This is a genomic window from Actinoplanes sp. NPDC049316 (assembly GCF_040677315.1).
Classification (GTDB): Bacteria; Actinomycetota; Actinomycetes; order Mycobacteriales; family Micromonosporaceae; genus Actinoplanes.
This window is the reverse complement of record NZ_JBFAQM010000001.1, coordinates 286,276-341,015: the sequence shown is the minus strand read 5'-3', so window position 1 is coordinate 341,015 and position 54,740 is coordinate 286,276. Positions and strand designations below refer to the sequence as shown.

Here is a 54,740-nt window from a genome sequence, read left to right as displayed (position 1 = left end):
GCGCCGGGCGGCGGCGCTGCTGAGACCGCGCTGATCCCGTTACTTCTTCAGGACGCTTCCCAGGTCGACGACCCGGTCCGGCGCCGGCGCCTCGACGCCGGTCACCGGCTTGCCGAAGTCGCTGAAGACGAGCTCGGACCCGCCCTTTCCGCTGAGCTGCAACGGGTACGGCTCCCCCGCCGTCGCCACGTACAGCGCCGAGTCCGGGTCAGCGGAGTCCTTGAGCGCGATCGCCGCGACGCCGCCGATCTCCTTCTGCTCGCCCTTGCTCAGCGTGCCGGTCGGCTTGAGGAACTGGTCGGCGGACCCGACGGCGAACAGCTCGGCGAACGACGGGTCCCGGTCGGCCCCGGTGACCCACCGGTCACGGAAGCCCCGGGCCAGGACGCGGCCCTGCTTGGCGTCGGTCGACATGATCCAGAACTGCTCGTTGGGCCGCAGGTACTTCTTGCCGCCGACGGCGAGCAGCTCGACCCGGGCCGCGCCGAGGGACAGCGAGCCGGCGAAGTCCGTACCCCGGACCTTCAGGTCGATGTCGATCGCCTGGCCGTCCTGGTCGACCGTGCCCCGCGCCCGGTACGACTTCGCCCCGGCCAGCGCGGCCTGGGCCCGCCGGAGGATCTCGTCGGCACTCGAGGCGGCGATGCCGGCGCCGGCGGCGGCCGAGGACGCGGTGGGACCGGCCGCCGCCGGCGTCTTCTCGTCGCTCTGGCATCCGGTGAGCGTCGTGGCCGCGAGCGCGAGAGCGGTCAGGGCGATCTTGGTGGACGTGCTGCGCAAAGGATTTCCCCGTTTCCCCGTGATGGTCGAGCCGGGACTGTACCGTGGCCCGCCCGCGGGTGTGGTCCCGCGCTGCCGGGGCAGTGCTCAGCGCCACAGCGTGCCGGTGGGAGGCCCAGATGACCGAGGCGGAGAACCGGCTCGACGACGACGAGCGGCGCCGGCTCGACGAGCAGGAGGCCGAGCAGGTCGAGGCCGTCCGCCCGCCCGACGTCAACCGGGCCGCGAACCGCTCCGCCACGCGCCTGGAGCTCTTTTTCGACCTCGCCTTCGTGCTGTTCGTCGCCCGGTGCGCCGACGTGCTGGCCGACGACGAGACCTGGCACGGCGCCGGGGTCTTCGCCGCCGTGCTGGCCGTCGGATGGTGGGCGTGGGCCACCACCACCCTGTACGCCAACCGGTTCGACACCGACGACTCGCTGTTCCGCCTGCTCACGATGACCGCCATGGCCGGCGTCGTGACGATGGCCGCCGCGGTGGACGAGGTCACCGGCTCGGCCGCGCCCTGGTTCGCCCTGGGGTACGTGCTGATCAGGCTGGCCCTGGTGGCGGGCTACCTGCGGGCCTGGCGGCACGTCCCGGACGCGCGGCCCACCGCCCGGCTCTACCTCATCGGGCACTCCGCCGGCGCGGCGATCTGGCTGGTGTCGCTGGCCGTGCCGGCCCCGTGGCGGTACGGGCTGTGGACCGCCGGCGTGCTGGTCGACCTCATCGGGCCGACCGGGGCCGCGCGGCTGCGCGAGGCCGTGCCGCTGCACATCGAGCACCTGCCCGAGCGCTTCGGCCTCTTCGTCATCCTCGTGCTCGGCGAGTCGGTGGCGGCGACCGTGACCGGGTTGCACGACGGTGGCTGGAAGCCGCAGGTGGCCGTCGCCGCGGGCTTCGCGTTCGTGATCGCCGCCGCGCTGTGGTGGGTCCACTTCGATCTGTCCGGCGGCGCGGCGAAACGGCGGCTGGTCGAGGAAGGTGGCGACGACACCCGGCAGGGGGTGCACGACTTCTACGTGTACGAGCACCTGCCACTGGCCGTGTCGCTGGCGGCGGTCGCGGTGGGCCTGGAGCACGCGGTGCTGCACGGCGCCGACGGCCACCTCGCCACCGGCACCCGCTGGGTTCTGGGCATCGGCGCGGCGGGGTATCTGCTCAGCGTCGCGCTGCTGCAGGCCGGGATGAGCCGCCAGGTCCGCGGCGCGCTGGTGTGGCCGGGCGCCGGGGTGCCGCTGGCGCTGCTCATCGTGGCGCTGGACCTGTCGCCCGTGCCGACCCTGGGGCTCCTGGCGGCGCTGACGATCGCCGGCGTGGTGGCCGGCTTCCTGCTGCACCGCGCGGGCGAGGTGCGTACCGCGAAGGTGTGAACGAATCAGCCGCCGGGCGGGGCGCAGACGCCGCGCCGGACCGCCTCGGCGGCGAGCCGGGCCCGGCGGCGGTCGTCGTTGGTGTGCAGGCCGAACTTGTCGTACAGGTTCGTGAGGTGCTTCTTCACCGCGCTGCCGGACAGGCCGAGGGACGACGCGAGCTCCCGGACCGACGGCGGCTCGGGGAAGACGCACCCACCCCGGGCGTACGGGGCGCACAGCTCCCTCAGCACGTCGCGTTCCCGGCGGGTCAGCGGCGGCGGGGGCGCCGGCGGGTCCGTGCTGACCGTCGCCGTGTCCGCGTGCTCGGCGGGCGCCCGGAACAGCAGCCGGGCCGGCCCGATCTCGATGCGGTCGCCGTCGCGCAGGAGGCGGCCCTGCCGCAGCCGGGCGCCGTTGACCGTGGTGCCGTTGGTGCTGCCCAGGTCGCGGATGGACCAGCCCGACGGGAAACACTCGACGACCGCGTGCAGCCGGGACACCTGCTTGTCGCCGATGGTGACGTCGTTGGCGGGCGCGCGGCCGATCGCGGCCGTCGCGGCGGTCAGCGGGACGAGGCGTACCGCGCCGGCGTGATGGACCTCCAGATACGTCATGGGCAGTGCGCGTCGGTGGTCACGACCAGCGGCGCCGTGAGCCCGGTCCCGGTCATCGTGGCGCCGGCCCGGGTGCAGCCGGTCGCCGCGGGCAGCGGGACGGTCCACAGCTCCAGCGGCTGGCCGCCCGCGCGGGCCGGACGGTCGTGCCCGGCGGTGAGCGCGAGGGACCAGGCGCCGTCCGGCCCGGCGTTGTCGCGGTACTGCTTCCAGACCCACGCGTACGCCATCACCGCCCGGCAGCCCGGCGACCAGTACTGCTTGACCGAGATCGCCTTCTGGCCGCCGACGTAGCCGTACGCCGAGTGGCCGACCTGGTAGGCATCGGCGTAGCAGCGCCCGGGCGGCGGGTCGTCCTCCGTCGCGTACGGCAGCAGACCCGTTCCCGACAGCACGACGGTACGCCCGGGCAGTCGCAGGATCCCGCGCCGCGGTCCCGGGGCCGTCGGCGAGAACGCGACGCGCACCTCGCAGCCGGCGTCGGGCACCAGGGCGTGCCCGGCGCAGCCGTCGGCCACGACCCGGAAGTCGGGCCCCTCGGCGTGCACGGGCGGGAGCAGCGCCGGGCGGCTGCCCCGGTTGCGGACGGCGACCGCGCGTTCCTGGGCTTCCACGGCGGTCTCCTGTGTGCCGAAGTCGAGGCCGGCCGGGGCGGCGAGCGCCGGATGCCCTGCGGTCTCGGACCCCGCGGTCACGGCCAGGACGGCCGCGACTGCGAGCGCCGCGCCGGCGGCCCGGCCGATCCGCCGCCGCGGTGGTGGGTCGCTCGCCACGGTCGCCGACAGCTCACCGCCGGGCGGGGACACCGCCTCGGGTACGGGGCTCGGCACGCCGCCGTCCGGGTCGTCGGCATCGGGCCCGGGGTCACCGGCGAGCAGCGGCGTGACGGCGTGCCCGGCCGCCCGCTGCGCCTCCTGCAGCTCCTCCGCGAACGCCGCGACCGACCCGTGCCGCGCCGCCGGGTCCTTGGCCATGGCCCGTTCCAGCGCCCGGCACACGGCCTCGGGGACGCCGCGCGGGCGCAGGTCCGGCACGGGACTCGCGGCGATCCGGGCGAGGAGCGCGCCGGCCGGCTCCCGCGGGCCGGGTGGGAACGCCGGCTCACCGGCCAGCCACCAGAAGACGGTGGAGGCCAGGGCGTACACGTCGGCGCGCACCGTGGCGGGCGACCCGCGCAGCACTTCCGGCGCGGCGTGCAGCAGGCTGGCGGTCACGGTGCCGGGCCGGGGCGCGTCGCGGCGTACGGGCCGGGCCAGGCCGAAGTCGGCGAGCTTCGGACCACCGTACCGGGAGATCAGGATGTTGCCGGGCTTGACGTCGCGGTGCAGGATGCCGGCGCGGTGGGCGCTCTCCAGTGCCCCGGCGACCGCGATGCCACCGGCCACTGCGTCCTGCCAGGAGCTCGCCGGGCCCCGGCCGGCCAGCGATCCACCCTCCTCGTACGCCATGAGGATGTACGGGTTGCCCGCCGTGGTGAAGCCCGCCTCGTGCACGGTGACGATGTGCGGGTGCCCGGAGAGCCGTCCCATGGCCCGGATCTCCCGCTCGAACCGCCCGCGAGCGGCCTCGTCGAGCCGGTCGGCGGCGAGGATCTTGACGGCGACCGTGCGGGAGAAGGCCGGCTGGCGGGCCCGGTAGACGACGCCGAAGCCGCCGCGGCCGATCTCCACCGCGTCGCGGCACCCGGGCACGCCGATGTCCGGCCCCGTGACGGTTGCGGAATCCCGGCCTGGCACAGTCGCTCCCCCGAACGCGGTCCGGCCTCTGCGGACCGTGACGGCGCTCGATGATACCGAGGGCCGCCACAGCACCGCGGGGAGGGAACGGTGGCCGTTCCGACACCTGTCGGCGGCGGCTGCCCGGCTGGTTTCCTGTCCGCGGCCCACCGGACTCGTGGAAGGACATCCCATGTCGACATTGCGCCGTGCACTCGCCGGCACCGCCGCGCTCGCAGCCGCCGGCGTCGCCGCCCTCGTCAACCCGTCACCCGCGCTGGCCAGCACGCCGGCGAGCTGCTCGAGCGTGCGCCAGATCGGGTCGACGCGGGTGCTGACGGTCGGCGGGATGCAGGCGGCCTCGGTCAAGCAGTACTACGGCTGCGGCTACAACTACGCCTACATCTACGTCTGGGAGCAGTACCGCAACACCCACTCCAACTGGGATCTCTACGTGCACGTGATCGACCACAGCGACAGCGGCTCCGACTACGGCGTCGGTGAGCTGAACAACACCACCCGTGCGGAGCTGTGGGGCGCCCCGGCGAACACGGCGGCGCACTGCACGCACGTCACCGGCTACCTGAACTCGACCGGCGGATCGACCAGCAAGGTCTGCTGAGCCACCACCACCAGGGGGACAGGATGAAGATCACCCGCAAGCTGGCCGGGGCGGGCGCCGCGGTCGCGCTGACCGCCGCGACGCTCGGTGTCACCGCGGGCCCGGCGCAGGCTGCCGCCTACAACGGCGCCTGCGGCAGCGGCTACCGAGTCATCGACAAGCTCAAGGTCGGCGGCACCGTGGAGGGCACGGGGACGGCATACCTGACGTACAACAACGGATGGAACTGCGTCGTCACCGTGACGAACACCCCGGGTACGCGCGACTGGATGACGGCGAGCATCAAGCTGTCGTCCAGCAGCCAGTGGAACGACGACGAGGGCTACTACACCCAGTACGCCGGGCCCCGGTACGTGTACGCGCCGGATCAGTGCATCGACTGGGGTGGCTCGGTCGACTACAAGGGGCTGGTCTGGCTCGAGTGGAACGACCACTGCGGCTGACCGGCCGCCGGGAGCACGCGAAGGGCGCACCGCCACGTCCGGCGGTGCGCCCTTTCCGCTGCGCGGGTGACGGCGGAGCCGGTCAGGCGGCGTTGAGCCGGCGGCTAATCGCGGGCGGCCGCCGGAGTGCTGTGCCGGCGCGCCTCGGTGACGTCGGCCATGAGCCGGTCCCACGCCGGGTCCGGGCGGAACGCCGCGAGCGGCAGGCCGCGGCCGACCCGGGCCCAGGTGTACTCCCACCACGCGGCGACCCGGACCGGCCAGAGCCCGACCCGGACCGCGCCGGCCAGGAAGCAGCGGTGCACGAGCAGCGTGGCGGCGAGGATGTCCTCGTCGAGCTCGATGCCCTCCTCGTCGACGACCCGGCCCAGCGCCCGCACGTCGCGGTGCATCTCGGAGTACGCGACCAGCTCCGGCATCGCCGGGACGCGCACGTCGGCCCCGGGCACCAGCATGTCGGCGGCGTACGCGGGCATGAACGCCATGTCGTTCACGGTGACGATCAGCGGCAGCTCCTCGTGACCGCGCCGCACGCCCAGCTCCACGCCGGGGTCGCCGGTCGGGACGATGATCTGCTGGACGCCGACGATGTCGCGCACGGCGAGGCGGGCCGAGTCGCCGATCGCCGGCACGTGCACGGTGACGATGCCGGCGTCGGCCGACACCTCCGTGCCGGGGATCTCGCCGAGCAGGCCCATGAGCGCTTCACTGTGCATGCGCCCGGTTATACCCGACGGCGGCGAGACCCTCGCGGTCAGAAGCGTTCGAACTTCGCCTCGAGGTCCGGGACCGCCATCTCGCCGCGGTGGCCGGTGGCGGGCAGCCTGTTCTCGTTGTAGACCCCGCCGTCGCGGCCGGAGCGCTGGTAGCTGTCGTTGGCCCAGGCCGTACGGGCCGGGGGCTCGACCACGCCGGTCATGACGGGCCGGGCGCCGTGGCCCGTGACGAAGAAGTCCATCAGCTGCTTGAGCTGGGCGGTCTGCGCGGACATCTGCTCGGCCGTGGCGGCGAGCTCCTCGCTCGACGAGGCGGTCTGCTCGGTGACCTTGCCGATCTGGGTCATCGCGACGTTGATCTGCCGTACGCCGGTGGACTGCTCGCCGCTGGCGGCGGCGATCTCCTGCACCAGGTCGGAGGTGCGGATGATGCTCGGGATGATCTCGCCGAGCAGGTCGCCGGCGCGCTCGGCGGTCTGCACGCTGCCCGCGGCGAGCTCGCTGATCTCCTGGGCGGCGATCTGGCTGCGCTCGGCGAGCTTGCCGACCTCGGTGGCCACCACGGCGAAGCCCTTGCCGTGCTCGCCGGCCCGGGCCGCCTCGATGGTGGCGTTGAGCGCCAGCATGTTCGTCTGGAACGCGATGTCGTCGATGATGCCGATCTTGCTGGTGATCTCCTTCATCGCGGCGACGGTGCGCTGGACGGCGTCGCCACCCTCCTGGGCCTCCGCGGCGGCCTTGGCGGCGATGCCCTCGGTGGCGGCCGCGTTCTCGCTGTTCTGCGCGATGCCGGCGGTCATCTCCTGGATGCTCGTGGTGGTCTCCTCGACGCTCGCGGCCTGTTCGGTGGCCGCCTGCGAGAGGCTCTGCGAGGCCCCGCTGATCTGGTTGGAGGCCATGTTGAGCTGGGCGGCGGAGTCGACGACCGTGCCGACGGTCTCGCTGAGCCGCGCCAGCGCGCTGTTGAGGGCGGCACCCATGGCGCCGACCTCGTCGCGGCCGCGCACGGTGAGTCGCTGGTCGAGGCGGCCCTCCGCCAGCCCGGTCAGCACGGTCACCGTCTCCCGCAGCGGGCGCGAGACCGCCGCGGAGATCATCTGAACGACGATGAGGGTCACCACGAGCGCGATGAGGATGAGGACGATCATCAGCGTGCGCGACGTGTCATACGCCGTCGTGGACGCGTCGACGGACTCCTTGGCGGCGGCGTCCTCCGCCTCGACGAGGTTGGTGAGCGCGACGTCGATGGCGTCGGCGATCGGGTCGACCTGGGTGTCGCTGACCCGGTTGAACTCGTCGATCTTGTTGTTCGCCGCGAGCGGCTTGAGCGTGTCCGTCACGAGCTTCCGGTACGAGTCCCAGGACGCCTGGAACGACTTCTGGTCGGCGTTGTCGAGGCTCTGCGGTCCGCCGGTGTATCCGTTCCATGACTGGTCCAGGCGGGCGATGGAGGCGTCCAGCGTCGTGGCGGCCTGCTCGGACTCGGCGCCGACCTTGGCCATCGCCATCTTGCGCAGGTCGAGGCGGACCTGTTTGTAGTTGGTGGCCACGTCGCCGAGCACCCGGACGTCGTGCAGGTTGCTGCCGTAGAGCTGCTGGAGCCGTTGCTGGGAGTTGCCGAGCTGCACGATCCCCAGCACGCCGACGGCCAGCAGCAGCACCCCGGACAACGCCGCCAGCACCCGGAGCTTCCAGGCGATCGGCAGATCCCGGAAGGAGAATCCGCTGCGATGACGGCGCGCGCCGGTATCGGCCATGTCCAGACTCCCTTTGTCCCCCGCGTCGGCCACCGCGCGCCCTCCGGCCGCCGGGGCCCCGACGGCCCCAGCTTATCGGCGCTCGAGCGGCGTGAACGGCGAATCGGAAGCCATCTCGCAATGCCGTCGCGGATATGCGCACGGGGTCCGGAAAAGGACGCCGGGAACAGACGGGTGCAACTGGCTGAGGTCCTGCGGAAAGCGTGAGAGGTCTGCTCGAATGAAAGCGCAGAAGTGGTCGGGCGGGCGTGGAGGAACCGACGGTGACGAACAATTCTCAGACGTCGGGCGCGGGCGCGCGTACCGCCACGGCGGTCACCGAGCCGGCCCGTTATCTGACGTTCACGCTCAACGGTGAGTCGTACGCGCTGGACATCTTCCACGTCAAGGAGATCCTCGAGTACCGCAGCCTCACCGTGGTGCCGATGATGCCCGACTTCATCCGGGGCGTGATCAATCTGCGCGGCCGGGCCGTACCCGTCATCGACCTGGCGATCCGTTTCGGCCGCGGCACCACGACGGTGCGCCGCCGCACGACGATCATCATCGTGCACATCCGGGAGACGGCGATCGCCGGCGAGGAGGCCGATCCCGGCGCGGCCGCCACGGAGCAGGACGGCCAGGACATCGGCGTGCTCGTCGACGCCGTCAACAAGGTCGTGACGCTCGACGACGGCGACATGGAGCCGGCGCCGGCGTTCGGCGCCGGCATCCGCGCCGACTACATCAGCGGCATGGCCAAGCGCGCCGACGACTTCCTGATCGTGCTGGACGTCAGCCGGGTGCTGTCGATCAGCGACATGGTCAGCCTGGGCGACCTCGCCCGGCAGCAGCCGCCCGCCGACGAGGGCAGCGGCGCACCGGAGCCGCGGTGATGCTGCCGTTCGCGGCGACCCGGCAGATGACCGCCGACGAGTACGCCTTCCTCACCGGGCTGCTGCGCGAGCACACCGGCATCAAGCTCGGGCCGGGCAAGGAGGCGCTGGTCGCGGGCCGGCTGGACAAGCGCATCCGCCAGCTCGGGCTCGACGGGTACGCGGAGTACGTCGCGCTGCTGCGCCACCGCGACGAGACCGAGCTGCATCAGATGATCAACCTGCTGACCACCAACGAGACGTTCTTCTTCCGCGAGCCCCGGCACTTCGACTTCCTGCAGCGCTCGATCCTGCCCGCGCGGCAGCCCGGGCGCGTGTTCCGGTTGTGGAGCGCCGCCAGCTCGACCGGCGAGGAGGCGTACACGACGGCGATGGTGCTGGCCGAGTCGCTGCGGCCGGGGCAGTGGGAGATCGTCGGCAGCGACATCTCGACCCGGGTCGTGGAGGTGGCCCGCCGGGCGCTCTACCCCCTGGAGGCGGCCGGCCGGATCCCTCCGGCCCTGCTGCGCCGGTACTGCCTGCGCGGCCGCGAGGAGTTCGAGGGCATGCTGACGATCTGCCGCCCGTTGCGCGAGCGGGTGCAGTTCCACTGCCTCAACCTGATGGAGGATTTCCGCCGGCTCGGCCGCTTCGACGTGATCTTCCTGCGCAACGTCATGATCTACTTCGACCTGCCGACGAAGCGCGACCTGGTGAACCGCATGCAGGACCTGCTCCTGCCGGGCGGCCACCTGATCATCGGCAGCTCCGAGTCGCTCAACGCGATCCCCTGCGACCTGACGATGGTGGAGCCGTCGATCTACCGGCTGCCCGCCGCACGCGGCGCCGGCCCGGGAGCCGCGCGTGACTGAGCCGGCCGACCTGCACCTCAACCCCGGCGACTTCCGCTTCGCCGGCGGTGACGTACGCCTGCACACGCTGCTGGGCTCCTGCGTGGCGATCACCCTCTGGCATCCCGGCCGGCGTATCGGCGGCATGTGCCACTACCTGCTGCCGGGCCGCCATCCCGCGGCCACGGCGCCGCGCCTCGACGGCCGCTACGCCGTCGACGCGGTCGCGATGTTCCGCCAGGAGGTCGACCGGCACGGGACGGCGCCGTGGGAGTACGTCGTCAAGGTCTTCGGCGGCGCCGACCAGTTCCCCGGCATCGGGGGGCCGCTGGCCGGGGTGGCCGGGGACAACGCACGGGCCGGCCTGGACCTGCTGGCCCGGTACGGCTTCACGGTGTCGAGGTGCGAGCTGGGCGGGCGGGGATCCCGGCGGCTCATCTTCGAGCTCGCCACCGGCGACGTCTGGCTGCGTGCGCTCGAGCCGTTCGGCGATCGGGCGGCCTCATGACGCGGGTGCTGATCGTCGACGAGTCCGCCGTGGTGCGGCAGGTGCTGGCCACCCGGCTGCGGTCCTCCCCCGGCCTGGAGGTGCTGGCCGCGGTGCCGGGCCCGGACTTCGCCGCCGAGCACCTGCGGCGGGCCTGGCCGGACGTCATCGTGCTGGGCCTGGCGGCGGACGGGCTCGGTTTCCTGCGCCGGATCATGACCGAACACCCCACGCCGGTGGTGGTCTGCGCGGCGCCCGAGACCGCCGCGGAGGCCCTCGCGGCGGGCGCCGCCGCGGTCATCGCCAAGCCGGCGACCGGCCTGAAGCGGTTCCTGGAGGAGGACGGCGACGGCATCGTCGCCACGATCCGCGCGGCTGCCGGCGTACGGGACCGGGCGCCCGTCCGCGAGCCGGCCCTCACGTACGCGGCCGGCGGCGGCCCGGCGGCGGCCACCGTCCCGACCGTGACGGACCGGGTCGTGGCGGTGGGCACCTCGACCGGCGGTACGCAGGCCCTCGAGGTGCTGCTACCCGCGCTGCCGCCGGCCTGCCCCGGCGTCGTGCTCGTGCAGCACATGCCGGCCAAATTCACCTCCGCGTTCGCCGAGCGCCTGGACGCGCTGTGCCGCGTACGCGTGAAGGAGGCGGCCGACGGCGACCCGGTGCTGCCCGGCCAGGTGCTGGTGGCGCCGGGCGGCCGGCACATGGAGCTGCGCCACGCCGACTCGCGCTACGCCGTACGCGTCTTCGACGGCCCGCCGGTCAACCGGCACTGCCCCTCGGTGGACGTGCTGTTCCGCTCCGTCGCACGGGTCGCCGGCCCGCACGCGATCGGGGTGATCATGACCGGGATGGGCGACGACGGCGCCCGCGGTCTGCTGGAGATGCGCCGGGCCGGCGCCTACACCGTGGCCCAGGACGAGGCGACCTGCGTGGTGCACGGGATGCCGAGGGAGGCCGTGCTGCTCGGCGCGGTCGACCGGGAGAGCCCGCTGGGCTCGATAGCGGAGGTGATCTACCACCATGGCTGAAGCGCTCGGGATCGTCGTCGCGCTGCTGGCCGGCGCGGCGGGCGGCTACGGATTCGCGTGGTGGCGCGCGAGAGGCGCGGCGCCGGGCAGCGGCGGGGAACCGGCGGCCGCAGTGGCGGCGACCGCCGACGTGGCGGGGTTCGCCGGCGCCGTGGCGCCCGTCTGGTCCGCCCAGATCGAGTCCTCTCGCGGGCAGATGGAGACCGCGGTCGGGCAGCTGACGGAGAAGTTCGCGGGCATCGTCGACAACCTCGACGCCGTGCTCGCGTCGTCCTCCGGCACGCTGCACGACGGCCACGCCGGCGCGTTCGACCGCAGCCGGCAGCGCCTCGGCGAGGTGGTCGGCACCCTCAACAGCACGCTGACCGCGCGCCGGGAGTCCCTGGCCGAGCTGCGCACGCTGCTCGACCTCAACGAGGAGCTGCGGCAGATGACCGGCGAGGTCACCCGGATCGCCGCGCAGACGAACCTGCTGGCGCTCAACGCCGCCATCGAGGCGGCCCGGGTGGGCGCGGCGGGCGCGGCGTTCGGCGTCGTGGCCCTGGAGGTACGCGACCTGGCCGAGCGCTCGCACAGCACGAGCGAGCGCATCTCGGCCAAGGTGGCCGGCGTGGCCTCGGCGATCGAGTCGGTGCTGACCTCCGCCCAGGAGAGCGCCGGACGCGAGGACCAGGCGGTCGCCCAGGCCAACACCGAGGTGCAGGCGGTGCTGGACGACCTGCTGACCGTGCTGGCCGGCCTGCAGAACTCCTCGGCCGAGCTGGAACAGGCGGCCGTGGGGATCCGCTCCGACATCGGCGAGTCGCTGGTCAACCTGCAGTTCCAGGATCGGGTCGGGCAGATCCTCGAGCACCTGCGCGACAGCATCGACCATTTCCCCGTGGTCGTCGCCGAGGCCGGCGAGCGGGCCGCCGAGGGCCGGCCGCTGGACCCGCGCGCGGTGCTCGACGAGCTCTCGGCGAAATACACCATGGCCGAGGAGCGCGAGGCCCACACGTCAGGCACGGGCACGGCGGTGTCCGATTCCGAGATCACGTTCTTCTAGGGGTGAACGATGGCGAAGACCATTCTGATCGTCGACGACTCGGCCTCGGTCCGGCAGGTCGTCACGATCGCGCTCAAGGGCGCCGGGTACGACGTGATCGCCGGCGTGGACGGCAAGGACGCCCTGTCGAAGCTGAACGGGCAGCGTATCCACCTGATCATCTCCGACGTGAACATGCCCAACATGGACGGCATCACGTTCGTGTCCGAGGCGCGCAAACTGCCGGCGTACAAGTTCACGCCGATCATCATGCTGACCACCGAGTCGCAGGAGGACAAGAAGCGGCAGGCGCAGGCGGCAGGCGCGAAGGCCTGGGTGACCAAGCCGTTCCAGCCGGACCAGATGCTCAGCGCCGTGGCGAAGCTGATCGCGCCGTGACGCCCCGGGAACCGCGCCGCCTGGCCGTGGACGGCGAGCTGACGATCATCACGGCCGCCGAGCAGAAGGAGCGGCTGCTCGGCGCGCTGCAGACCAGCAGCGGCCTGCGGATCGACCTGGCCGGGGTCGAGGAGATCGACACGGCCGGGCTGCAGATCCTGCTGCTGGCCCGGCGCGAGGCCGACCGGCTGAACGTGCCCCTCGAGCTCGGCCCGGCCCGCGGCGACGTCGCGGCGGTGCTGGCGCTGGCCGGGCTGGCCGCGGAGGAGGAGTGATGTCCGCAGACGACGACATGCGCGAGGCGCTCGACATCTTCGTGACCGAGGCCCGCGACCTGGTGCAACAGCTCGAGGAGGGCTTTCTCGAGCTCGAGGTGCACCCCTCGGCCGCCGAGACGGTCAACACCGTCTTCCGCGCCGCGCACACCCTCAAGGGCTCGGCCGGGCTGTTCGGGCTGCAGCACCTCGTCGGGTTCACGCACGTGCTGGAGACCGTGCTGGGCTCCGTACGCGAAGGGGATCTGGACGTGTCGCCCGGGCTGGTGAGCACGCTGCTGCCGTGCGCCGACCACATCGGGGCGATGATCGAGGGGCTCGCCGCGGGCCGGCTGGAGCCGGACGCCGCGCAGGCCGCCGACGGGGCGCGGCTGCTCGCGGGGCTGGAGCCGTACCTTCCGGACGGCGCCGATGGATCCGCGGCCCGGCGGCCCGACGCGGCCGGGGACGACGCCGAGGCCGAGGAGCGGGCCTGGCTCCTGACCCTGCGGTTCGGTCCCGACAGCCTGCGCAACGGCATGGACCCCCTGTCGTTCCTGCGCTACCTGTCCACGATCGGCACGGTGACCGCGGTGACCGCGCAGGACGACGCGCTGCCGGTCGCCGAGGAGATGGACCCGGAGACGTGTTACCTCGGGTTCGAGGTCGAGCTGAGCACCGGCGCGCCGAAGGAGGAGATCGAGGCCGTCTTCGAGTTCGTCCGCGAGGACAGCGACATCCGGATCGTGCCGGCCGAGCGGCAGTTCGACGCGTACGTGCGCGCGATCCGCGCGATGCCGGAGAGCGAGCGGCTGGGTGACGTGCTCATCGGCAGCGGCGCGGTCACCGAGCTGGAGATGGCGGACGCGCTGCGCATCCAGCAGGAGCAGGCGGTGCGCAGCGGCACCCAGCCGGTGCCGATCGGCGAGATCCTGGTGGAGCACGGCATCGTCCCGCGGCCCATCGTGGACGCCGCCCTGAACCGCCAGCGCAAGACGGCGGAGACCCGGACCCAGGACACCCAGACCATCCGCATCGACGCGGCCCGCCTGGACCGGCTCATCGACCTGGTCGGCGAGCTGGTGATCGCGCAGTCCAGCACCGCGGTACGCGCGGGCGGCGGCGGGGAGGCGCAGAGCGAGGTCATGCGGCTGGTCGACGAGGTACGGCACAGCGCGCTCGCCCTGCGCATGGTGCCCATCGGCACGACCCTGCGCCGCTTCGAGCGCGTGGTCCGCGACGTGTGCCTGGAGCTGGGCAAGGAGGTGTCGCTCGTGATCACCGGCGGCGACGCCGAGATGGACAAGGCCCTCGTCGAGCGGATCAGCGACCCGCTGCTGCACCTGGTGCGCAACTCGCTCGACCACGGCATCGAGGCGCCGGCCGAGCGACAGCGGTACGGCAAGTCCGCCAAGGGCACGCTGCGGCTCAACGCGTACCACGACGCGGGCAGCATCGTGATCGAGGTCGGCGACGACGGCCGCGGGCTCAACCGGGACAAGATCCTGGACAAGGCGGTGGAGCGCGGGGTGGTCGCCGCGGGTACGGCGCTGACCGACGCCGAGGTGTACGACCTCATCTTCGAGCCCGGCTTCTCCACCGCCGAGACGGTGTCCAACCTGTCCGGCCGCGGCGTGGGCATGGATGTCGTGCGCCGCAACGTCACCGCGCTGCGCGGCAGCATCGAGGTGGAGACGGCCCGCGGGGTCGGCACCACGATCCGGATCCGGCTGCCGCTGACCCTGGCCATCATCGACGGGTTCCTGGTCGGGGTGGGCTCGTCGTGGTTCATCGTGCCGCTCGACCGGGTCACCGAGTGCGTGGAGCTGCCGCCCAGCCAGCCCGGGCGCGACTGCATGAACCTGCGCGGCGAGGTGCTGCCGTTCATCCGGCTGCGGGAGCTGTTCGGGATACCGGGCGAGCCGGCGCGGCGGCAGAACGTCGTCATCGTCGAGCAGTCGGGCCAGCGTACGGGCCTGGTGGTGGACACGCTGCTGGGCGAGCTGCAGACGGTGATCAAACCGCTGGGCGTGTTGTTCAGCCGGTTGCGCTGCATCAGCGGCTCGACGATCCTGGGCAGCGGCGAGATAGCGCTGATCCTGGACGTCGGGACGCTGGTGGCGGATCACTCCAGCCGCGAACACCTGCGGCACGCCGTGACCGCCGCCTGACAATTCCTCAGAGTAATTGGAGCGTTACGGAAAGCGATATCTGCGCCGGTCGACAATTGCCGAGGCCTAGACTCCGAGTACTACGCACCCGCGCACTTGTCCCCGCGGCGCGACCGGACAAAGAATCGGTTCATGACGCTCGGCAAGAAGGATCTGCCTTACCCGTATAACCAGGACTTCTCCGGCATCGTCACGCGCGTCAAGGGCGTCCGCGAGGCGACCCGGGCGGCGCTGGTGAACTCGCCGAAGGTCGCGTCGTACCTCAAGGCCGGCGCGAACCTCATCGAGCAGAACCTCGGCGCCTGCGAACGGGCGGCGGAGGCGGACGGACGCAAGCAGTACTGGTCCGGGCTGCGCTTCCTCACCGAGCGGGCGCTGTCGAAGGAGATGGAGAACCTCGAGCCGCCGTTCCTGCGCCAGAAGGGCGACGGACCCTACCGCGCCACCTGGGCCACCCACGACGACTACCTGAACGACCTGCTCACGTTCATGTTCCACGCGATGAGCTACGACCCGCAGTACGACGCGGAGGTCGAGACCCGCGGCTGGCTGGACGACGAGGAGAGCTTCGTCGACGCCATCGACCGCGCGACCTACGCCGAGCTGCAGGCGATCTGCCGGATGCCGCTGTTCCGGCTCCAGCTGATCATGGTGGCCACGGCCGACCGCAACGACGGCATCCACGACGCGATCGCGAACAGCTACGCCGGCGCGCTGGAGCCCTGGAAGAAGATCTACGAGTCCACGTTCGCCTCCCGCGGCTTCCAGCTGCGCCCCGGCGTGACCCTCGACCAGCTGGCGTACATGCTCGCCGCGGTCACCGAGGGCTTCGCCCTGCACCACCTCGGCGACCCCGGCGCCGGGATCATCGGCGAGTCGCCCGACGACAACCTGGTGGGGATGGCCGTGCTCGGCATCCTCAACAGCTACCTCGAGCCCGTGTCTGAACCCAGCGGGCGAGCCCTGCGTGAACACTTCCGAGACGTCTCGAACACAGCGCGGCCGACCGCTCGTACCTTCGACGACAGCGGGGAATGACATGACGAGCACGACGGAGCACCCGGTCCTCCCGGCGTACCAGCAGCCCTCGTGGTGGGAGCGCCAGAGCGATCGGGTCATGCGCCGCCCGTTCAACGAGTTCACCTTCACCCACATGAACTGGCTGATCCCGACCGAGCCGGTCCGGCGCGGCGCCACCGCCCGGCCGCTGCCGGTCGAGCACCTGCCGCTCAACCTCACCTACCGCTTCGACGATCGCGACCACAGCCTCGCCGACCTGCACCGGCGCACGTACACCACGGCGTTCGTGGTGCTGCACCGCGGCGCGATCGTCCACGAGAGCTACCCCGGCGCCTTCGCCGGTCCGCGGGTCCGCATGCAGCTGTTCTCACTGTCCAAGTCGATCACGTCGATCCTGGTGGGCATCGCGCTCGCCGAGGGCGCCATCGGCAGCGTGAAGGACCTGGTCACCGACTACCGGCCGGACTTCCTCGGCACGGCGTACGAGGGCACCACCCTCGCCGACCTGCTCGACATGAGCAGCGGCGTCGGCGACCTCGAGACCTGGGACGGCACCGACAGCTTCATCCGGCGCTTCGAGCGGGCCGTGCTCAGCGGCGGCGACGTGGCCGGGATCATCCGCGCCGCGCCGCGTACGGCCGGCATCGGGGAGCGCTTCAACTACTCCACCTTCGACGCCCAGGTCCTCGGCTGGGTGCTGGAGGCCGCCACCGGGCTGACGCTGGCCGCGTACGCCTCCGACCGGCTCTGGAGCCGCATCGGCGCCGAGCGGGACGCGTACTACGGGCTGAGCCGCTCCGAGCCGCGCACCGCCATCGGCGCCGGCGCGTTCAACGCCACCGCCCGCGACCTGGCCCGCGTCGGGCTCATGATGGCCCGCGGCGGCGTCGCCGGGGACCGCCAGATCGTGCCCGGCGACTGGGTGCGCCGCAGCCGCGGCGCCGACGCCCCGCACCTCGCCGTCGGCGCGCTCGGCCCCAGCGGCTACGACCACTACGGGTACGCCAACCAGTGGTGGACCCTCGGCGAGACCTGCTTCAACGCGTTCACCGGCCTCGGCGTCCACGGCCAGTACCTCTTCGTCGACCCCGCCGCCGACGTGGTCATCGTCAAGTGCAGCGCCTGGCCCACCGAGGACGATCCGGCACGCGACCGCGAGACCATCACCGCGTTGCGCCGCATCGCCGACCACCTCGCCTGAGAAGCTCTTCTTTCCCATCCTATTTCCACGCGGTTCCTCCGCGCCCATTTCCGGAAAGGCAGAAATACATGAGGAATGCTTTCGGGCGGCGACTCGCCGTCAGATGGGCCGCCGCCGTCCAGGTGACGCTCCTCGCCGTTCTCGGCACCGTCGCCGCCTCCGCCGGCACGGCGAACGCGGTCACCGCACCCGGCACCGTTCTGCTTTCCAGCACCGCCTCACTGCCGTCGGAATTGGCGCCGCTGGCCACCGGCAAACGCATCGCATACGTGACCACGAACGTCTCCGGCGCCGCCACCGTGGCGACCGGGCTGATCCTGACCCCGAAGACCGGCAAGACCAACCGGACGGTCGCCTGGGGCCACGGCACCACCGGCCTCGCCGACAAGTGCGCGCCGTCCGCCGCCCAGACGGTCTTCTGGCCGGAGGCGCGGGCCGCCATCGCCGCGCTGCTCCGCAAGGGCTGGACGGTCGCCGCGCCCGACTACCCCGGCCTCGGCACGCCGGAGGCGCACCCGTACCTGGTCGGCGCCAGCGAGGGCCGCTCCATCATCGACAGCGTCAAGGCGGCCCGGAACCTCGACCCGGCGCTGACCACCGACTACGCCGTCGACGGGCACTCACAGGGCGGGCAGGGCGCGCTCTTCGCCGGCCAGCTGGCGCCCTCGTACGACGGCTCGCTCGTGCTCCGCGGCGTGGCCACGATCGCCCCGGCGTCCAACCTCGACCTGATCGCGCCGGACATCCCCGGCACCCCGGGGCAGGGCTACCTCGTCATGGCCCTGTACGGCATCAACGCGGTCGAGCCCACCTTCAAGCCGGACACCTACCTCGCCGCCCCGGCCAAGCAGAAGTCGGGCGTGCTGCAGAGCGGCTGCCTCAACGAGATCCTGGCCGCGTACGCCCCGCTCACCCCGGAGCAGCTCGTGCCGGGCGGCGTCGTCCCGCAGGCCGTGATCACCAAGCTCGCCCAGTACGGCAACCCGGGCGGCACGGCCCCGAGCGCCCCGATCCTCATCGTGCAGGGCACCGCCGACGAGGCGGTCCCGTACGCCATCACGGCCGGCCCGCTGATGGACAGCCTCAGCCGGTACCGCCAGCCGGTCGAGTTCATCACCCTCGACGGCGAGACCCACGACGGCGCGGTCTTCGCCTCCGTGGACACGGTCGCGAACTGGCTCGCCGACCGCTTCTCCTGACCTCGGACGACCCCACGACGTCCCGCGCCCCCCGGGACCGGCGGCACCCCACGCGACCACCCCCGCGTGGGGTGCCGGCGTCTGTGCAGCCGGTCAGGCGGCGAGCCGGCGGGCCTTGACGGTGAGCGCCTCCACCCGGGCGGTGAGCTCGGCGGCCCGGTCCGCGTCGGCGGTCGCGATCTCGCCGAGGATGGCCGTGTAGTCCGAGACCAGCCGCCGATAGCGGCGCCGGTACGCGTCGTTGCCGACCGTGCCGGCCCACTCGTCCAGGTCGATGATCTGCTGGGCGAGGACCGCCGCCGCCGCGCTCAGCGCCGTCCTGGCGTCGCCGGCCTCGGCGAGGCGGTCGCGGCGGTCCACGGCCAGCCGGCCGGCCCGGCGACCGGCCACGAACACGACGGCCGAGCCGACCAGCACCGCCAGGACCGCCGCCGCCGCGACCAGGTAGCGCGGCAGGGACGGGCTGATCGTGCGCGCGCCGTCGGGCACCGTGCCGGAGCGCACGAGCGTGTCGTAGTTGACCACGACGACCTTGAGCGCCTCCAGGGGCCGGTCCGGGAACTGGTCCACGCCCCGGCCGATGGTCGTCTCGGCCACGAACGCGCGCCCGAAGTTCTCGTCGTCCACCCCGGGCAGCAGCGTGCACGCGTACCGCTCGTACTCGTCGCCGTCGCGGGCCAGGACCAGCACGAGCGTGCCGTCCGCGGCGTGCCGGACCCGGTCGCAGCCCGCGCGCAGGTCCGCTCCCGGCTCGAGGAGCAGCACGACGAGGCGCCGGTTGCCGACGACCCGTTCCGCGGCGGCCTCGTCCAGGCCGGTGCCGGGCGCCGCGTACACCGACGAGGTGCGCACGTCGCGGGCGTCCGGCCCGTCCAGGACGCCGCCGGACCACAGCGCCCAGCCGGCCAGCGCGAGGCACGCCAGCACGGCGAGACCGAACGGCGTGGCCAGGAACCTGCGGATCCGGCTCATGCGAGCCGCTCCCGCAGGTAGTCGGCCGGGCGATATCCCGGGTACGGCAGCAGCCGGGCGGCCTGGTCCAGGTCGGCCTCGGCGTCGGTGAGCAGCGAGCGTACGTGGGTCTCGGGCAGGTCGTCGTCGAGCGCGGACCGGGCTGCGGTGAGCGCGGTGATGCCCCGGGTCAGCGCGGACTCGCTGCGGCTGTCGGTGAGCGCGGACATCTCCACGGCCAGCGCGGTCAAGCCGGCGAGGCGGGCGGGTGTGCCGTGCTCCCGCCGCGCGCGCGGCCGGCGCAGCGGGCGCAGCAGGGACCGCATCGACAATGCGAAGAACACGCCCACGCAGGCGACGAAGAGCCACGGCAGCACGGGCAGGGCCACCCGCAGCGGATCGGCCGGGCGGTACGGCAACGGCCGGTCGAACAGCCCCGCGTACCGCACGTCGGTCACCCGCCCGAGGTACGCGCCCAGCACGTTGGCCTGCGGGTACGCGTACCGGCTGAGCCGGTCGCCGAACTGCGCGTAGAACCCGGCGGCCGCCACCTCCGCGAAGTCGCCGGCGTCCGGGCCGTGGTACTCGATCCAGTCGCCGTGCAGCTCGACGATCGGCCGGCCCGGGAACAGCCGGGTGAGCGCGGGCCCGTAGCGCACCAGCGGCGCGTCGGAGGACTGGCGGGGCTGTGCGACGTACAGCGGCTCGCGGCCGGGGAACGCGTTCTGGCCGGGTACCTCCGTCAGCGTGGCTCCCGGGGCGGTGTAGAGCCCGGTACGCCGCAGCTGCGCCGCCACCGCCGCGACCTCGGCCGCGGCCGGCTCGCGCCACCGCACACCGTCGGCGTCGGCCGGCGGCGGTTGCTCCCGCAGACCCGCGATCAGCGTGATGAGCAGGTTCGTGACGTCACCGGCGGCGAACTCGGCGCGCCAGTCGTCGAGGGAGTCCCCCGTCGCCTGGTACGCCCCGCCGGTCACCTCGGTGCCGATCACGCGGATGGTGGCGTCGCGCACGTCGCGTACCCGGTCGCGCTCGGCCTTGTCGAGACCCGGCGGCGCGACCAGGATCCGCATCCGCTCGGCGCCCATCGCGGCGCGTACCCGGTCCTCGTCCCACCGCGCGACCGAACCGGGCAGCCGGACCACGTCGGTCTTGTTGATCATGGCGGTCATCTGCTCGGCCGACGGCACGGTGGCGTCGCTCAGCTCCCCCGCGGCACCCTCGGTGACCCCGGCGGAGGTCGACGGCGATCGGCCGTAGCTCACGTCGGCGCTCTGCCGCTGGGCGACCACGAAGATCACCAGAACGGCGACGGCGGCGGCCAGCGCGACCCACCGCGCCGCCTCGCGCAGGCGGCGGTCAGCCATGCACAGCCGCCCGCCACAGCCGGTCCGCCTGCCGGGCCAGCTCCCCCGCCTGCCGCGCGGCGGCCACGCCACCCCGGCCGGCGGCTATCGTCTCGGCGCGCGTCAGCAGTCCCTCCGCCTCGGCGACGCGGGCCGGGCAGGCGTCCCGGCTCACCGCGGCGGTCGCGATCGCGGCCCGCGCCGACGACCATGCCGTACGCCGATCCAGCGCGGCCGCCCGCAGCCGCGGCGCCGCGGCGACCGCGAACCCGGCCCCGAACAGCACCGCGACGCCCGCCGTCCACCACCACTCCATGATCAGCCATTCTGGCAGGCGGTCGCGCCGGCCGCCGACGTGGCGCACGCGACACCGCCACGGACGGCGGAATCCCCGGGACCGGCCGGCGGTTGGGCGCGGGTATGACGACGATCGGTTTCATCGGCAGCGGGAACATCGGCGGCACCGTGGCACGGCTGGCGGTCGCCGCCGGCCACGACGTGGTGCTCAGCAACTCCCGCGGACCCGAGACCCTCCAGGACCTGGCCGGCGAGCTCGGCCCGCGCGCCCGCGCCGCCCGCCCCGCCGACGCCGCGGCCGCCGGCGACCTCGTGGTGGCGACGGTGCCGTTCAAGGCGTACCCGGACCTGCCCGCCGAGCCGCTGGCCGGCAAGGTGGTCATCGACACCACCAACTACTACCCGCAGCGCGACGGCCAGTTCGCCGAGCTCGACGCGGACACCGTCACCAGCAGCGAGCTCGTGCAGAAGCACCTCGGCGACGCCCGGGTGGTCAAGGTGTTCAACAACATCTTCTTCCGCCACCTCGGCTCCCTCGCCCGCCCCGCCGGCGCGCCGGACCGCTCCGCGCTGACGATCGCCGGCGACGACGCCGACGCCAAGCGCGCCGTGGCGGCCTTCCTCGACTCCCTCGGCTACGACACGGTCGACGCCGGCTCGCTCGCCGACAGCTGGCGGCTCCAGCCGGACACCCCGGCGTACGGCGCCCCGTACGGCTCGTTCGACGACCCGGCCGGCACCCCGGCCGACGCGGACAAGCTCCGCGTGGCCCTCGCCGCCGCGCAGCGCTGATCAACTCGTCGATGGTGGACGGTTCTTGCCGCCGGGCCAGTGACGCCGCGCCTCGCAGACCCTAGGGTTGGCGGGGTGAGCACCGAGCGCCCCGGGATCGACGAGTCCGTGCCGCACTCCGCGCGGGTGTGGAACTACTGGCTCGGCGGCAAGGACAATTTCCGCGCCGACCGGGAGGTCGGTGACGAGTTCAGCCGGTTCTATCCGGACATCGAGGTGGTGGCCCGCAGCTCGCGCGGCTTCCTCACCCGCGCCGTGCGGTTCCTGGTGGGCGAGCGGGGCATCCGCCAGCTGCTCGACATCGGCACCGGGCTGCCCACGGTGGACAACACCCACCAGGTCGCGCAGGCCGTCCTGCCGCAGGCCCGCATCGTGTACGTGGACAACGACCCGATGGTGCTCGCGTACGCCCGCGCCCTGCTGACCGGCACGTCGCAGGGCGCCACTGAGTATCTCGACGCCGACCTGCACGACCCGGAGCGGATCCTCGAGCTGGCCGGGCGCGGCACGCTGGACCTGTCCCAGCCGGTCGGCCTCATCCTCATGAACATCCTCGGCCACGTGCCCGACCTGGGCGAGGCGGCCGGGATCGTCCGGCGGCTCCTGGCCGGCCTGCCGTCGGGCAGCTACCTGGTGACCGCCGACGGCACGAACGTGCTCGACGGGCCGGCGTTCGAGGAGGCGATCGCGGTGTGGAACGCGAACGCCCCGCTGTCGTACCACCTGCGCACGCCCGAGCAGCTGGCCACGTTCCTCGAGGGCCTCGAGGTGGTGGAGCCCGGCCTGGTGCCCTGCTCGCGGTGGCGGCCGGCCCCGGACGCGACGCCGGAGGAGCTGCGCGAGGTCGACGAGTACGGGGCCGTCGCCCGCAAACCCTGAGGCATGATCGGAGGGTGGCCGCACCGCAGCTGCTCTCCGCGTACGCCGGGCACTGGACCGGCGACGGCACCGGCGTGACCGTGATCCTCCCGCCGCCGGGCACCGTCGCGTCCGGCGAGGTCCGCGGGGGCGCGCCGGCGACCCGCGAGTTCGCGCTGCTCGAGCCGACGCGGCTGGTCGACCGGGTGGACGCGGTGGTGCTCTCGGGCGGTTCGGCGTTCGGCCTGGCCGCGGGCGACGGCGTCATGGGTGCGCTGCGCGAGCGCGGCGCGGGCTTCCCCACCCCGGCGGGGCCGGTCCCGATCGTCATCGGCATGTCGATCTTCGACGCCTCGGTCCGCTCCGGCCCGCCGGCCGCGACCGGCGCCCCGCACACCGTTGGCCCGCCACGCACCGCCGGCCCGCCGGATGCGGCCGCTGGACGGGCCGCGGCGCGGGCCGCGTGGGACGGCGAGCCGTTCGGCACGGGCCGGGCCGGCGCCGGCACGGGCGCGTCGACCGGCAAGTGGCGCGACCGGCTCGACCCGGGCGGCGTGGGCTGGGCCGTCCGCGACGCCGGGCCGGCCCGGGTGGCGGCGGTCGTCGTCGTCAACGCCTGGGGCGACGTGCTCGGCCCCGGCGGCGACCCGCTGTTCGCCGCCGACGCGGCGCCCGCGCGGCCCGCTGCCGCGTTCGGTATGCAGAACACCACGATCGGCGTCGTCCTGACGGATGCGGCACTGTCCAAGAACGACTGTTTCCTGCTGGCGCAGAGCGGTCACACCGGCTTCGCGCGGGCCATCCATCCGGCGCACTCGCGCTATGACGGGGACGCGGTGGTCGCGCTCGCCACGGGCGAGGCGGCCGAGGCGGCAGACCTTGATCTGGTACGCGCGATTGCGGTGGACGTGGTCGCCGACGCCATCCGCACGGCGGTGTCGGGGCGGTAGTCAGTCCGGCCGGCGCAGACCCGCCACGAGCAGCCCGACGAGCCGGCGCGGTTCGTACCGGCGGCTGCTCCCGGCGCCCGCGCACAGACTCCCGATCCCCCGCATGAGCTCGTACGCGTCCAGCCCGGAGCGGATCTCCCCCGCCCCGGCCGCGGCATCGAGCAGCCCGGTGCACACCGGCTCCAGTTTGTCGAGGAAGTAGGAGTGCAGCGGGTCGTAACAGGGGTCGTCGGACTGCAGCACGGTGGCGAGCCCCTGCTTGGTGATCACGAAGTCGACGAACAGGTCGAGCCAGCGGCTCAGGGCGGCGTACGGGGCCACGCCGCTCGCCAGCAGCGCCGGCCCCTCCGCGGCGAGCGTCTCCACCTGGTGCCGGTAGACGGCGACGATGAGGTCCGCCCGGGTCGGGAAGTGGCGGTAGATCGTGGCCGTCCCGACGCCGGCGCGGGCCGCGATGTCCCGGATCGGCGCTTCCACGCCCGCCGCGACGAACACCGCGGCCGCGGCGTCGAGCAGCGCCTTCTCGTTGCGCCGCGCGTCCGCCCGCTTGGGACGCGCCGCGTCGCTCACCACACCGCGTCCCTCTCTCCCGCATTGCCAACCGGGACAGTGTCCCATATCTTAAGCGGGACGTTGTCCCACTTAACTGGAGTCCCCATGCCCGTCGTATCGGTGAAGCCGATCGTCCTGACCGCGCCCCACCGGGGCCGGCACCTGCACGTCAAGGTCTCCGCGCCTGCCGACGGCGCCGAGCTGCCGATCATCCTCTTCTCGCACGGGTACGGCTCCTCGCTGGACGGGTACGGGCCCCTGACCGACCACTGGGCGGCGAACGGCTTCGTGGTGATCCAGCCGACCCACCTCGACTCCCGGACGGTGGCGCTCCCGCCGGACGATCCGCGTACCCCGGAGATCTGGCGGCTGCGCGTCGACGACCTGCGCCTCGTCCTCGACCGGCTCGACGAGCTGGAGGCCGCCGTCCCCGGCCTCGCCGGCCGGATCGACCGGCGCCGGATCGCCGCGGCGGGGCACTCCTTCGGCGGCCAGACGGCGGGCAACCTGCTGGGCCTGCGCGTTCTACCACCGGCCGGGGCCGGGGAGGACCTGTCCGATCCGCGGGTCAGTGCCGGCGTGCTGCTCGCCACGGCCGGAAAGGGCGGCGCCGACCTGTCGCCGTACGCGGCCGAGCACTTCCCCTTCATGAACCCGAGCTTCGCCACCATGACCACGCCGGCGCTCGTGGTGGCCGGCGACAAGGACGACTCCCCGCTGTCCGTGCGCGGCCCGGAGTGGCTCGCCGACCCGTACGCGCTGAGCCCGGGCGAGAAGAGCCTGCTCACCCTGTTCGGGGCGGAACACTCGCTGGGCGGGATCGCCGGCTACGAGGTCCGGGAGACGACGGACGAGGACCCGGAGCGCGTCGCCCTGATCCAGCGGGTGACGCTCGCGTACCTGCGGCACGCGCTCGGCATGGACGACGCCGGGTGGGCGGCGGTCCGGGCGGATCTGGCGGGAGCCGGCAACCGGCTGGGACGACTCGAGTCCAAACACGGCTAGCGCGCGGCTCTAGGCAGCGTCCAGACGGCTGAGCTGCTCGGGCGTCAGCTTGACGTCCAGCGCCGGCAGGGCGTCCTCGAGCTGCCGGGGCGTGCGCGGGCCGATCAGCGGCAGCACCCGCGGGCCGCTCTGGTGCAGCAGCCAGGCCAGCACGAGCTGGTTCGGGGTCACGCCGGTCTCCCCCGCGACCTCGGCCAGCACCGCGAGGCGCGCCTCGGCGTCCGGGCCGGCGTACGACTCCATCGCCCAGTGGCCGCCGCGCTTGGCGGCGTCGTCGTAGACGCCCTTGAGGATCGGCGAGTACGCCACGAGCGTCTGGTCGTCGTGCTCGCGCAGGTAGTCGAGCTGCTCGGCGCCCACGATCGACACGTTGTCCACGCCACCGCGCGGGCGCAGGTACGTGTGCTGCTGCTGCACGGCGACGGGCAGCGGCCAGCCGTTGCGCTCGCACAGCTGCCGGATGCGCTCGAGCCGCCACGTCCGTACGTTCGACCAGCCCAGGTGGCGTACCTTGCCGGCCCGGACGAAGCCGGCCAGCGTCTCGAGGGTCTCCTCCAGCGGGGTGGTCCGGTCGTCCACGTGGATGTAGTAGAGGTCGACGTGGTCGGTGCCGAGCCGCCTCAGGCTGCCGTCGAGCGCGTCCCGCAGGGTCTGCGCGCCCGCCCCGGCGAAGGTGCGCCGGGCCAGGTCCCAGTTCGCCGTGCCGCCGGCGTCCCACAGCTGCGGCGAGTAGTGCGGCAGCGCGCTGCCCTTGGTGGCGAGGAAGACCCGGTCCCGCCGGCCGCCGGCGCGCAGCCACCGGCCGAGCAGCTCCTCGCTCTCCCCGCCGCGGCTGTCCCGCCGGGCCCACCACTCGTAGCAGTCGGCGGTGTCGATGAACGACCCGCCCACGTCGAGATAGCGGTCCAGGATCCGGACGGAGTCGGCCTCGTTCGTCGCGTTTCCCATCTGCATGGCGCCGAGGGCGAGCACGCTCACCTGCTCGCCGGTGCGCCCCAGTTCCATCGTCTGCACGCAGATGACGCTAGGACCTGGAGCGCGCTCCAGGTCAACACCTTCGTGCGATGCTGCCGGCATGGATCTGCTCTTCACCGGCGGGCCGCTATTCGGTACGGACGCGAGCGCCCTGCTCGTGCGCGACGGCCGGATCCTGGCGACCGGCCACGACGAGGTGCGCGAGCTGGCGGGCCCGCGTACGGAGGTCGTGGACCTGCGCGGGCGGCTGCTGCTGCCGGGGTTCCAGGACGCGCACGTGCACGCCGTGCTCGGCGGGCTGGAGCTGGGCCAGTGCGACCTCAGCGGCACGACCGACGTCGGCGAGTACCTGCGCCGGGTCCGGGCGTACGCGGACGCGCACCCGGACCAGGAGTGGATCGCCGGGGGCGGCTGGTCGATGGAGAGCTTCCCGGGCGGCGTACCCGGCCGGGGCCTGCTCGACGAGGTGGTCCCCGGCCGTCCGGTGTTCCTGATGAACCGCGACCACCACGCGGCGTGGGTCAACAGCCGGGCGCTGGAGCTGGCCGGCGTCACCGCCCGTACGCCCGACCCCGCCGACGGCCGGATCGACCGCGAAGCCGGCGGCGAGCCGGCGGGCGGGCTGCAGGAGGGCGCGATGGCGCTCGTCGCCGCGCTGGTCCCGGCCGCCACCCCGGCCGACCGGCTGGCCGGGCTGCTGCGGGCGCAGCGGCTGCTGCACTCGCTCGGGGTGACCGCGTGGCAGGACGCGATGCTGTGCGCCACCAACGGCTACCCGGACGTCTCGGACGCCTACCTGACCGCGGCGACGGACGGGACGCTGGTCTCTCCGGTCGTCGGGGCACTGTGGTGGGACCGCGAGCTCGGCGCCGCGCAGATCCCCTCCCTGGTGGACAAGCGGGACAGGTTCACCGTCGGGCCGCTGCGGTGCGGCACGGTCAAGTTCATGCTCGACGGCGTCGCCGAGAACTTCACCGCCGCGATGACCGCCCCGTACCGCGACGCGTGCGGGCACCCGACGGCCAACAGCGGGCTGTCCTTCATCGACTTCGCCGCCCTGCCCGGCTACGTGACCGAGCTGGACCGGCTCGGCTTCCAGGCGCACTTCCACGCGCTGGGCGACCGGGCGGTCCGCGCGGCCCTCGACGCGGTCGCGGCCGCCCGCGCGGCCAACGGACCGGGCGACACCCGTCCGCACCTCGCGCATCTGCAGGTCGTCCACCCGGAGGACGTACGCCGGTTCCGCCCGCTCGGCGCGACCGCGAACCTGCAGGCGCTGTGGGCCGCGCACGAGCCGCAGATGGACGAGCTGACCATCCCGTTCCTCGACCCGCAGCTGGCCGGGTGGCAATACCCGTTCGGGGACCTGCACCGCGCCGGCGCGCGCCTGGCCGCGGGCAGCGACTGGCCGGTGAGCAGCCCGGACCCGCTGCAAGCCGTGCACGTGGCGGTGAACCGGGTGCTGCCCGGCCAGGACCGGCCGGCGTTCCTGCCCGGGCAGCGGCTGGACGTGGCCACCGCGCTGCGCGCGTACACGTCGGGGTCGGCGTACGTGAATCATCTCGACGACAGCGGCACGCTGAGCGCGGGTGACCGCGCGGACCTGGTGGTCCTCGACCGGGACCCGCTGGCCGGGCCGCCGCAGGAGATCGCCGCGGCCCGGGTGGCGATCACCTACGTCGCCGGGGAGCGGGTCTACTCGTCGCGCGACGCGTGAACGCCGTGCCGGCCGGCCCGCACGTCCTCGTCGTCCCCGGCGGCCTCGTCCTCGTCCAGCTCCGGCTCGGCGTCCTCGACGACCTCCGCCACCACGGCCGCCTCCTCCTCGTGCGGGAGCTCGCCGGCGACCTGCGGCTGGTCGACCCAGAGCGCGCGCAGCTGGGTCTGCATGAAGCCGGTCAGCCGGGCGCGGTACTCGCGGTCGAACCGTTCCAGGGCCTCGATCTGCTGCTGCAGCGCCTCGCGCCGGGCGCCGAGGCTGCCGACCACGTCGTCGTAGCGCTGCTGCGCGGCCAGGCGCAGCTGGTCGGCGTTGGCCTGGGCGTCGGCGGTGATCCGGCCCGCCTCGCCGCGCGCCTCCAGCACCACCTTGGCGGCGCTGCGCTGGGCCTCCTCGGCGCGCATCTGGGCGTCGCGGGCGGTCTGCTCGGCGGCGGCCCGGGCGTCGAGCAGCACCTGCTCGGCCTCGCGGCGCACGTTGTGGGCGTGCATCTGCGCCTCGCGGCCGATCTCCTCGGCCGCGGCGAGCGCCTCGGTGCGGATCTTGTCGGCCTCGTGCTGCGCCCGCGAGAGGTGCTCCTCGGCGGTGCGCTGCGCCATGGTCAGCACCTGCAACGCCTGCGCCGACGGCACGCCCTGGCCGTTGGGGTTGATGAGAGCGTGCTCCGACGTGGCGCCTTCGGGGTGGGTCCCGTTGAACATGACCTTCACGCGATCCTTCATCCGATTGTCCGTCACCGAGACCTCCTAGAACGGCGGCATGCTACCAACGCGGGCCGCGCATCCGCGAGCCGCGGAAAGCAACCGCCCGATCACCCAGAGCAATGCCCATTGCCGCCGGTGAATGCGGCGGCCACCACGGCCGGCAGCCCGCTCGCGGTGCTCGAGTCACCACCGCTCATCGCGGCGACGAGGATGCCACCGCAGACGCAGAGCAGCAGCACGGCGACCACGACGAGCATCGCGATGGTGAAACCCATGCCGGGATACTTCTGCGGCGGAGCGCCCATCGCGCCGCGCATGAAGGCGATCATCGGCGCGCGGTACTCCAGCTCGACCGTCTGGCCGGGCTGGACGGTGACACCCAGATCGGCGACACCCACCCGGGAGGGCAACAGGTACGGCACGTGCACGTGGACGTGGTGCTGGCCGGCGGGGACGGGCAGGACCGTACGGCCCCACGCGTTCGCGGCCGGGTGACCGTCGATCTCCACCTGCGGCTTGAACAGGCCCAGCATGAACGCGAGCGGGTGGAACTTGAGCGTCAGCGCGATCGCGCCCCCGCCCTGCGGCGCCCCCCACGACTGCTGGGGCTGCTGGTGGTCGTACATGGACGTGGCTCCTCCTCCGAATGACGGCGCGCCGCACGATACGGCCCGCGGCGGCCGCGGCCGCCGCCGGGGTTCCGCGCAGCGATGCCCATCTATTACGATCCGTGCTTGCCCTATAGCTCAGCGTGTCTAGATCCCGATCGTCCGCGATGGCAGGAGCACGCATGTCAGACACCCGGCAGGCCGGTGCGGCGCGTACGTACCCGTTCAGCGACCCCGACCGCCTCGACCTCGACCCCCTGTACGCCCACCTGCGCCACGAGGAGCCGGTGACCCGGGTCCGGCTGCCGTTCGGCGAGGAGGCCTGGCTGGCCACCCGGCACCAGGACGTGAAGACCGTCCTCGCCGACCCCCGGTTCAGCCGGTCCGCCGCGACCGGCCGCGACGAGCCCCGCACCACGCCCCGCCAGATCGGCACCGGGATCCTGGCGATGGACCCGCCGGACCACAGCCGGCTGCGCCGGCTGGTGGCCAAGGCGTTCACCGCCCGCCGGGTGGAGGAGCTGCGGCCCGGCACCACCGAGATCGCGAACGAGTTGGTCGACGCGATGGTCTCGGCGGGACCGCCCGCCGACCTGGTGGAGGACTTCTCCACCCCGCTCCCGGTACGCGTGATCTGCCGGCTGCTGGGGGTGCCGCCGGAGGACCAGCACCTGTTCCGGACGTGGTCCGAGGCGATCGTCTCCACCACCTCGTTGCCGCCGGAGCGGATCGGCGAGTACCTGGACAGCCTGCACGCGTACATGGCCGGGCTGATCGCGCAGCGGCGGGTGACGCCGACCGGCGACCTGATCGGCGCGCTGGTGCTGGCCCGCGACAACGAGGACCGGCTGAGCGAGCAGGAGATGGTGCAGCTGGCCGCGGGCCTGCTTGCGGCCGGTCACGAGACCACGGTCACCCAGATCTCCAACTTCATGTACGTGCTGCTGACCCACCCGGCGAAGCTGGCGGAGCTCAGGAACGACCCGGGGCTCATCCCGGGCGCCGTGGAGGAGCTGCTGCGGTACGTGCCGCTCGGCGCCGCCGCGGCGTTCGCCCGCTACGCCACCGAGGACCTGGAGCTGGGCGGGGTGCGGATCCGCGCCGGCGAACCGGTGATCCCGGCGCTGTCGTCGGCCAACCGGGACGCCTCGGTGTTCGGCGGCGCGGACGACCTCGACTTCACCCGCGAGGCCAACCCGCACGTCGGCTTCGGCCACGGCGTGCACCACTGCCTCGGCGCCCAGCTGGCCCGCATGGAGCTGCAGGTCGCGCTGCGCACGCTGCTCGGCCGGCTGCCGGAGCTGCGGCTGGCGGTCGACGAGAAGGACCTGCCGTGGAAGACCGGCCTGCTGGTCCGCGGCCTGCGGGAGCTTCCCGTCGCGTGGTGACGCACCGGTCCCGGGAGCCGGCGGGGCTCCCGGGACCGGTGGCCGGTTCAGCGGATGGTGACCAGATCCCGCAGCGGGACCCGGCCGGCGCCCGCGGTGGCGCTGAGGCTCTTCGCCGCGGCGGCCGTGGGGTCCGGCACCGGGACGGGCTCACACTGCTTGTCGGAGCGGTTGCCGTGCACCCGGGTGGGCAGCGCGCCGGAGTCGAGGTACGCGGCGATGGTGTCGTCGGTGCAGGCGACCCCGTTGAGCGAGCCGGCGTGCGTGATGCCGCCGACGCCCTCGAGCAGCACCGAGCGCGGGAAGCGCTTGCGGACCTCGAGGCTGCCCGAGTACGGCGTGGCGGCGTCGTTGGTCTCGCTGATCAGCAGGATCGGCGGGGCCTTCTTGCCGTTGACCGTCACCGGCGTGCCCGGCTTGGCGCCCCAGTTGCGGCAGGGCGCGTTGTACCAGGCGTTGTTCCAGGTGATGAACGGCGCCTTGGCGTAGGTCTTCCAGTTGTCCCGCCGCCACTTGTCCCAGCTCTGCGGCCACTTGACGTCGGTGCACTGGGTGGCGAGGTACATGGCGTAGTTGTTGTCGGCGCCGGGCTCGCCCGGGGCGGCGTACTGCGCCTCGAGCGGCTTGGAGTCGCCGTCGTTGACCCACGCCGCGAACGCCTCGGCGACGTCCTGCCAGCCGAAGACGTAGTAGCCCGCGGAGACGAAGATGTCGTTCCACTCGTCCGGGCCGATCTTGCCGCCGGCCGGCTTCTTGCGCAGCTGCTGCAGGGTCGCGTAGTACTTCTTCTTCACGACCTTGGCGGTGCTGCCGAGGTGGTACACGGAGTCGTACTCGGCGACCCAGGCGAAGTAGACGTCCATGTTCTTGTCGAACGCCACGTCCTGGTCGAGGTTGGCCGCGTACCAGACCCGCCGCGGGTCCACATTGCCGTCGAGCACCATGCGGCGCACCTTGTCGGCGTGCAGCGTCGCGTAGACCTGGCCGAGGTACGTCCCGTACGAGAAGCCGTAGAAGTTGATCTGCTTGGCGCCGAGCGCCTTGCGGATGCTCTCCATGTCGGCGATGGTGTCGGTGGTCTTGACGTGGTCGAGCAGCGCCCCGCCCGCGCGGTCACAGGCCTGGGCGTACGCCTTCGTCTTGGCGAGCCACGTCTTCTCCAGCGACTTCGTGACCGGCACGTAGTAAGGCCGGTTGTAGCCGGCGTACTCGGTGTCGCAGCTCAGCGCGGGCTGGCTGGAACCGACGCCGCGCGGATCGAAGCCGATCCAGTCGTACTTCGTGCCGACGTCGCCGGGCACGTACTCGCCCAGCACCGACAGGGTGAGGCCGGAGCCGCCCGGACCACCCGGGTTGGTCAGCATGACGCCCTGGTAGTCGGCCGAGGTGTGCTTGATCCGCGACACCGCGAGCTTGATCTTGGTGCCGCCCGGCTTCCGGTAATCGAGCGGCACGGTCAGCATGCCGCACTGCGCACCCCGCGCGTTCAGCCCCGCGCTGGCGCACTGGCCCCAGGCGATGGGCGGCGGGGTGTAGCCGGCCCCGGACCCGCTCCGGGCCTGCGCGGTGGACGGGATCATGCCGCCACCGATCGCGAGCCCGACCGCGGCGGCAACGGTGGCCGCCAGAACTCTTCTCATTCCTTGCCTCCCACTCGGCCGCCCGCCTCCACACAAGACGGGCGGCTGAAGGAGACTAGTCATGCGCAAGCCGGGAGGCGCCACCCCCCGAGAGGGCATTTCTCAGGCGTTTGACGGGGGCCGTCCCCGTCCCGCCCGCGGCGGTCTACTTCGTCCGGGCCTTGCGGGTGCTCTTCGCGTTGGCCTTCTGGATCGCCTCGACCAGCTCGGACTTCTTCATCTTGCTGCGGCCGCTGATGTCGAGCTTCTTCGCCAGGCTCTGCAGGTGCTCCTTGCCGGCGTTGGCGTCGACCCCGCCCGCCGTCTTCGCCTTGGTGTCGCGGCCGCCGGCGGCTTTCTTGTCGCTGGGGCCCTTCTTCGCCTTGGGCTCCCAGTGGTCGCCGACCTTCTCGAACGAGTGCTTGACCGCGGCGAGCGCCGTACGGTGCGCGCGCTCGCCCTCGCCGTACTCCTCGACCGCGGAGTCGTGGACCTTGACGTACGTGTCCTGGGCCTTCTTCGGCGACCGCTTGAGGGTGCCGGGCATGTCCTTGCGCGCTGGCATGGTGAAACCTCCACGACAAACGACAACTGACGTGATCGACGTGCCCGGGTCGTGGCCACTTCAAACGGCGCGACGGCCGGCCGGCTGTTAGGTTATCGCTGGTGTGCCGGGAAGTCTGGTCGGCGATCGATGACGGCTGACCAGCTCCGGGAGACACATGGGCACGCTTGCCTGGATCGCGGTGGTCGTGTTCGTGACCGCGTACGTGCTCATCGCCACCGAGAAGATCAACCGGGTCGCCGTGGCCCTCGGCGGCGCCGCGGTCATGCTGGCGGTGGGGGCCACCGACGCGGAGCACGCGTTCTTCTCCGAGGAAGCCGGCATCGACTGGAACGTCGTGTTCCTGCTGCTCGGCATGATGCTGATCGTCGGGGTGCTCAAACGCACGGGCCTGTTCGAGTACGTCGCGATCTGGGCCGCCAAGAAGGCCCGCGGCCGGCCGTTCCCGATCATGGTGATCCTCATCGTGGTCACCGGGGTGGTCTCCGCCGCGCTGGACAACGTCACCACCGTCCTTCTGGTCGCGCCCGTGACGCTGCTGGTGTGCGACCGGCTGGGCGTGCCGCCGATCCCGTTCCTCATCGCCGAGGTGCTGGCCTCCAACATCGGCGGGACGGCCACGCTGGTCGGCGACCCGCCGAACATCATCATCGCCAGCCGCTCGGGGCTGAGCTTCAACGCGTTCCTGTCGGTGCTGGCGCCGTTCGTCCTGGTCGTGCTCGTGGTCCTCGTGCTGCTGTGCCGGTTCATGTTCCGGCAGGCGTTCCGCTACGACGCCGAGCGCGCCGCGCAGGTCATGGCGTTGCGCGAGCGGGACGCGATCCGGGAGCCGCGCCTGGTGGTGCTGAGCCTGTCGGTGCTGGCCGTGGTGCTCGCGGCCTTCACCCTGCACACGGTGCTCGGTCTCGAGCCGTCGGTGGTCGCGCTGCTGGGCGGCCTGCTGCTGCTCGCCCTGTCCCGGCTGGACCCGGCCGAGGTGGCCCGGGACGTGGAGTGGCCGACGCTGATCTTCTTCGCCGGTCTCTTCGTGATGGTCGGCGGGCTGGTCGCCACCGGGGTCATCGACGAGCTGGCCCGCGCCGCGACCGACGCGGTCGGCGACCGGATGTGGCCCGCCACGATGCTGCTGCTGTGGGCCTCGGCCGGGTTGTCCGCGATCGTGGACAACATCCCGTACGTCGCGACGATGAGCCCGATCGTCGCCGAGATGGTCGACGCCGCCGGCGGCAACGACCACGCTCAGGTGCTGTGGTGGGCCCTGGCCCTCGGCGCGGACCTGGGCGGCAACGCCACGGCGGTGGGCGCCTCGGCGAACGTGGTGGTGCTGGGCATCGCCGAGCGGGCCGGCCACAAGATCACATTCTGGGGCTTCACGAAGTACGGGCTGATCGTCACCGTGATCTCGGTGGCGCTCGCGGTGCCGTACCTGTGGCTGCGCTTCTTCGTGGGGTGAGCGCTCAGGTGCCGAGCATCCGGTCGAGCAGCCCGTCCAGGGTGATCGCCCCGGTCATCACGCGCTGCTCGTCCACCACCGCGACGAGCGGGACGCCGGAGCGGGCCATCAGCGAGGCCACCTCGAGCATCGTGGCGTCCGTGCGGACCACCGGCAGCTCGGGACGGTTGCGCGGCAGCAGGTCGGCGACGGTGCGCTCGCCGATGCCGCGGAGGATGACGTCGGCGGCCGCCTCGTCGATCACCCGGGCCAGCGCCGGGTCGTCCTGGCAGTAGGACGGCAGGGCCATGCGCAGCACCTGCGTTCCCGCCAGGACGGTGAGCGGGCGCCCCCGGGCGTCCACGACGATCAGGCCGGGCAGGTTCTGGGCGGCCAGCACCCGGGCCGCCTCGCGGGCGGGGAGGTCCTCGGCCACCGTGCTCATCGGCGCCGCGATGTCACCGGCGCGCATTGCCATCCCTTCGCATGCTGCCAGCGTACGCAGCGGGTCGCGGTGTCAGCGCTGGTAGACGTCCGGGATGTCGTCCCGGTCCCGGTCGATCTGCTCCTCGGCGCAGATCCTGCGGTACGTCCGGTTGCGCAGGCGCAGCACGACCGCGGCGAGGACGGCCGCGAGCAGGGAGCCGGTCAGCACCGCCACCTTCACGTGGTCCTCGCCCTCGGTGCCCACCCCGAACGCGAGCTCGCCGATCAGCAGCGAGACCGTGAACCCGATCCCGCCGAGCAGGGCGAGCCCGACGACGTCGATCCAGGCCAGGCCGGCGTCGAGGCGGGCCCGGGTGAAGCGGGCGGTCAGCCAGGTCGCCAGCGTGATGCCGATCGGCTTGCCGAGCACGAGCCCGGCCACCACCCCGAGAGCGATCGGGTCGCCGAGCGCGGACGCCAGCCCGCTCGCGCCCCCGATCGCGACGCCCGCCGACATCAGCGCGAAGAGGGGGACCGCCAGCCCGGCGGAGATCGGCCGGAAGCGGTGCTCGAAGTGCTCGGCCAGGCCGGGCCCCTCGCCGGGGCTGCGGCGGATCACCGGCACCGCGAAGCCGAGCAGCACCCCGGCGACGGTGGCGTGCACGCCGGACGCGTGCACGAGCGTCCAGGCGGCGAACGCCAGCGGGAGCAGCAGCCACCAGGACCGCACCCGCCGCTGCACGAGCACGGTGAACAGCGCGAGCGGGATCAGGGCGCCCAGCAGCGGGAGCACCGCCAGGCCGGCGGTGTAGAACACCGCGATGATGACGATGGCCAGCAGGTCGTCGACCACCGCGAGGGTCAGCAGGAACGTCCGCAGCGCCGCGGGCAGGAACCGGCCCACCACCGCGAGCACGGCGAGCGCGAAGGCGATGTCGGTGGCGGTGGGGATCGCCCAGCCGCGGACCGCCCCGCCCCAGTTGACGACGGCGTAGACCAGCGCCGGAACGACGACCCCGCCCACCGCGGCGGCCACCGGGACCGCCGCGCGGCGCGGGTCGCGCAGGTCACCGGCGACGAACTCGCGTTTGAGCTCGAGCCCGGCGACGAAGAAGAAGATCGCCAGGAGGCCGTCGGCCGCCCAGGTGGCGAGCGACAGGTCCAGATGCAGCGCGGACGGGCCGACCTTCACGTCACGCAGCGCCGCGTAGCTGTCGCCCCACGGGGAGTTGGCCCAGATCAGCGCGATGACCGCACCGGCGAGCAGCAACGCCCCGCCGATGGTCTCCTTGCGGAGCACGTCGGCGATGCGGCGGGTCTCCCGCCACGAGCCGCGGCCGAGGACGTTCGGGGTCTGCGGGGGCGCAGAGGCCATGGGAGCTCCGTTTCCGGGGTCGGGTCAGCCACTTGCCGACCAGACTTCCCGGCGCACCGCCACCATCCTATCCACGGGCCGGTCAGCCGCGGACGGTCTCCTGCGCGAGGACGGCCAGCACGTCACGGGTTCCCCCGCCGGCTGCGAGGATGCGGCGCTGTCGTGCGGCGCCGGTGCCGTCGTGGCGTACGCGGTCGAGCTCGGTGTGGATCCGCTCGAGGTCGTCGTGCCGCAGCAGCGCCGGGGTCACCGCGGCGACCAGGTCGTCCACCAGCTCCCACGCGGGACGGGCCCGGCCGGAGCGCAGGTCGATGAGCAGCCCCGCCATGCCGTCGTGGGCGGCACGCCAGTGCGCGGCCCGGACCAGGCAGCCGCGCAGGCGCGGGGCGCGCAGGCCGGCCCGGAGGTCGTCGCAGACGGTGGCCACGAGGGCCCGGACCAGCCCGGCCAGCAGCACCGTGTCGTCCACCGAGGGGCAGACGTCGGCCACGCGGACCTCGACCGTGGGGTAGTTCGCCGACGGGCGGGCGTACCAGTAGACCATCCCGGGGTCGAGCATCACGCCGGAGAGGATGAGGGCCTCGACGGTCCGGTCGTAGTCCGCCGCGTCGGCGAAGTACGGCGTGGGCCCCAGGCTGGGCCAGCGTTCCAGCTGGATCGAGCGCCAGCTGGCATGCCCGGTGTCGGCGCCGGCGTAGAGCGGCGAGTTCACGGCAAGGGCCTGGATCACCGGGAGCCACGGCCGCAGGTGGTTGCAGACCTGCACGGCGGTCTCGCGGTCCGGCACGCCGACGTGCACATGGCACCCGCACACCGAGGGGTCGCGCGCGACGGGGCCGTACTGGCGCTCCATCGCGCGGTAGCGCGGCTCGTCGGAGACGTCCACGTCCGGCTCGGACACCGGGGTCGCGCCGATCGCGACGAGGTCGGTCCCGGCGGCGACCGCGGCCCGGGCCGCCGAGCGGCGCAGGCGCAGCAGCTCACGACGGAGTTCGGCCAGGCCGGTGCTGACCGGGGTGACCATCTCGATCATGCTGCGCCGGAACTCCGGCCGGCTCTGGCCGCGCACCGGCTCGGGCAGGCCGGCCAGCGCCTGCCCGGCGCGCGGGGCGTTGCGGCCGGTACGCGGATCGAGCAGCAGGAACTCCTCCTCGACGCCGAGGGTGAACACGGGCGGGTCCGCCGCGAGGCTCGTGGCCCCGGGGCCCGGATGCACATGTCGCACGGTTTCGCCGATCGTCCGGGGACGACGCTCGGTGACGCGTCGTCCGGGCGGTGAGCGTTCCCGGACGGGTGATGGTCAAACCACCTCAAGAAAGACATTAAGGACCCGCCAGGGCACGGGCGAGGCGGCGGACGGCCTCGTCCATGAGGTCCGGCGGGGCAGCCGCGTACGTGAGGCGCAGGTGCGGGGCCGGCGGCTCGCCGGCGTACCAGGGCCGGCCGGGGAAGACGACGACGCCTTCCGCGGCTGCCGCAGCGGCGAGCGCCACGTCGACGGTGAGGTCGGGGCCGGGTCGATCGCCGACCTCTACCTGGTTGCGCCGATGGCGCTCTGCGCCCTCGGGCACGCCGAGGGCGGCTCCTGCTCGGCGAGACGGTCACCCCGGCCGCGCTCGGCGTGGCGCTGGTCGTGCTGGTCTGCGACGTCCTCACCCAGCGCAGCCGGACCGCAGGAGTGAAACTGCGTTTTCCGGGAACGCAGGTGCCGTGCGACTCCGACCGATTCTCGCGGCGCTCCTGACCGCGGCTCTCGCCGGCTGCACGGGAGCGAACGGCCCCGTCACGCCGGCACCCTCCGAGCCGTCGGCCGCGCGACCGCAGGCTCAGCAGGCGTCGCCCGCCCCGGCGGTGCTCATCGGGGCGGGCGACATCGCGGCGTGCGACGCGACCGGGGACAGCCGGACGCTCGCGGTCCTGCAGCGCTTCTCCGGCACGGTGTTCACGCTGGGGGACAACGCGTACCCGGACGGCAGCCGGTCGGACTTCGCGAAGTGTTACGGGCCCACGTGGGGCAAGGTGAAGGCGCGGACGCGGCCGGTCGTGGGCAACCACGAGTACCACAGCAGCCGCAGCGCAGCCCCGTACTTCGACTACTTCGGCGCCGCGGCCGGGCCGCGCGGCAAGGGCTACTACTCGTACGAGGCCGGCGCCTGGCACGTGGTCGTGCTGAACACGAACTGCTCGTCCGTGCCCGGCGGCTGCGCCCGCGGGTCCACGCAGGAGCGCTGGCTGCGGACCGACCTGGCGGCGCACCGCACGGCGTGCACGGTGGCGATGGTCCACCACCCGCTGTTCACGTCCGCGGCGACCCATCCCCCGGCGACCGGGACCCGCCCGCTGGTGCAGGCCCTGTACGACGCCGGCGTGGAGCTGCTGCTGGCCGGCCACAACCACGTGTACGAGCGCTTCGCCCCGCAGACCCCGGCCGGGCGCCGCGACACCGCGCGGGGGATCCGGGAGTTCGTGGCCGGCACCGGCGGCGCGGCCCTGTACCCGTTCGGCAGGACGGCGGCCAACAGCGAACGGCGCAACGACGACACCTTCGGCGTCCTGCGGCTGACGCTGCGCCCGGGTTCGTACCGCTGGGACTTCCTGCACGTGTCCGGCGGCTCGTTCACCGACTCGGGCACCGGCACCTGCCACTGACCTCGGCCTCGGCTCCGGCCGGAAACAATCTCGACATCTCGTTGTCATGGGAGCGCTCCCATGTAACGATGAGCGTCACTGCACCGCCACACCCCGTGAGGAGCACGATCATGCGTGCCCTGCTCGCCGGCCTGGCCGCCGCCACGGTCATCGCGGCCGGATTCGCCGCCGCCCCGGAACCCGGCGGCACCGTCGCCGCCGCCCCGCTGCCGTACCAGGATCCGTCGCTGCCGGTCGCCCAGCGCGTCACCGATCTGCTGGGCCGGATGACGCTCGACGACAAGGTCGGTCAGATGACCCAGGCCGAGCGGGCCGTGGTCACCCCGGGCGACCTGACCACGTACCGGCTGGGCTCGGTGCTCTCCGGCGGCGGCTCCGCGCCCACGCCCAACAGCCCGGCCGGCTGGGCCGACCTCTACGACTCGCTGCAGCGCGGCGCGCTCGCGACACCCCTGCAGATCCCGATGATCTACGGGATCGACGCGGTGCACGGCGACAACAACGTGGCCGGCGCGACGATCTTCCCGCACAACATCGGCCTGGGCGCCACCCGCGACCCCGAGCTCGTCCGGCGCATCGGCCGGGCCACCGCCGAGGAGGTCACCGGCGCCGGGCAGGACTGGACCTTCGCGCCCTGCGTGTGCGTGGCCCGCAACGACCGCTGGGGCCGCACGTACGAGTCGTACGGCGAGAAGCCCGACCTGGTCTCCTCGATGACCACCGTGATCGACGGCCTGCAGGGCGACCGGCTCGGCGGCCCGGCGTCGGTGCTGGCCACCGCCAAGCACTACGTCGGCGACGGCGGCACGACCAACGGCGTGGACCAGGGCGACACCCAGCTCAGCGAGGCCGAGCTTCGCGCGATCCACCTGCCGCCGTTCGCCGAGGCGGTCCGGCGCGGCGCCGGCTCGATCATGATCTCGTTCAGCAGCTTCAACGGCACCAAGCTGCACGCCCACAAGTACCTCGTCACCGACGTGCTCAAGGGCGAGCTCGGGTTCACCGGCTTCACGGTCTCCGACTGGGCCGCGATCGACCAGCTCGACGGGCGCACCGGCTTCACGCAGGCCGAGGTGGTCAACGCGGTCAACGCCGGGCTCGACATGCTCATGGTGCCGGTCGACTGGAAGACGTTCGTCGGCTACCTGCGCGCGGCCGTGCAGTCGGGGCAGATCCCCATGTCCCGCATCGACGACGCGAACCGCCGGATCCTCACGAAGAAGTTCGAGCTGGGACTCTTCGAGCGCCCGTACGCCGACCGCACGTACGCGTCGACGATCGGCAGCGCCGACCACCGGGCGCTGGCCCGCCAGGCCGTGCGCGAGTCCCAGGTGCTGCTGAAGAACCAGGGCGGCGTACTGCCGCTGGCCAAGGCGGGCGGCAAGGTCTTCGTGGCCGGCAAGAGCGCGGACGACCTCGGCAACCAGAGCGGCGGCTGGACGCTTACCTGGCAGGGCGCGAGCGGCAGCACGATCACCGGCACGTCGATCCTGCAGGGCATCCGCTCGGCGGTCGGCGCGCAGGCCACGGTCACGTACAGCCGCGACGGCTCGGGCATCGACGGCACGTACCGGGCGGCGATCGCGGTGGTCGGCGAGACGCCGTACGCCGAGGGCCAGGGTGACCGTCCCGGCTCGCTGAGCCTCGACAGCACCGACCTCGCCACGCTGTCGCGGCTGCGTGCTTCCGGCGTACCCGTGATCGTGGTCCTGGTCTCCGGACGCCCGCTGGACGTCGCCGCGGAGCTCGGCAACTGGAACGCGCTGGTGGCAGCGTGGCTGCCGGGCAGCGAGGGCGCCGGGGTGTCCGATGTGCTCTTCGGCGACTACGCGCCCACCGGCAAGCTGCCGATGACGTGGATGCAGTCGGCGAGCCAGCAGCCGATCAACGACGGCGACGGCAAGACGCCGCTGTTCGCGTACGGATACGGGCTGACCTACAGCGGCACCACGCCCACGCCGCCTGTTGACAGCGGCTCCTGCCGCATTTCTTATACAACCGACGACTGGAGCACCGGCTTCACCGGCAACGTCTCGGTGACCAACACCGGTGACACCGTGCTCAATCCCTGGTCTCTGCAGTGGACCTACACCGGCGGGCAGCGGGTTACCCAGTCGTGGTCGGCGCGCGTCACGCAGTCCGGCACTGCCGTCACCGCGGTCGGCGAGACCTGGAACGCCTCGCTGGCGCCGGGCGCGACGGCCACCTTCGGCTTCAGCGGAACCCTCACCGGCAGCAACCCCCGTCCCACCACCTTCTCCCTCAACGGCCTCGCCTGCCAGGCGAGCTGATCCGAATCGGAGTCCGCATGGTCCGCAAGAAACTCGCCGCCATCCTCTCGGCCGCCGCTCTGGTGGCCGGCGGCCTGGCCCTGTCCCCGTCGGCCGCCTCCGCGGCCGGCACGGGCACCGGCTACCTGCACACCGACGGCAACAAGATCGTCGACAGCACCGGCACGACGGTGCGCATCACCGGCATCAACTGGTTCGGCATGGAGACCGACAACAAGACCTTCCACGGTCTGTGGTCGAGCAACCCGTGGCGCTCGCAGCTCGACACCATGGCCCGGCTCGGCTACAACACGCTGCGCATCCCGTTCTCCAACGACGCGCTCAAGCCGGGCGCCACCGCGACCGGCATCAACGACTTCACCAACCCCGACCTGGTCGGCCTGTCACCGCTGCAGATCCTGGACAAGGTGATCGCGTACGCCGGGAGCAAGGGCATGCGCGTCATCCTGGACCGGCACCGCCCGACCGCCGCCGGCCAGACCGCGCTCTGGTACACCGCCGCCGTGCCGGAGAGCACCTGGATCAGCGACTGGCAGATGCTCGCCCGCCGGTACGCCGGCAACACCACGGTGATCGGCGCGGACCTGCACAACGAGCCGCACGCCGAGGGCACCAACCCGGCCGCCACCGGCTCTTGCTGGGGCTGCGGCGACACGGCCCGCGACTGGCGGCTCGCGGCCGAGCGTGCCGGCAACGCGATCCTGTCCGTGCAGCCGAACTGGCTGATCTTCGTGGAGGGTGTCAGCTGCCCCAGCGGCGGGCTGTCGAACACCTGGGACAACGACCCCGGCAACGACGAGGACTGCGGCTGGTGGGGCGGCAACCTGTCCAAGGCCGGCCAGTTCCCGGTGCGGCTGAGCGTGGCGAACCGGCTCGTCTACTCCCCGCACGAGTACGCCACCTCGGTGTACCGGCAGACCTGGTTCGACGACCCCTCGTTCCCGAACAACCTGCCCGGCGTCTGGGACCGCTACTGGGGCTACCTGTACAAGCAGAACACCGCCCCGATCATGATGGGTGAGTTCGGCAGCACGCTGCAGAACCCCGAGGACAAGGTGTGGCTCGAGAAGCTGATGGCGTACACCGGCACCGGCGTCAACGGCATGTCGTTCACGTACTGGTCGTGGAATCCCAACTCCGGTGACACCGGCGGCATCGCGCTCGACGACTGGACCAACATCAACACCGCCAAGCAGGCCATCCTGCAGCCGTACCTGATCGCGCCCGTGGGCGGCGGCACCAGCACGCCCCCGTCCGGCGGTCCCTCCACGCCGCCCGCGCCCACGGGCGGGTGCACGGCGACGTACAAGCAGGACAACTCCTGGCAGGGCGGCTTCCAGGGCGCGCTGACGGTGACCAACACCGGCACGGCGGCGGCCAACCCGTGGTCGGTGACCTGGTCCTGGCCGTCCGGCGTGACGCTGGGCAGCGGCTGGAATGCGACGGTCACCCAGTCGGGCACCACGGTGACGGCCGCGGCGCCGGGACACGCCCCGTCGCTGGCCGCCGGGTCCTCGGTGACGATCGGCTTCACCGCCAACGGCCCGGCCACCCCGCCGGCCACGGTCAAGCTCGGCTCCGCCACCTGCTCCTGACCGGGTCCCGGGGCGCCTCCCGTGCGGGGAGGCGCCCCGGCACCGTCTGAGTCTCCGGGCTCAATCCTGGGCGAAGAAACGGTCGGCGAACGACTCCCAGTGCGCCTCGAAGTCGATCTCCGGGTCGCGCAGCCAGTTGAGCTGGAGGCCGTCCAGAAAGGCGAGCAACTCCACCGCCGCCTCCCCCGGCCGCGGGTGCCAGGCGAACAGCTGCCGCTCCAGCCGGTCCCGGCTCGTGCGCAGGCGCCGCCGGAAGTAGTCGTGGGCCGGGTGCGCCGGGTCGAGCGCCTCCGCACTGAGCACCGTGTAGAGCTTCACGACCGATTGCTGACCCAGGTTGCGGTGCACCAGGCGGGTCAGCGCCGCGCGGGCCGTCTCCGCGTCCGGGGCCGGGTCCGCGTCGCCCATGACCGCGGCGACGTCGAGCTCGTCGCGGCGTTCCAGGACGCCGACGAGGACGTGCTCCTTCGACGGGAAGTGGTGCAGCAGCCCGGCTTTGGTCATGCCGCACGCCGCGGCGAACTCGCCCAGTGAGACCCCGTTGAAGCCGGAGACGGCGATGAGCTCGGTCGCGGCGGCGAGGATCTCCTCGCGGCGCTCGGCCGGCGGGAGCCGGCGGCGTACGGACGCGGTCACGATCCCTCCAGGGGTTGCCTCGTCGGCCTCGCCCAGCCTATCTTACCTACCAAGTGGTAGATAACGCACCCCCGGGGAGACCCATGACCGCCAGCGCCTTCTCCGCCGCCGTGGCCGCCGTCCGCGCCGGAGCCTCACCCGACACGGCCGCCGAGGACCTGCTGCGGCAGCTCACCCCCGGCGAGCGGCTCGGCCTGCTCGACGGCGACCTGCCGTTCTGGGACGCGATGGCCGACATGCTCGGCAACGGCTACAACCGCACGCCGTACCCGATGGGACGCGTCGACCGGCTGGGCATCCCCGGCCTGCTGTTCTCCGACGGCCCGCGCGGCGTGGTGATGGGCGCCTCCACCGCGTTCCCGGTGTCCATGGCCCGGGGCGCCACGTGGGACGTCTCCCTCGAGGAGCGGGTCGGCACGGCGATCGGCCGGGAGCTGCGCGCCCAGGGCGCCAACTTCTTCGGCGGCGTCTGCATCAACCTCCCCCGGCACCCCGCGTGGGGCCGCTCCCAGGAGACGTACGGCGAGGACCCCGTGCTGCTCGGCGAGTTCGGCGCGGCGCTGACCCGCTCGGTGCAGCGGCACGCGATGGCGGTGGCGAAGCACTACGCGCTCAACTCCATGGAGAACGCCCGCTTCACCGTGGACGTGACCGCCGACGACGCCGCGCTGCACGAGGTGTACCTGGCGCACTTCCGCCGGGTCGTGGACGAGGGCGTGGCCGGCATCATGACCGCGTACAACTCGGTGAACGGCGAGTGGGCCGGGCAGAACGAGGACCTGATGGAGGGCGTCCTGCGCCGCCGGTGGGGTTTCACCGGGGTCACGGTCTCCGACTTCATCTGGGGCCTGCGCGACGCCGCGACGTCGCTGCGTGCCGGGCTCGACGTGGAAGAGCCGTTCCAGCAGCAGCGCGCCGAGCACCTGCCCGCCGACCTGGCCGGGGGGCGCGCCTCCTGGGACGACGTGGACCGGGCCGCACGGCGCATCCTGCGTACCCAGATCCACCACTACGCGACCCGCGAGCAGGAGGAGCCCTCGCGCGACGAGGTCTTCAGCGACGCGCACCGCGCGCTGGCCCGCGAGGTCGCGGGCCGCAGCATGGTCCTGCTCAAGAACGAGACCGTCGCCGGCTCGGCGGTCCTGCCGCTGCGCCGCGACGACATCTCCTCGGTCGCGGTGATCGGCCGGCTCGCGGACCTGCCCAACACCGGCGACCACGGCTCCTCGGACGTCCGCGCGCCCGAGGTCGTCACGCCGCTGCGCGGGCTGACCGAGGCGCTGCCGGACGCCACGATCCGGCACGTCGCCGACGACTCCCCCGACGCGGCAGCCGAGGCCGCCCGCGCCTGCGACGTGGCGGTGGTGATCGTCGGGTACACCGCCCTGGACGAGGGCGAGTACATCGGCTCCGCCATGTTCGCCGACCCGGCGCTGCTCGCGCTCTTCCCGCCCGCCGACGACAGCCCCACCGGGCAGGAGCTGCTCGCCCGCCTCACCGAGCAGGCCGGCACCGACCTGAGCATCGTCGGCAGCCAGGGCGCCGGCGGCGACCGCGCGAGCCTGCGCCTGCGCCCGGTCGACGCCGAGATCATCCGAGCGGTCGCGGCGGCCAACCCGCGTACGGTCGTCGCCGTGGTGACCGCCGGCGCGGTCATCACCGAGGAGTGGCGCGACGCCGCCCCGGCGGTGCTGCTCGCCTGGTACTCCGGCTGCGAGGGCGGCCGGGCGCTGGCCGACGTGCTGCTCGGCGAGACCGACCCCGCGGGGCGGCTGCCGTTCTCCATCCCCACCACCGAGGACCACCTGCCGTTCTTCGACCGCGACGCCACCGCCATCACGTACGACAAGTGGTTCGGTCAGCGCCTGCTCGACCGCGACGGGCACCGGGCCGCGTTCCCGCTCGGCTTCGGGCTCTCGTACACGTCGTTCACGCTGTCCGATCTGGAGGTGGGCCCGGTCACCGGCGAGACGTTCGACGCCACGGTCACGGTGACCAACACCGGGACGCGGGACGGCCGCCACGTGGTCCAGCTGTACGGACTCCCCACGGCGGCCGGCGACGACTTCCCGGCGCGGGTCCTGCTCGGCTTCGCCTCCGTGGCGGTGCCGGCCGGTCAGTCCGTCCCGGTCACGGTGCCGGCATCGGTACGCCCCCTGCAGCGCTGGACCGGCGACGGCTTCGCCCCGGCGGCGGACACGGCGACGATCGAGGCGGCGGCGTACGCGGGCGACCCGGACGCCGTCACCGCGCCTTCACCGTTGCCCTGCAGATGATCTCCTTGCCGGGGGCGCCCGTCTGCTTGTCGGCCTCCGTGCCGTCCACGACGATCCGGCAGCCGGCGGCGCCCTTGGCGGGAACGGCATGCACCTCGAACGTCCCCTCCGCGATGCTGGCCCGCATCGAGGCAGGCAGCTTCTGATCCGCGAACGTCACGGACGGCTCAGCGCCGGCGTCGGCAGGCAGCACCCGCGTGATGTCGGCGGTCGCGCCCGCCTCGCCGGTCACCTCCCACGTGATCTCGCCGTGCTCGCCCCGGTCGAGGCTGCCGCAGGCGCTCGACAGCAGGACCGTCGCTCCGATGAGGGCACCGGCAAGGACACGCTTCACGTCTGGCTCCTTCATGTCGGGAGGCCCGGGACGGGCCCCCTCGCGGAGACAGACGCTCTCAGTTGAGGAGGGCAGCCGGGATCGGCCGGGAGCAAGATTCCACGGGCGTCCTTCATCGGCCGAACGGCCACCGGCGCCGGTCAGGCGTCCAGCGACAGCGCCTCGACCAGGGCGGCGATCGGGCCCGGCCGGGCCGCGGCGAACGCCGTGCCGGCCCACAGGTTCAGCGCGCCCGCGTCGCCCGCCTTCGCGGCCGCTGCCCGGATCGGCGCGGTGAGGTGGTGGATCGCGGGGTAGCCGATCGGGGCCGCGGCCGAGTAGGCGTCGGTGAACCTGTTGCGCAGGGCCCGGGCCGGCTGGCCGGTGAAGGCCCGCGTCACGACGGTCTCGCGGTGGTCGCCCGAGCCGAGCGCGCGGCGGTGGGCGTCGCGGGTGCCGGCCTCGTCGGCCAGCAGGAAGGCGGTGCCGCACTGCACGGCCGCCGCGCCGGCTGCCAGCAGGTCGCGGACGCCGGACGCCGATGCCACTCCCCCGGCGGCGATCACCGGCAGGTCGCTCACGGCCCGCACCGCGCGGAGCACGTCGGGCGCGGTCGTGGCGCCGCGGTAGCCGGCCGGGTCGGTGGTGGCCGAGTGGCCGCCGGCCGCGCCCGCCTGAGCGATCAGCGCGTCCGGCCCGGCGGTCGCCGCGCGCCGGGCCTCGTCGGGGCCGGTCACCGTGACGAGCACGGCACACCCCGCCGCCTGGAGCGCCCGCACGACCGGGGCCGGGGGGACGCCGAAGGTGAAGCTCACCAGCGGGACCTCGTACGCCACGGCCAGCTCGACCTTCTCGGCGAAGTGGTCGTCGTCCCGCAGCCGGAGCGCGGGCAGCTCCACCCCGTAGCGCTCGGCCTCGGGTTGCAGCAGCGCCCGATACCGCTCCAGCGGCTCGGCGTCGGCGGGTGGCGGCACGGGCACGAAGATGTTCAGCCCGTACGGCACCCCGGCGGACCGGACCGCCCGCAGTTCATCCTCCACCGCGGCGGGCGTCTTGTAGCCGGCCGCGAGGAACGCGGTAGCTCCGGCCCCGGCGGCCGCCGTGACCAGGGCCGGCGTGGACGGACCGCCGGCCATCGGCGCGACGACGAGGGGACGGATCAGCTCCTGCATGCCCTCGATACTCTCTCAGCGCTGCGGCGGGCGGGCCCGGTAGCCGCGGCCGATCAGCCAGTCGCCGGCCGCGTACAGGCCGACCCCGCCGACCACGAGCGCGACCTGGACGTACCAGTGCCGCAGCGGGCTGTCCGCGAATTGGCCGGCCAAGACGAGTCCCTTGACCACTGCGGCGGCCAGCAGCAGGACCGCTCCCTGGACGACCCATCCGCGGTGCGCCCTCTTCTGCTTCTCGATGTCGTTCATGGCATCGATGATCGGAGATCGGCGGCCCCGCCCGCATCGGCTCCGAGTCGGGCTCCCGGGCCGCCCCGGGTTGAACCCCGGATATAGCCGCCCCGTCAGCTGTCGGCGATCCAGGTGGGGTTGGCCTGCAGGAACGCCGGCACGTCGTCGTCCTTGACCGAGCGCAGCAGCTCCATCGTCGTGTCGCTGAGGACCTCGACGCTGCCGATGCCGGGCACCGACTCGCTGTTGAACTTGCCGTCGTTGGTCTTGATGGTGATGAGGTCGTCCGGGTTCATGCTGCGCATGGCGAACGCCCAGTCTTCGAGCGAGATGCCGCCGCTGTCGACCGTCATGGTCTTGCCGATGGCGGTGATCAGCTTGGGCAGCTTGGCCGGCGAGGCGAAGCCGTCGTGCACGGCCTGCTTGAGGATGGCCTTGAGCAACTGCTGCTGGTGGCGCTGCCGGCCGTAGTCGGAGTCGTGGTTGGCCAGCAGGTCACGCTGGCGTGCGAAGTCCAAGGCCTGCACCGGGGTGAGGCAGTGGTTGCCCTTCTTGTAGAAGTTGGCGGTCACCCCGGGCACCTTGCGGGGGTTGAGACCGGCCGCGTCGGTCTTGTACGGGACCGCCTGCTTGCCGTCCGCGGTGTGCCCGATGTGGATCGACGTGACGTCCTCGTCGACGTACATGCAGACCTTGCCCAGCACGTTGACGACGTCCTTGAAGCCGGTGAAGTCGATGATCGCGCCGGCGTCGGGGGTGATGCCGGTGAGCCGCTTGACGGTCAGCGCCAGCAGCTCGAAGCCGTGCGCCTCGGCCTGCTCCCCCTCGAGCCCGCGGCTGCCGAAGGCGAAGGCAGAGTTGATCTTGTTGCGGCCGCCCCGATAAGCCTGCTTGCCGTTGTCGTACGCCGGGATGTCGACGTAGCTGTCCCGGGGCAGCGACACCAGGTACGCGCGCGAATGGTCCTCCGGCAGGTGCAGCAGGATGATCGAGTCGGACCGGCTGGGTTCCTTGTTCTTCCAGCTGGGCCGGGTGTCGAGGCCGACGAGCAGGATGTTCTTGGCGCCCTTGATGTCCGCGTGCTTGCGCTCCGAGGCCGACTGGGCGCCGCCGATCAGATGCTGCTGGTCGACCGCGCCGGTGGCCGAGCTGAGCACCAGGTCGGCGCCGAGGAGCGTTCCCCCGCTGGCCACCATCAGCACCAGACCGACGGAGAGCAGCCACCGGGCCCACGACGGGGAACGGCGGCCGGAACGCGCGGTCTTCCTCACGGTTGTCCCTTCGGCCCGGAACCTCTGACAGCGGACGGGTGCCGACTCGGCGGCGGGCGGAATGGTAGCTCACGATCGGCGAATTCACCGTGCCGCATCGGCCGGCCCCGCCGGGCCCGGTACCCTCGGCCGCGATGCGTACGAAGCAGCAGCTCACCGAAGACATCCGGACCGGACGGCGGGCCGCCCTCGTGGTCAACGCGCACTCACGCCGGGGCGGCCGGCTGCATCACGACGCCCGCGACCGGCTGCTCGCCGCCGGGTTCACGCTGCTCGGCGACTTCCCCGCGGACCGCCCCGGCCGGCTCGAGGAGAGCCTCGAGGCCGCGATCGGGCTGGCGCCGGACCTGCTGATCACCGGCGGCGGGGACGGCACGATCAGCACGGCGGCGCGCCTGCTGGCGCACCGCGACATCGCGCTCGGCCTGCTGCCGCTGGGCACGACCAACAACTTCGCGCGTACGGTCGGCGTCCCGCTCACCCTCGAGGCGGCGATCGGCACGCTCACCGGCGGTACGGTCGTCGACGTCGACCTGGGTGTCGCGGGCGACATGCCGTTCACCAACCACGTGGGCGTGGGCCTGTCCGCGGACGTGATGAGCAACGCCCCGCGCCGGCTGAAGCGCGTCGCCGGGCGGTACGCGTACCCGATGACGGCCCTCGCCCTGCTGGCCCGGCACCGCCCGCTGCACGCCCGGGTCCGCGCCGCGGGCCGCGAGCACGAGTTCGTGACCCACCAGCTGTACGTGGCCAACGGCGGCTTCCACGCCGGCCGCCCGATCACGGCGGACGCCGACGCGGACGACCGGCTGCTGGTGGCGTACCCGGTCGGCGACGGCACCCGGCGCGGCCTGCTGCGCGAGACGGCCCGCAACACCGCGACGGGGCACCGCCGCACGCTGCGCGACGATCCGTTCCTCGCGGTCGGCGAGCTGTGGCTCGAGACGGACCGCCCGGCGCGGGTCGAGGTCGACGGCGAACCCTGCGGTCAGACCCCCATCCGCATCGGCATCGACCCGAATGCGCTGCGCATCATGGCCCCGCCCGGCACCGTCGACCGCTGACCGCTATTCGGCGTACCGGTTCTTCTTCGTGCCGGCCCACGCGTCGTCGTACTCGCCGCCGCCCGGGGAGAGGACGGTGTTCTGCTCGTCGCCGGGCTTGTAGTCGACGAGGTACATCTTCGGCTTGCGCGGATCGTTCATGCGGTTCTCGAGGCGTTCGATGGCCGCCAGCCGGCCGTTCACCGCATCCAGCTCCGGCTGCTGCGCGCCGCGACCGCCGCCGGGATCCGGTGGCGCGGCGGTGCCGGTGGACAGCAGCGCCTGCTGATCGATGAGCGACGCCTTCTCGCGCGCCAGCAGGATGCGGTTGGCCGCGTCGCGGTCCTCGCTCGGCAGCCCTTCCGCGGCCCCGACGACCTCCGGCTGCTCGTTGCGGAACCGCTCCTTCTCCAGCGGGTGCGCGTAGTGCCAGATGCCCGCCTGGCTGACCGGCACCTTCGTCGCGAAGACGCTCTGCTCCACCGGGTCGATCTGCTGGGTGTAGTGCAGCTCGGAGGGCAACGACTGCCATTCGCCGACGGACTCGCTCTGCCGGTCGAGCTCCGCCCGCGTCCGGCGGTCGGCGACGTCGGCGGCCAGCAGGATCTCGGAGATCTGCGCGGCGTACGCGTCGGCGCTCGCCCGCGACTCCCCCGCGACGCTCGCCAGCGGCGCGGTGACCGTACCGGATCGCAGGTCGACGGTGAGCCCCGCAGCGCGCGCCTCGTCGACGACCCCCCGCAGCATCCGCTGACAGTGCGCAAGGTCGTCGGCGAACTTGCGCAACGCGTCGGCGATGCACGCGCATTTCACATGCGCGTTCCCGATCTGGGTACGCAGCTTCGCGACGCGTTCCTGCGCGGCGGGCGCATCGTCACCGCTCCAGTGGTACGGCAGGTCCCGGGTCTCCGCGCCGAGATCCCCGACCGTGGTGTCGATCGCGTCGACGAGTGCCAGCCAGCGATCCGCGACACCGCGCAGCGCCCCCGTGTCGGCGTCGAGGAGACCGTGCAGGGTGATGGCCATCAGTGGATCTGCCGCAACTGCCGGGCGGTCAGCTCGTCGTACGCCCGGTAGTCGGCGGCGGTCCGCTTGAGATCGTCGCCGTACCGCTGAACCTCGTCGGCCAGCTGCCCGAGCTCGAGAAACCAGTCGTACGCGACCCCGGCCATCTGGGAACAGGTGATCGAGCCCTCGACGGCGCGCCCGCCCTCATGGGACCAGCCGTCGACACGCTCGGAGGTCTCCCGCAGGCGCGCGGCCACCTGACCGACGGCATCCCCCATCCTGGTCAACGCCGGTACGTCGATCTCGGTCCTGGGCACATCCGCCTCCCCATAGCCGTCGGCTGCCGTCCTGGCACCGTACCGGGAACGGGCCGGACGCTGCCGTCCGCCTCGGGTCGGGTGGGTGCCGTTTCCAAACCGTCATGTCCTCGGCGGCAAGGCCCTCGTCGGCCGGGGTGACCGTCGGAGCCGGACCTGATGCCTCCCTCGCACTCGCCCGCGCCGAGGTCGGCTGGGGCGACGTCGAGCGGCATGGTCGCTGCCGGCTCCGCGACCGGCGGCTGCGGCTTCCCGCTGGGCCGGCGCAGCAACACTCAGGCGCCGCCCACCGCCGCCGGCAGCACCCACGGCGAGCGTTTCGACATGATCCATGGTGGCGTGTCCGGGTGGTGCGCGTACGGGATTCCTGAATCATTCACAGGATGTGGGGTGGCCCAGAATTCTCACCGCGCTCTGCTTGCCCAACCGGTCGGCACCGGACTGGCCATTCCAGGGGCGGATCCGAAACGCTCGGGTCACAGGATTCGTCCGATTGTTTCCCACGAATGGGACGCGCCGCTTTGTGGACGATCCGCGCCGCGGCGGCGCGCCACCGCGATCGCGCGGGCCGCCAACGTGCTAAACCATGGCGGAACCGATCTTCACGCCGGCAGGGCGGCTCGCCGGTCGCCTGACCAGTGACGCCGGGCTGTTCGGACGGCGCGTCAGGGTATTCAGCCCTGTTACCGAACCGCGCTCGCCGGTTACCGTGTGCGCATGGCATGGGAGTGGGCCGGACCGTTGGCCACCTTGGCGGGTGGAATAGCAGGAATGGCCGGTACCTGGCTCGTCAGCCGAACCCAGGGAAAGATCGCGATCGAGCAGGGGAAGATATCGATCGACACGGCAAAGGTGACAGCCGACACCACTCTGAAGCTGGCCCGCGAAGAGCGCCATCAGAAGCGGATCGACAGCGTCTACCAGCAGTTGGGCAAGAGTCTTTCCGCCGTGGAATGCCACCTCTGTCGATTGACATACAGCGAGACGGGCGGGCCGGAACAGAGCCTCGACGATCTTCCCGACGAGTATTTCCCCGCGCCGGTCGTCGCAGCATTGAGCCGGGACACGCTGTACCAATCGGACGCCCTTGCACCTCTGGTGTCGGAACTGGAGAACGATCTGCGCATGCTGGACGGGCACTTCAGCGCCGTTCACCGCCTGAGAAGATCGCTCGCTACGGACCCTGAACTGATGAACAGCCTGGCCGGCACGATCGCCGATCGTGCTGCGCATGCCATCGACGTCATCGGCCGGGCCCGTAAGAGCATGCGTGACGAGCTGCGCGGTGCAGAGGCCTCGGAGACCGGCAGATAGGAGCGCCAAGATGACGCAGGGCGAGCCTGGCCGCACCGCCGGACTCGAGAGGTTCGTGTCGGCCCAAGAATGCGATTACGAGACGGCTCTCGCAGAACTGCGCCGCGGCAGAAAGGAGACGTGCTGGATCTGGTACGTTCTGCCGCAGCTGCGCGGGTTGGGCGTATCCGGAACGTCCGATCGATATGGAATTTCCGATCTGACCGAGGCACGGGCATATATGGATCATCCGGTGCTGGGTCCGCGCCTGGTGGAGTGCACGAATGCACTGCTGGAGTCCGATGCGCCGTCGGCCGAGTACGTCTTCGGCAGGCTCGACGCGAAGAAGCTGCACTCCTCGATGACGCTGTTCACTCTGGCTGCCCCGCACGAGCAGGCGTTCGCGCGAGTGCTGCGCAGATACTTCAAGGGCCGGCTCGACGCGGATACCGAGCGGCTTCTGGACGACATCGCGGAAAGCCAGCGAGGGCCCGGACGCTCAGGCCCTCACCCGGCTCCCGGGCAGCCGCGGTAGGGCCGACACACCGGCACCGACGCGCGGCGGTCAGGCGGCGATCGATGGGAGGAGGGTCTCGGCGCCGGCCCAGATGCGGGTCGAGTTGTGGGAGTGGAAGGCCGCGCTCGAGTAGTACGTGTCGTTGTGGCCCTGCAGCGCGTTGAGGCGGCGGTAGAAGCCACCCGCGATCGCTTCCGGGCTGACGTGCAGTTCGAACGGGGTGTGGCTGGAGAAGACCTCGAGGTCCTCGAAGCGGACCGGGTACGTGCCGGCGCGGGCGAGGCGTTCGATCTCGACCCGGATGTCGCGGCGGACCCGGGCCTCCGGGAGCGGGGACGGGCTGCCGTACTTGACGTTGTACAGGCCGGGGATGCCGGTGGGGCTGAGGCCGTACAGACCGGGCAGGGGCGGAAGGTGGTACGGGGTGTGCGGAGCGACGTTCTCGAGGCTGAGGCCTTCGGGCAGCCCGGACAGCCGGACCACGCCGGTGTAGTAGGCGCCGCTGATGAACTGGCCGAAGATCGAGCGCTCGGCGGCGTCGAGGTCGAAACCGGCGAAGGTGCGCAGCAGCGGCGGGCAGGCGACGACCAGTTTGCGGGCCACGATGAGGCGCAGGCCGTCCGGGGTGGCGACGAGGACGCGGACGCCCCGGCCCGAGCGGTCGACGCGGAGCACGTGCGACTCCAGCAGCACGTCGTCGCCGAGGTGGGCGGTGGCGCGCTCGTACAGCAGGCTGTTGTCGTGCGCGGCGGTGGTCAGGAACGAACGCGCCATGATGTTGCGGACCACGCCCTGGCCGAAGGTGTTGATGGAGTAGAGCGCCGGGAGGCGCAGGATGTCGCCGATGCCCTGGCCGTAGTTGAACACGAGCGGCACGACGGAGCCGAGGTCGTGCTTCTGCACGAAGTCGGCGAACGGCGCCACGAGCTCCGGCGGCACGGGGTCGGGCAGGTCGATGACGGTGTCGATGGGCCCGTACCGGCTGATGAGGTCGTGGTACGCGCCGAGGGCGGTGGGGGCCGGCGGCGTGTAGCCGACCGGGCGGCCGGTGCGGAAGTCGACGTACGCGGTGTCGCCGCCGAACCCGCCGAGGCCGGTGAGCTCGATGCCGAAGCGGCCGAAGTGGCGGTGCACCAGCGGGTCGTCCTCGAAGACGATCACCCCGATGTCGACCGTGCCGCCGGTGGCCGGGTCGTGGTACGTCTCGGTGTGCCCGCCGAGCCGGTCCTTCGCCTCGACGACGATCGCGCTGCGGCCGAGGTCGCCGAGCCGTACGGCGACGTACGTGCCGGCCGAGCCGCCGCCGATGACGCAGACGTCGCGCCGCAGCACGTGGGCGTCGGCGATGCCGGGGGCTGCCGCGGCCGGCGACGGCAGGGAGGCGGCGGCGGAGCCGGCCGCCGCCGCCCCCATCAGGGTGAGCATCCGCTTGCGTGTCAGTCCCACGGCAGTCCCCTCTCGGCGCTGGACGGGCGAGCCCAGACCAGACTATGCCGATCCATCCACTGTGGAACTGTCAGGCGGCTGACACCCGCCGCCCGGCGATCCGCTGCCAGCCGGGAACCTCGGCCGGCTCGCGGCCGGCCGGCCCGACGTAGTCGGCCGACGGACGGATGATCTTTCCGAGGCGCTTCTGTTCGAGGATGTGCGCGCTCCATCCGGCCGTCCGGGCGCAGGTGAACAGCGGCGTGAACAAGTCGGCGGGCACCTGGGCGAAGTCGAGGACGACCGCGGCCCAGAACTCGACGTTGGTCTCCAGGACCCGGTCGGGCTTGCGTTCGCGGAGCTCGGCCAGGGCGGCCTCCTCCAGCGCGAGCGCCACCTCGTACCGGGGAGAGCGCAGCTCCTTCGCCGCGGCGCGCAGGATCCGGGCGCGCGGGTCCTCGGCGCGGTAGACGGCGTGCCCGAAGCCCATCAGGCGGCTGCCGCTGTCGAGGACCCGGCGGACGTACCCGCGGGGGTCGCCGCTGCGCTCGACCGCTTCGACCATGCCGAGGGCCCGCGCGGGCGCCCCGCCGTGCAGCGGGCCGGACAGCGAGGCGACGGCGCCGGACAGCGCGGCGGCGACGTCCGTGCCGGTGCTGGCGACG

The 54,740-nt window shown here is 72.8% G+C and carries 55 protein-coding genes (1 of these 55 running past the window's edge); 28 read left to right on the top strand and 27 right to left on the bottom strand.

All coding sequences use genetic code 11. The features are described from left to right. Window positions 1-39: 39 nt before the first annotated feature. Entirely contained in the window at window positions 40-780 is a 741-nt protein-coding gene (locus AB0K03_RS01535; protein ID WP_364678868.1) for a hypothetical protein, read from the bottom strand. A 119-nt stretch (window positions 781-899) separates the two neighbouring features. On the opposite strand from AB0K03_RS01535, the gene AB0K03_RS01530 reads away from it, so the two are divergent. Beyond that, window positions 900-2,135 carry a low temperature requirement protein A gene (locus AB0K03_RS01530; protein WP_364678865.1) on the top strand — a complete coding sequence of 412 codons (1,236 nt, stop codon included), beginning with the start codon at window positions 900-902 and terminating at the stop codon, window positions 2,133-2,135. A 5-nt stretch (window positions 2,136-2,140) separates the two neighbouring features. Here AB0K03_RS01530 and AB0K03_RS01525 read toward each other — a convergent pair whose 3' ends face one another. After that, window positions 2,141-2,731 carry an FHA domain-containing protein gene (locus AB0K03_RS01525; RefSeq protein WP_364678863.1) on the bottom strand — a complete coding sequence of 197 codons (591 nt, stop codon included), beginning with the start codon at window positions 2,729-2,731 and terminating at the stop codon, window positions 2,141-2,143. Then, a complete protein-coding gene (locus AB0K03_RS01520; protein WP_364678860.1) occupies window positions 2,728-4,467 on the bottom strand; it encodes a protein kinase domain-containing protein in 1,740 nt (579 codons plus the stop codon). The genes AB0K03_RS01525 and AB0K03_RS01520 overlap by 4 nt, the downstream gene beginning before the upstream one ends. Window positions 4,468-4,639: 172 nt before the next feature. Here AB0K03_RS01520 and AB0K03_RS01515 point away from each other — a divergent pair, with 172 nt between their 5' ends. Together AB0K03_RS01515 and AB0K03_RS01510 are read left to right on the top strand one after the other, a co-directional pair. Next, the gene (locus AB0K03_RS01515; protein WP_364678858.1) at window positions 4,640-5,068 is read left to right on the top strand and encodes a hypothetical protein; all 429 of its coding nucleotides are present in this window, start codon (window positions 4,640-4,642) and stop codon (window positions 5,066-5,068) included. Window positions 5,069-5,091: 23 nt separating this feature from the next. Next, window positions 5,092-5,511: a spore-associated protein A gene (locus AB0K03_RS01510; protein WP_364678855.1), complete on the top strand. Its 420-nt coding sequence runs from the start codon at window positions 5,092-5,094 to the stop codon at window positions 5,509-5,511. A gap of 104 nt (window positions 5,512-5,615) precedes the next feature. On the opposite strand, the gene AB0K03_RS01505 is transcribed toward AB0K03_RS01510, so the two are convergent. Further along, complete coding sequence (locus AB0K03_RS01505) at window positions 5,616-6,227, bottom strand: hypothetical protein (protein ID WP_364678853.1); 612 nt, start codon at window positions 6,225-6,227, stop codon at window positions 5,616-5,618. 38 nt (window positions 6,228-6,265) lie between these two features. Further along, the gene (locus AB0K03_RS01500; protein ID WP_364678850.1) at window positions 6,266-7,984 is read right to left on the bottom strand and encodes a methyl-accepting chemotaxis protein; all 1,719 of its coding nucleotides are present in this window, start codon (window positions 7,982-7,984) and stop codon (window positions 6,266-6,268) included. A gap of 263 nt (window positions 7,985-8,247) precedes the next feature. On the opposite strand from AB0K03_RS01500, the gene AB0K03_RS01495 reads away from it, so the two are divergent. The 11 genes from AB0K03_RS01495 (at window position 8,248) to AB0K03_RS01445 (ending at window position 18,475) form a co-directional block, all read left to right on the top strand. Then, window positions 8,248-8,859, top strand: coding sequence for a chemotaxis protein CheW (locus AB0K03_RS01495; RefSeq protein ID WP_364678847.1), 612 nt, complete (start codon window positions 8,248-8,250; stop codon window positions 8,857-8,859). Further along, window positions 8,859-9,710 carry a CheR family methyltransferase gene (locus AB0K03_RS01490; protein ID WP_364679388.1) on the top strand — a complete coding sequence of 284 codons (852 nt, stop codon included), beginning with the start codon at window positions 8,859-8,861 and terminating at the stop codon, window positions 9,708-9,710. The genes AB0K03_RS01495 and AB0K03_RS01490 overlap by 1 nt, the downstream gene beginning before the upstream one ends. After that, the gene (locus AB0K03_RS01485; RefSeq protein ID WP_364678845.1) at window positions 9,703-10,197 is read left to right on the top strand and encodes a chemotaxis protein CheD; all 495 of its coding nucleotides are present in this window, start codon (window positions 9,703-9,705) and stop codon (window positions 10,195-10,197) included. Before AB0K03_RS01490 ends, AB0K03_RS01485 begins: the two co-directional genes overlap by 8 nt. Next, the gene (gene cheB / locus AB0K03_RS01480; protein ID WP_364678844.1) at window positions 10,194-11,207 is read left to right on the top strand and encodes a chemotaxis-specific protein-glutamate methyltransferase CheB; all 1,014 of its coding nucleotides are present in this window, start codon (window positions 10,194-10,196) and stop codon (window positions 11,205-11,207) included. The genes AB0K03_RS01485 and cheB overlap by 4 nt, the downstream gene beginning before the upstream one ends. Beyond that, window positions 11,200-12,252, top strand: coding sequence for a methyl-accepting chemotaxis protein (locus AB0K03_RS01475; RefSeq protein WP_364678841.1), 1,053 nt, complete (start codon window positions 11,200-11,202; stop codon window positions 12,250-12,252). The genes cheB and AB0K03_RS01475 overlap by 8 nt, the downstream gene beginning before the upstream one ends. 9 nt (window positions 12,253-12,261) lie before the next feature. Beyond that, complete coding sequence (locus AB0K03_RS01470; protein WP_364678838.1) at window positions 12,262-12,630, top strand: response regulator; 369 nt, start codon at window positions 12,262-12,264, stop codon at window positions 12,628-12,630. Further along, the gene (locus AB0K03_RS01465; RefSeq protein WP_364678836.1) at window positions 12,627-12,905 is read left to right on the top strand and encodes an STAS domain-containing protein; all 279 of its coding nucleotides are present in this window, start codon (window positions 12,627-12,629) and stop codon (window positions 12,903-12,905) included. The genes AB0K03_RS01470 and AB0K03_RS01465 overlap by 4 nt, the downstream gene beginning before the upstream one ends. Further along, entirely contained in the window at window positions 12,905-15,055 is a 2,151-nt protein-coding gene (locus AB0K03_RS01460) for a chemotaxis protein CheA (protein ID WP_364678833.1), read from the top strand. Before AB0K03_RS01465 ends, AB0K03_RS01460 begins: the two co-directional genes overlap by 1 nt. 132 nt (window positions 15,056-15,187) lie before the next feature. Next, entirely contained in the window at window positions 15,188-16,093 is a 906-nt protein-coding gene (locus AB0K03_RS01455) for a hypothetical protein (RefSeq protein WP_364678831.1), read from the top strand. Window position 16,094: 1 nt separating this feature from the next. Then, entirely contained in the window at window positions 16,095-17,276 is a 1,182-nt protein-coding gene (locus AB0K03_RS01450) for a serine hydrolase (RefSeq protein ID WP_364678828.1), read from the top strand. Between the two features lie 68 nt (window positions 17,277-17,344). After that, a complete protein-coding gene (locus tag AB0K03_RS01445; RefSeq protein ID WP_364678825.1) occupies window positions 17,345-18,475 on the top strand; it encodes an alpha/beta fold hydrolase in 1,131 nt (376 codons plus the stop codon). A 93-nt stretch (window positions 18,476-18,568) separates the two neighbouring features. On the opposite strand, the gene AB0K03_RS01440 is transcribed toward AB0K03_RS01445, so the two are convergent. From AB0K03_RS01440 to AB0K03_RS01430, 3 genes are read right to left on the bottom strand one after another with little or no spacing between them, the layout of a single operon-like run. Then, a complete protein-coding gene (locus tag AB0K03_RS01440) occupies window positions 18,569-19,447 on the bottom strand; it encodes a hypothetical protein (protein ID WP_364678822.1) in 879 nt (292 codons plus the stop codon). Continuing rightward, window positions 19,444-20,793 carry a hypothetical protein gene (locus AB0K03_RS01435; protein WP_364678820.1) on the bottom strand — a complete coding sequence of 450 codons (1,350 nt, stop codon included), beginning with the start codon at window positions 20,791-20,793 and terminating at the stop codon, window positions 19,444-19,446. Before AB0K03_RS01435 ends, AB0K03_RS01440 begins: the two co-directional genes overlap by 4 nt. Next, on the bottom strand, window positions 20,786-21,088 hold the full coding sequence (locus tag AB0K03_RS01430; RefSeq protein WP_364678818.1) for a DUF6403 family protein: 303 nt from the start codon (window positions 21,086-21,088) through the stop codon (window positions 20,786-20,788). The genes AB0K03_RS01435 and AB0K03_RS01430 overlap by 8 nt, the downstream gene beginning before the upstream one ends. A 104-nt stretch (window positions 21,089-21,192) precedes the next feature. Between AB0K03_RS01430 and AB0K03_RS01425 the strand changes: the two genes are divergently transcribed. The 3 genes from AB0K03_RS01425 (at window position 21,193) to AB0K03_RS01415 (ending at window position 23,669) form a co-directional block, all read left to right on the top strand. Continuing rightward, a complete protein-coding gene (locus AB0K03_RS01425; RefSeq protein ID WP_364678815.1) occupies window positions 21,193-21,861 on the top strand; it encodes an NAD(P)-binding domain-containing protein in 669 nt (222 codons plus the stop codon). Between the two features lie 75 nt (window positions 21,862-21,936). After that, window positions 21,937-22,740: an SAM-dependent methyltransferase gene (locus tag AB0K03_RS01420; protein WP_364678812.1), complete on the top strand. Its 804-nt coding sequence runs from the start codon at window positions 21,937-21,939 to the stop codon at window positions 22,738-22,740. A 14-nt stretch (window positions 22,741-22,754) separates the two neighbouring features. Next, the gene (locus tag AB0K03_RS01415) at window positions 22,755-23,669 is read left to right on the top strand and encodes a P1 family peptidase (protein ID WP_364678810.1); all 915 of its coding nucleotides are present in this window, start codon (window positions 22,755-22,757) and stop codon (window positions 23,667-23,669) included. On the opposite strand, the gene AB0K03_RS01410 is transcribed toward AB0K03_RS01415, so the two are convergent. Next, window positions 23,670-24,287 (bottom strand): TetR/AcrR family transcriptional regulator, encoded by a 618-nt coding sequence (locus tag AB0K03_RS01410; RefSeq protein WP_364678807.1) that lies wholly within the window; start codon window positions 24,285-24,287, stop codon window positions 23,670-23,672. A 39-nt stretch (window positions 24,288-24,326) separates the two neighbouring features. On the opposite strand from AB0K03_RS01410, the gene AB0K03_RS01405 reads away from it, so the two are divergent. Then, window positions 24,327-25,226, top strand: a complete 900-nt coding sequence (locus AB0K03_RS01405; RefSeq protein ID WP_364678805.1) for a chlorophyllase/cutinase-like alpha/beta fold protein — start codon at window positions 24,327-24,329, stop codon at window positions 25,224-25,226. A 9-nt stretch (window positions 25,227-25,235) separates the two neighbouring features. Here AB0K03_RS01405 and AB0K03_RS01400 read toward each other — a convergent pair whose 3' ends face one another. Next, window positions 25,236-26,231 carry an aldo/keto reductase gene (locus tag AB0K03_RS01400; RefSeq protein ID WP_364679386.1) on the bottom strand — a complete coding sequence of 332 codons (996 nt, stop codon included), beginning with the start codon at window positions 26,229-26,231 and terminating at the stop codon, window positions 25,236-25,238. 70 nt (window positions 26,232-26,301) lie between these two features. On the opposite strand from AB0K03_RS01400, the gene AB0K03_RS01395 reads away from it, so the two are divergent. After that, window positions 26,302-27,918, top strand: coding sequence for an amidohydrolase (locus tag AB0K03_RS01395; protein ID WP_364678802.1), 1,617 nt, complete (start codon window positions 26,302-26,304; stop codon window positions 27,916-27,918). Here AB0K03_RS01395 and AB0K03_RS01390 read toward each other — a convergent pair. Continuing rightward, window positions 27,897-28,658, bottom strand: coding sequence for a hypothetical protein (locus tag AB0K03_RS01390; RefSeq protein WP_364678800.1), 762 nt, complete (start codon window positions 28,656-28,658; stop codon window positions 27,897-27,899). The two genes, AB0K03_RS01395 and AB0K03_RS01390, sit on opposite strands and share 22 nt — an antisense overlap. 74 nt (window positions 28,659-28,732) lie before the next feature. Then, window positions 28,733-29,251: a hypothetical protein gene (locus AB0K03_RS01385; RefSeq protein ID WP_364678798.1), complete on the bottom strand. Its 519-nt coding sequence runs from the start codon at window positions 29,249-29,251 to the stop codon at window positions 28,733-28,735. A gap of 164 nt (window positions 29,252-29,415) precedes the next feature. Between AB0K03_RS01385 and AB0K03_RS01380 the strand changes: the two genes are divergently transcribed. Next, the gene (locus AB0K03_RS01380) at window positions 29,416-30,621 is read left to right on the top strand and encodes a cytochrome P450 (RefSeq protein WP_364678795.1); all 1,206 of its coding nucleotides are present in this window, start codon (window positions 29,416-29,418) and stop codon (window positions 30,619-30,621) included. A 47-nt stretch (window positions 30,622-30,668) separates the two neighbouring features. Here the strand turns inward: AB0K03_RS01380 and AB0K03_RS01375 are convergent, their stop codons facing one another. Beyond that, complete coding sequence (locus AB0K03_RS01375) at window positions 30,669-32,261, bottom strand: alpha/beta hydrolase (protein WP_364678792.1); 1,593 nt, start codon at window positions 32,259-32,261, stop codon at window positions 30,669-30,671. A gap of 145 nt (window positions 32,262-32,406) precedes the next feature. Beyond that, window positions 32,407-32,805 (bottom strand): ChaB family protein, encoded by a 399-nt coding sequence (locus AB0K03_RS01370; protein ID WP_364678789.1) that lies wholly within the window; start codon window positions 32,803-32,805, stop codon window positions 32,407-32,409. 157 nt (window positions 32,806-32,962) lie between these two features. On the opposite strand from AB0K03_RS01370, the gene AB0K03_RS01365 reads away from it, so the two are divergent. Further along, a complete protein-coding gene (locus AB0K03_RS01365) occupies window positions 32,963-34,258 on the top strand; it encodes an ArsB/NhaD family transporter (RefSeq protein ID WP_364678786.1) in 1,296 nt (431 codons plus the stop codon). A gap of 4 nt (window positions 34,259-34,262) precedes the next feature. Here the strand turns inward: AB0K03_RS01365 and AB0K03_RS01360 are convergent, their stop codons facing one another. From AB0K03_RS01360 to AB0K03_RS01345, 4 genes are all read right to left on the bottom strand, one after another. Beyond that, window positions 34,263-34,715, bottom strand: a complete 453-nt coding sequence (locus tag AB0K03_RS01360; protein ID WP_364678783.1) for a CBS domain-containing protein — start codon at window positions 34,713-34,715, stop codon at window positions 34,263-34,265. Window positions 34,716-34,754: 39 nt separating this feature from the next. Further along, window positions 34,755-36,038 carry a Na+/H+ antiporter NhaA gene (nhaA, locus tag AB0K03_RS01355; protein ID WP_364678780.1) on the bottom strand — a complete coding sequence of 428 codons (1,284 nt, stop codon included), beginning with the start codon at window positions 36,036-36,038 and terminating at the stop codon, window positions 34,755-34,757. Between the two features lie 82 nt (window positions 36,039-36,120). After that, a complete protein-coding gene (locus AB0K03_RS01350) occupies window positions 36,121-37,254 on the bottom strand; it encodes a glutamate--cysteine ligase (RefSeq protein WP_364679383.1) in 1,134 nt (377 codons plus the stop codon). Between the two features lie 106 nt (window positions 37,255-37,360). After that, on the bottom strand, window positions 37,361-37,609 hold the full coding sequence (locus AB0K03_RS01345; protein ID WP_364678777.1) for a hypothetical protein: 249 nt from the start codon (window positions 37,607-37,609) through the stop codon (window positions 37,361-37,363). A gap of 139 nt (window positions 37,610-37,748) precedes the next feature. Here AB0K03_RS01345 and AB0K03_RS01340 point away from each other — a divergent pair, with 139 nt between their 5' ends. The 3 genes from AB0K03_RS01340 to AB0K03_RS01330 all read left to right on the top strand — a co-directional run bounded on the left by AB0K03_RS01340 (window position 37,749) and on the right by AB0K03_RS01330 (window position 42,573). Next, window positions 37,749-38,687 carry a metallophosphoesterase gene (locus tag AB0K03_RS01340; RefSeq protein WP_364678774.1) on the top strand — a complete coding sequence of 313 codons (939 nt, stop codon included), beginning with the start codon at window positions 37,749-37,751 and terminating at the stop codon, window positions 38,685-38,687. Window positions 38,688-38,797: 110 nt separating this feature from the next. Next, on the top strand, window positions 38,798-40,978 hold the full coding sequence (locus AB0K03_RS01335) for a glycoside hydrolase family 3 N-terminal domain-containing protein (RefSeq protein WP_364678771.1): 2,181 nt from the start codon (window positions 38,798-38,800) through the stop codon (window positions 40,976-40,978). A 17-nt stretch (window positions 40,979-40,995) separates the two neighbouring features. After that, window positions 40,996-42,573 carry a cellulase family glycosylhydrolase gene (locus AB0K03_RS01330; RefSeq protein WP_364678768.1) on the top strand — a complete coding sequence of 526 codons (1,578 nt, stop codon included), beginning with the start codon at window positions 40,996-40,998 and terminating at the stop codon, window positions 42,571-42,573. 60 nt (window positions 42,574-42,633) lie between these two features. On the opposite strand, the gene AB0K03_RS01325 is transcribed toward AB0K03_RS01330, so the two are convergent. Then, the gene (locus AB0K03_RS01325; RefSeq protein ID WP_364678765.1) at window positions 42,634-43,209 is read right to left on the bottom strand and encodes a TetR/AcrR family transcriptional regulator; all 576 of its coding nucleotides are present in this window, start codon (window positions 43,207-43,209) and stop codon (window positions 42,634-42,636) included. 83 nt (window positions 43,210-43,292) lie between these two features. Between AB0K03_RS01325 and AB0K03_RS01320 the strand changes: the two genes are divergently transcribed. Next, window positions 43,293-45,485 carry a glycoside hydrolase family 3 C-terminal domain-containing protein gene (locus AB0K03_RS01320; protein ID WP_364678762.1) on the top strand — a complete coding sequence of 731 codons (2,193 nt, stop codon included), beginning with the start codon at window positions 43,293-43,295 and terminating at the stop codon, window positions 45,483-45,485. Here the strand turns inward: AB0K03_RS01320 and AB0K03_RS01315 are convergent. The 4 genes from AB0K03_RS01315 to AB0K03_RS01300 form a co-directional block, all read right to left on the bottom strand. After that, entirely contained in the window at window positions 45,454-45,819 is a 366-nt protein-coding gene (locus tag AB0K03_RS01315; RefSeq protein ID WP_364678759.1) for a hypothetical protein, read from the bottom strand. The genes AB0K03_RS01320 and AB0K03_RS01315 overlap by 32 nt on opposite strands. A gap of 140 nt (window positions 45,820-45,959) precedes the next feature. Beyond that, entirely contained in the window at window positions 45,960-46,970 is a 1,011-nt protein-coding gene (locus tag AB0K03_RS01310; protein WP_364678756.1) for a nitronate monooxygenase, read from the bottom strand. A gap of 15 nt (window positions 46,971-46,985) precedes the next feature. Continuing rightward, window positions 46,986-47,219, bottom strand: a complete 234-nt coding sequence (locus AB0K03_RS01305) for a hypothetical protein (RefSeq protein WP_364678754.1) — start codon at window positions 47,217-47,219, stop codon at window positions 46,986-46,988. Between the two features lie 95 nt (window positions 47,220-47,314). Further along, window positions 47,315-48,472 (bottom strand): LCP family protein, encoded by a 1,158-nt coding sequence (locus AB0K03_RS01300; RefSeq protein WP_364678753.1) that lies wholly within the window; start codon window positions 48,470-48,472, stop codon window positions 47,315-47,317. A gap of 134 nt (window positions 48,473-48,606) precedes the next feature. On the opposite strand from AB0K03_RS01300, the gene AB0K03_RS01295 reads away from it, so the two are divergent. Beyond that, window positions 48,607-49,536, top strand: a complete 930-nt coding sequence (locus AB0K03_RS01295) for a diacylglycerol kinase family protein (RefSeq protein ID WP_364678750.1) — start codon at window positions 48,607-48,609, stop codon at window positions 49,534-49,536. A gap of 3 nt (window positions 49,537-49,539) precedes the next feature. On the opposite strand, the gene AB0K03_RS01290 is transcribed toward AB0K03_RS01295, so the two are convergent. Next, entirely contained in the window at window positions 49,540-50,541 is a 1,002-nt protein-coding gene (locus AB0K03_RS01290; RefSeq protein ID WP_364678747.1) for a hypothetical protein, read from the bottom strand. Beyond that, window positions 50,541-50,840 carry a hypothetical protein gene (locus AB0K03_RS01285; RefSeq protein WP_364678745.1) on the bottom strand — a complete coding sequence of 100 codons (300 nt, stop codon included), beginning with the start codon at window positions 50,838-50,840 and terminating at the stop codon, window positions 50,541-50,543. Before AB0K03_RS01285 ends, AB0K03_RS01290 begins: the two co-directional genes overlap by 1 nt. Before the next feature lie 717 nt (window positions 50,841-51,557). On the opposite strand from AB0K03_RS01285, the gene AB0K03_RS01280 reads away from it, so the two are divergent. Then, window positions 51,558-52,154 (top strand): hypothetical protein, encoded by a 597-nt coding sequence (locus AB0K03_RS01280; protein ID WP_364678742.1) that lies wholly within the window; start codon window positions 51,558-51,560, stop codon window positions 52,152-52,154. A gap of 10 nt (window positions 52,155-52,164) precedes the next feature. Beyond that, the gene (locus tag AB0K03_RS01275; protein ID WP_364678739.1) at window positions 52,165-52,668 is read left to right on the top strand and encodes a DUF1810 domain-containing protein; all 504 of its coding nucleotides are present in this window, start codon (window positions 52,165-52,167) and stop codon (window positions 52,666-52,668) included. A 30-nt stretch (window positions 52,669-52,698) separates the two neighbouring features. On the opposite strand, the gene AB0K03_RS01270 is transcribed toward AB0K03_RS01275, so the two are convergent. Next, window positions 52,699-54,096, bottom strand: a complete 1,398-nt coding sequence (locus tag AB0K03_RS01270) for an FAD-dependent oxidoreductase (protein WP_364678736.1) — start codon at window positions 54,094-54,096, stop codon at window positions 52,699-52,701. Window positions 54,097-54,166: 70 nt separating this feature from the next. Continuing rightward, on the bottom strand, window positions 54,167-54,740 hold the 3' portion of the coding sequence (locus AB0K03_RS01265) for a citrate synthase 2 (RefSeq protein WP_364678733.1). Its footprint extends 545 nt past the window's final position; 574 of the gene's 1,119 nt are visible here — the last part of the coding sequence; its start codon lies off the right edge, out of view — the gene reads right to left on this strand; it ends in the stop codon at window positions 54,167-54,169.

What these genes read in the sequence shown, in the direction of transcription:
- AB0K03_RS01530 (WP_364678865.1), top strand. Translation starts at nt 900, where the DNA reads ATGACCGAGGCGGAGAACCGGCTCGACGACGACGAGCGGCGCCGGCTC.
- AB0K03_RS01525 (WP_364678863.1), bottom strand. Translation starts at nt 2,731, where the DNA reads ATGACGTATCTGGAGGTCCATCACGCCGGCGCGGTACGCCTCGTCCCG.
- AB0K03_RS01515 (WP_364678858.1), top strand. Translation starts at nt 4,640, where the DNA reads ATGTCGACATTGCGCCGTGCACTCGCCGGCACCGCCGCGCTCGCAGCC.
- AB0K03_RS01510 (WP_364678855.1), top strand. Translation starts at nt 5,092, where the DNA reads ATGAAGATCACCCGCAAGCTGGCCGGGGCGGGCGCCGCGGTCGCGCTG.
- AB0K03_RS01505 (WP_364678853.1), bottom strand. Translation starts at nt 6,227, where the DNA reads ATGCACAGTGAAGCGCTCATGGGCCTGCTCGGCGAGATCCCCGGCACG.
- AB0K03_RS01500 (WP_364678850.1), bottom strand. Translation starts at nt 7,984, where the DNA reads ATGGCCGATACCGGCGCGCGCCGTCATCGCAGCGGATTCTCCTTCCGG.
- AB0K03_RS01490 (WP_364679388.1), top strand. Translation starts at nt 8,859, where the DNA reads ATGCTGCCGTTCGCGGCGACCCGGCAGATGACCGCCGACGAGTACGCC.
- cheB (WP_364678844.1), top strand. Translation starts at nt 10,194, where the DNA reads ATGACGCGGGTGCTGATCGTCGACGAGTCCGCCGTGGTGCGGCAGGTG.
- AB0K03_RS01475 (WP_364678841.1), top strand. Translation starts at nt 11,200, where the DNA reads ATGGCTGAAGCGCTCGGGATCGTCGTCGCGCTGCTGGCCGGCGCGGCG.
- AB0K03_RS01470 (WP_364678838.1), top strand. Translation starts at nt 12,262, where the DNA reads ATGGCGAAGACCATTCTGATCGTCGACGACTCGGCCTCGGTCCGGCAG.
- AB0K03_RS01460 (WP_364678833.1), top strand. Translation starts at nt 12,905, where the DNA reads ATGTCCGCAGACGACGACATGCGCGAGGCGCTCGACATCTTCGTGACC.
- AB0K03_RS01455 (WP_364678831.1), top strand. Translation starts at nt 15,188, where the DNA reads ATGACGCTCGGCAAGAAGGATCTGCCTTACCCGTATAACCAGGACTTC.
- AB0K03_RS01450 (WP_364678828.1), top strand. Translation starts at nt 16,095, where the DNA reads ATGACGAGCACGACGGAGCACCCGGTCCTCCCGGCGTACCAGCAGCCC.
- AB0K03_RS01445 (WP_364678825.1), top strand. Translation starts at nt 17,345, where the DNA reads ATGAGGAATGCTTTCGGGCGGCGACTCGCCGTCAGATGGGCCGCCGCC.
- AB0K03_RS01440 (WP_364678822.1), bottom strand. Translation starts at nt 19,447, where the DNA reads ATGAGCCGGATCCGCAGGTTCCTGGCCACGCCGTTCGGTCTCGCCGTG.
- AB0K03_RS01435 (WP_364678820.1), bottom strand. Translation starts at nt 20,793, where the DNA reads ATGGCTGACCGCCGCCTGCGCGAGGCGGCGCGGTGGGTCGCGCTGGCC.
- AB0K03_RS01430 (WP_364678818.1), bottom strand. Translation starts at nt 21,088, where the DNA reads ATGGAGTGGTGGTGGACGGCGGGCGTCGCGGTGCTGTTCGGGGCCGGG.
- AB0K03_RS01425 (WP_364678815.1), top strand. Translation starts at nt 21,193, where the DNA reads ATGACGACGATCGGTTTCATCGGCAGCGGGAACATCGGCGGCACCGTG.
- AB0K03_RS01410 (WP_364678807.1), bottom strand. Translation starts at nt 24,287, where the DNA reads ATGGGACACTGTCCCGGTTGGCAATGCGGGAGAGAGGGACGCGGTGTG.
- AB0K03_RS01405 (WP_364678805.1), top strand. Translation starts at nt 24,327, where the DNA reads ATGCCCGTCGTATCGGTGAAGCCGATCGTCCTGACCGCGCCCCACCGG.
- AB0K03_RS01400 (WP_364679386.1), bottom strand. Translation starts at nt 26,231, where the DNA reads ATGGAACTGGGGCGCACCGGCGAGCAGGTGAGCGTGCTCGCCCTCGGC.
- AB0K03_RS01395 (WP_364678802.1), top strand. Translation starts at nt 26,302, where the DNA reads ATGGATCTGCTCTTCACCGGCGGGCCGCTATTCGGTACGGACGCGAGC.
- AB0K03_RS01385 (WP_364678798.1), bottom strand. Translation starts at nt 29,251, where the DNA reads ATGTACGACCACCAGCAGCCCCAGCAGTCGTGGGGGGCGCCGCAGGGC.
- AB0K03_RS01380 (WP_364678795.1), top strand. Translation starts at nt 29,416, where the DNA reads ATGTCAGACACCCGGCAGGCCGGTGCGGCGCGTACGTACCCGTTCAGC.
- AB0K03_RS01375 (WP_364678792.1), bottom strand. Translation starts at nt 32,261, where the DNA reads ATGAGAAGAGTTCTGGCGGCCACCGTTGCCGCCGCGGTCGGGCTCGCG.
- AB0K03_RS01370 (WP_364678789.1), bottom strand. Translation starts at nt 32,805, where the DNA reads ATGCCAGCGCGCAAGGACATGCCCGGCACCCTCAAGCGGTCGCCGAAG.
- AB0K03_RS01365 (WP_364678786.1), top strand. Translation starts at nt 32,963, where the DNA reads ATGGGCACGCTTGCCTGGATCGCGGTGGTCGTGTTCGTGACCGCGTAC.
- AB0K03_RS01360 (WP_364678783.1), bottom strand. Translation starts at nt 34,715, where the DNA reads ATGGCAATGCGCGCCGGTGACATCGCGGCGCCGATGAGCACGGTGGCC.
- nhaA (WP_364678780.1), bottom strand. Translation starts at nt 36,038, where the DNA reads ATGGCCTCTGCGCCCCCGCAGACCCCGAACGTCCTCGGCCGCGGCTCG.
- AB0K03_RS01335 (WP_364678771.1), top strand. Translation starts at nt 38,798, where the DNA reads ATGCGTGCCCTGCTCGCCGGCCTGGCCGCCGCCACGGTCATCGCGGCC.
- AB0K03_RS01330 (WP_364678768.1), top strand. Translation starts at nt 40,996, where the DNA reads ATGGTCCGCAAGAAACTCGCCGCCATCCTCTCGGCCGCCGCTCTGGTG.
- AB0K03_RS01320 (WP_364678762.1), top strand. Translation starts at nt 43,293, where the DNA reads ATGACCGCCAGCGCCTTCTCCGCCGCCGTGGCCGCCGTCCGCGCCGGA.
- AB0K03_RS01310 (WP_364678756.1), bottom strand. Translation starts at nt 46,970, where the DNA reads ATGCAGGAGCTGATCCGTCCCCTCGTCGTCGCGCCGATGGCCGGCGGT.
- AB0K03_RS01305 (WP_364678754.1), bottom strand. Translation starts at nt 47,219, where the DNA reads ATGAACGACATCGAGAAGCAGAAGAGGGCGCACCGCGGATGGGTCGTC.
- AB0K03_RS01295 (WP_364678750.1), top strand. Translation starts at nt 48,607, where the DNA reads ATGCGTACGAAGCAGCAGCTCACCGAAGACATCCGGACCGGACGGCGG.
- AB0K03_RS01290 (WP_364678747.1), bottom strand. Translation starts at nt 50,541, where the DNA reads ATGGCCATCACCCTGCACGGTCTCCTCGACGCCGACACGGGGGCGCTG.
- AB0K03_RS01280 (WP_364678742.1), top strand. Translation starts at nt 51,558, where the DNA reads ATGGCATGGGAGTGGGCCGGACCGTTGGCCACCTTGGCGGGTGGAATA.
- AB0K03_RS01275 (WP_364678739.1), top strand. Translation starts at nt 52,165, where the DNA reads ATGACGCAGGGCGAGCCTGGCCGCACCGCCGGACTCGAGAGGTTCGTG.